Origin of the sequence: Shewanella sp. SP1S2-4, from assembly GCF_031932075.1 — a bacterium.
GTDB lineage: Bacteria > Pseudomonadota > Gammaproteobacteria > Enterobacterales > Shewanellaceae > Shewanella > Shewanella baltica.
Window position 1 is genome coordinate 346029 of the sequence record NZ_JAUOET010000003.1, and the last position, 57671, is coordinate 403699.

55 protein-coding genes, 5 tRNA genes and 1 other RNA gene (2 of these 61 cut by a window edge) are annotated in these 57671 nt (G+C 47.4%); 26 read left to right on the forward strand and 35 right to left on the reverse strand.

Annotated elements, in window-relative coordinates; all coding sequences use genetic code 11:
* The 5 genes from Q4Q52_RS05660 to Q4Q52_RS05680 form a co-directional block, all read right to left on the reverse strand.
* On the reverse strand, nucleotides 1–278 hold the 5' portion of the coding sequence (locus Q4Q52_RS05660; RefSeq protein WP_311990046.1) for an HI1506-related protein. 235 nt of this gene lie to the left of the window's left edge; the window shows 278 of its 513 coding nt (coding positions 1–278); it begins with the start codon at nucleotides 276–278; its stop codon lies off the left edge, out of view.
* Nucleotides 279–360: 82 nt separating this feature from the next.
* Entirely contained in the window at nucleotides 361–1281 is a 921-nt protein-coding gene (locus tag Q4Q52_RS05665; protein WP_311990047.1) for a Mu-like prophage major head subunit gpT family protein, read from the reverse strand.
* The gene (locus Q4Q52_RS05670) at nucleotides 1281–2438 is read right to left on the reverse strand and encodes a phage protease (RefSeq protein WP_311990048.1); all 1158 of its coding nucleotides are present in this window, start codon (nucleotides 2436–2438) and stop codon (nucleotides 1281–1283) included. Before Q4Q52_RS05670 ends, Q4Q52_RS05665 begins: the two co-directional genes overlap by 1 nt.
* A 79-nt stretch (nucleotides 2439–2517) precedes the next feature.
* Complete coding sequence (locus Q4Q52_RS05675; protein ID WP_311990049.1) at nucleotides 2518–3498, reverse strand: SH3 domain-containing protein; 981 nt, start codon at nucleotides 3496–3498, stop codon at nucleotides 2518–2520.
* A 14-nt stretch (nucleotides 3499–3512) separates the two neighbouring features.
* A complete protein-coding gene (locus Q4Q52_RS05680; protein WP_311990050.1) occupies nucleotides 3513–3725 on the reverse strand; it encodes a hypothetical protein in 213 nt (70 codons plus the stop codon).
* Nucleotides 3726–3941: 216 nt separating this feature from the next.
* On the opposite strand from Q4Q52_RS05680, the gene Q4Q52_RS05685 reads away from it, so the two are divergent.
* Complete coding sequence (locus Q4Q52_RS05685; RefSeq protein WP_311990052.1) at nucleotides 3942–4778, forward strand: hypothetical protein; 837 nt, start codon at nucleotides 3942–3944, stop codon at nucleotides 4776–4778.
* A gap of 405 nt (nucleotides 4779–5183) precedes the next feature.
* Here Q4Q52_RS05685 and Q4Q52_RS05690 read toward each other — a convergent pair whose 3' ends face one another.
* Nucleotides 5184–5648, reverse strand: a complete 465-nt coding sequence (locus Q4Q52_RS05690; RefSeq protein ID WP_311990053.1) for a hypothetical protein — start codon at nucleotides 5646–5648, stop codon at nucleotides 5184–5186.
* A 387-nt stretch (nucleotides 5649–6035) separates the two neighbouring features.
* Between Q4Q52_RS05690 and Q4Q52_RS05695 the strand changes: the two genes are divergently transcribed.
* Complete coding sequence (locus tag Q4Q52_RS05695) at nucleotides 6036–6878, forward strand: hypothetical protein (RefSeq protein WP_311990054.1); 843 nt, start codon at nucleotides 6036–6038, stop codon at nucleotides 6876–6878.
* Here Q4Q52_RS05695 and Q4Q52_RS05700 read toward each other — a convergent pair.
* The 26 genes from Q4Q52_RS05700 to Q4Q52_RS05825 all read right to left on the reverse strand — a co-directional run bounded on the left by Q4Q52_RS05700 (nucleotide 6875) and on the right by Q4Q52_RS05825 (nucleotide 24268).
* Complete coding sequence (locus Q4Q52_RS05700) at nucleotides 6875–7333, reverse strand: phage virion morphogenesis protein (RefSeq protein ID WP_311990055.1); 459 nt, start codon at nucleotides 7331–7333, stop codon at nucleotides 6875–6877. The genes Q4Q52_RS05695 and Q4Q52_RS05700 overlap by 4 nt on opposite strands.
* A gap of 4 nt (nucleotides 7334–7337) precedes the next feature.
* Complete coding sequence (locus tag Q4Q52_RS05705) at nucleotides 7338–8654, reverse strand: phage minor head protein (protein WP_311990056.1); 1317 nt, start codon at nucleotides 8652–8654, stop codon at nucleotides 7338–7340.
* Entirely contained in the window at nucleotides 8647–10263 is a 1617-nt protein-coding gene (locus Q4Q52_RS05710) for a DUF935 domain-containing protein (protein WP_311990057.1), read from the reverse strand. The genes Q4Q52_RS05705 and Q4Q52_RS05710 overlap by 8 nt, the downstream gene beginning before the upstream one ends.
* On the reverse strand, nucleotides 10263–11900 hold the full coding sequence (locus Q4Q52_RS05715) for a hypothetical protein (RefSeq protein ID WP_311990058.1): 1638 nt from the start codon (nucleotides 11898–11900) through the stop codon (nucleotides 10263–10265). Before Q4Q52_RS05715 ends, Q4Q52_RS05710 begins: the two co-directional genes overlap by 1 nt.
* Complete coding sequence (locus Q4Q52_RS05720) at nucleotides 11900–12469, reverse strand: DUF3486 family protein (protein WP_012089151.1); 570 nt, start codon at nucleotides 12467–12469, stop codon at nucleotides 11900–11902. Before Q4Q52_RS05720 ends, Q4Q52_RS05715 begins: the two co-directional genes overlap by 1 nt.
* 2 nt (nucleotides 12470–12471) lie before the next feature.
* Nucleotides 12472–12768, reverse strand: a complete 297-nt coding sequence (locus tag Q4Q52_RS05725) for a hypothetical protein (RefSeq protein ID WP_006087224.1) — start codon at nucleotides 12766–12768, stop codon at nucleotides 12472–12474.
* Nucleotides 12768–13103, reverse strand: coding sequence for a DUF2730 domain-containing protein (locus Q4Q52_RS05730; protein WP_076500542.1), 336 nt, complete (start codon nucleotides 13101–13103; stop codon nucleotides 12768–12770). The genes Q4Q52_RS05725 and Q4Q52_RS05730 overlap by 1 nt, the downstream gene beginning before the upstream one ends.
* Nucleotides 13100–13324: a hypothetical protein gene (locus tag Q4Q52_RS05735; RefSeq protein ID WP_076500544.1), complete on the reverse strand. Its 225-nt coding sequence runs from the start codon at nucleotides 13322–13324 to the stop codon at nucleotides 13100–13102. Before Q4Q52_RS05735 ends, Q4Q52_RS05730 begins: the two co-directional genes overlap by 4 nt.
* A gap of 84 nt (nucleotides 13325–13408) precedes the next feature.
* Nucleotides 13409–13993, reverse strand: coding sequence for a hypothetical protein (locus Q4Q52_RS05740; RefSeq protein WP_311990060.1), 585 nt, complete (start codon nucleotides 13991–13993; stop codon nucleotides 13409–13411).
* Entirely contained in the window at nucleotides 13990–14559 is a 570-nt protein-coding gene (locus Q4Q52_RS05745; protein WP_311990061.1) for a lysozyme, read from the reverse strand. The genes Q4Q52_RS05740 and Q4Q52_RS05745 overlap by 4 nt, the downstream gene beginning before the upstream one ends.
* Complete coding sequence (locus Q4Q52_RS05750) at nucleotides 14549–14860, reverse strand: hypothetical protein (RefSeq protein ID WP_311990062.1); 312 nt, start codon at nucleotides 14858–14860, stop codon at nucleotides 14549–14551. Before Q4Q52_RS05750 ends, Q4Q52_RS05745 begins: the two co-directional genes overlap by 11 nt.
* A gap of 75 nt (nucleotides 14861–14935) precedes the next feature.
* Nucleotides 14936–15565, reverse strand: a complete 630-nt coding sequence (locus Q4Q52_RS05755) for a hypothetical protein (RefSeq protein ID WP_311990063.1) — start codon at nucleotides 15563–15565, stop codon at nucleotides 14936–14938.
* Nucleotides 15566–16048: 483 nt separating this feature from the next.
* The gene (locus Q4Q52_RS05760; RefSeq protein ID WP_311990064.1) at nucleotides 16049–16477 is read right to left on the reverse strand and encodes a DUF4124 domain-containing protein; all 429 of its coding nucleotides are present in this window, start codon (nucleotides 16475–16477) and stop codon (nucleotides 16049–16051) included.
* A gap of 141 nt (nucleotides 16478–16618) precedes the next feature.
* On the reverse strand, nucleotides 16619–17263 hold the full coding sequence (locus Q4Q52_RS05765; protein ID WP_311990065.1) for a GIY-YIG nuclease family protein: 645 nt from the start codon (nucleotides 17261–17263) through the stop codon (nucleotides 16619–16621).
* A 163-nt stretch (nucleotides 17264–17426) separates the two neighbouring features.
* On the reverse strand, nucleotides 17427–17882 hold the full coding sequence (locus Q4Q52_RS05770; protein WP_311990066.1) for a Mor transcription activator family protein: 456 nt from the start codon (nucleotides 17880–17882) through the stop codon (nucleotides 17427–17429).
* A complete protein-coding gene (locus Q4Q52_RS05775) occupies nucleotides 17875–18510 on the reverse strand; it encodes a regulatory protein GemA (RefSeq protein WP_311990067.1) in 636 nt (211 codons plus the stop codon). Before Q4Q52_RS05775 ends, Q4Q52_RS05770 begins: the two co-directional genes overlap by 8 nt.
* Nucleotides 18504–18725 carry a hypothetical protein gene (locus tag Q4Q52_RS05780; protein WP_131524992.1) on the reverse strand — a complete coding sequence of 74 codons (222 nt, stop codon included), beginning with the start codon at nucleotides 18723–18725 and terminating at the stop codon, nucleotides 18504–18506. Before Q4Q52_RS05780 ends, Q4Q52_RS05775 begins: the two co-directional genes overlap by 7 nt.
* Before the next feature lie 15 nt (nucleotides 18726–18740).
* Nucleotides 18741–18813, reverse strand: an RNA gene (locus Q4Q52_RS05785) — hammerhead ribozyme type II.
* Nucleotides 18814–18815: 2 nt separating this feature from the next.
* The gene (locus Q4Q52_RS05790) at nucleotides 18816–19124 is read right to left on the reverse strand and encodes a hypothetical protein (protein WP_263182283.1); all 309 of its coding nucleotides are present in this window, start codon (nucleotides 19122–19124) and stop codon (nucleotides 18816–18818) included.
* A 19-nt stretch (nucleotides 19125–19143) separates the two neighbouring features.
* A complete protein-coding gene (locus Q4Q52_RS05795) occupies nucleotides 19144–19779 on the reverse strand; it encodes a DUF3164 family protein (protein WP_263206600.1) in 636 nt (211 codons plus the stop codon).
* 1 nt (nucleotide 19780) lies between these two features.
* Nucleotides 19781–19993 carry a hypothetical protein gene (locus tag Q4Q52_RS05800; protein WP_063884365.1) on the reverse strand — a complete coding sequence of 71 codons (213 nt, stop codon included), beginning with the start codon at nucleotides 19991–19993 and terminating at the stop codon, nucleotides 19781–19783.
* Nucleotide 19994: 1 nt separating this feature from the next.
* Nucleotides 19995–20510 carry a hypothetical protein gene (locus tag Q4Q52_RS05805; protein ID WP_131524989.1) on the reverse strand — a complete coding sequence of 172 codons (516 nt, stop codon included), beginning with the start codon at nucleotides 20508–20510 and terminating at the stop codon, nucleotides 19995–19997.
* Nucleotides 20507–21043: a hypothetical protein gene (locus tag Q4Q52_RS05810; RefSeq protein WP_311990068.1), complete on the reverse strand. Its 537-nt coding sequence runs from the start codon at nucleotides 21041–21043 to the stop codon at nucleotides 20507–20509. Before Q4Q52_RS05810 ends, Q4Q52_RS05805 begins: the two co-directional genes overlap by 4 nt.
* A 5-nt stretch (nucleotides 21044–21048) precedes the next feature.
* A complete protein-coding gene (locus Q4Q52_RS05815; protein ID WP_012089134.1) occupies nucleotides 21049–21771 on the reverse strand; it encodes an AAA family ATPase in 723 nt (240 codons plus the stop codon).
* A gap of 60 nt (nucleotides 21772–21831) precedes the next feature.
* Complete coding sequence (locus Q4Q52_RS05820; RefSeq protein WP_311990069.1) at nucleotides 21832–24048, reverse strand: DNA-binding protein; 2217 nt, start codon at nucleotides 24046–24048, stop codon at nucleotides 21832–21834.
* Nucleotides 24041–24268, reverse strand: a complete 228-nt coding sequence (locus tag Q4Q52_RS05825; protein WP_311990070.1) for a hypothetical protein — start codon at nucleotides 24266–24268, stop codon at nucleotides 24041–24043. Before Q4Q52_RS05825 ends, Q4Q52_RS05820 begins: the two co-directional genes overlap by 8 nt.
* Nucleotides 24269–24558: 290 nt before the next feature.
* Here Q4Q52_RS05825 and Q4Q52_RS05830 point away from each other — a divergent pair, with 290 nt between their 5' ends.
* From Q4Q52_RS05830 to nth, 14 genes are all read left to right on the forward strand, one after another.
* A complete protein-coding gene (locus Q4Q52_RS05830) occupies nucleotides 24559–25302 on the forward strand; it encodes a S24 family peptidase (protein ID WP_261271569.1) in 744 nt (247 codons plus the stop codon).
* A 1107-nt stretch (nucleotides 25303–26409) separates the two neighbouring features.
* A tRNA-Asn gene (locus tag Q4Q52_RS05835) sits at nucleotides 26410–26485 on the forward strand.
* 54 nt (nucleotides 26486–26539) lie between these two features.
* Nucleotides 26540–26615: transfer RNA gene (locus Q4Q52_RS05840), tRNA-Asn, on the forward strand.
* 32 nt (nucleotides 26616–26647) lie between these two features.
* Nucleotides 26648–26723: transfer RNA gene (locus Q4Q52_RS05845), tRNA-Asn, on the forward strand.
* A gap of 43 nt (nucleotides 26724–26766) precedes the next feature.
* Nucleotides 26767–26842: transfer RNA gene (locus tag Q4Q52_RS05850), tRNA-Asn, on the forward strand.
* Between the two features lie 50 nt (nucleotides 26843–26892).
* Nucleotides 26893–26968 (forward strand) — tRNA-Asn (locus tag Q4Q52_RS05855).
* A gap of 204 nt (nucleotides 26969–27172) precedes the next feature.
* The gene (locus Q4Q52_RS05860) at nucleotides 27173–29077 is read left to right on the forward strand and encodes a GGDEF domain-containing protein (protein ID WP_311990071.1); all 1905 of its coding nucleotides are present in this window, start codon (nucleotides 27173–27175) and stop codon (nucleotides 29075–29077) included.
* A gap of 125 nt (nucleotides 29078–29202) precedes the next feature.
* Nucleotides 29203–29781: an electron transport complex subunit RsxA gene (gene rsxA, locus Q4Q52_RS05865; RefSeq protein ID WP_006081543.1), complete on the forward strand. Its 579-nt coding sequence runs from the start codon at nucleotides 29203–29205 to the stop codon at nucleotides 29779–29781.
* A gap of 1 nt (nucleotide 29782) precedes the next feature.
* Nucleotides 29783–30397 carry an electron transport complex subunit RsxB gene (gene rsxB, locus Q4Q52_RS05870; protein ID WP_311990072.1) on the forward strand — a complete coding sequence of 205 codons (615 nt, stop codon included), beginning with the start codon at nucleotides 29783–29785 and terminating at the stop codon, nucleotides 30395–30397.
* Complete coding sequence (gene rsxC, locus Q4Q52_RS05875) at nucleotides 30391–32895, forward strand: electron transport complex subunit RsxC (protein ID WP_311990073.1); 2505 nt, start codon at nucleotides 30391–30393, stop codon at nucleotides 32893–32895. The genes rsxB and rsxC overlap by 7 nt, the downstream gene beginning before the upstream one ends.
* A gap of 26 nt (nucleotides 32896–32921) precedes the next feature.
* Nucleotides 32922–33971, forward strand: coding sequence for an electron transport complex subunit RsxD (gene rsxD, locus Q4Q52_RS05880; protein WP_311990074.1), 1050 nt, complete (start codon nucleotides 32922–32924; stop codon nucleotides 33969–33971).
* A gap of 56 nt (nucleotides 33972–34027) precedes the next feature.
* Entirely contained in the window at nucleotides 34028–34666 is a 639-nt protein-coding gene (gene rsxG, locus Q4Q52_RS05885) for an electron transport complex subunit RsxG (protein ID WP_311990075.1), read from the forward strand.
* Nucleotides 34659–35357 carry an electron transport complex subunit E gene (locus tag Q4Q52_RS05890; protein WP_006081538.1) on the forward strand — a complete coding sequence of 233 codons (699 nt, stop codon included), beginning with the start codon at nucleotides 34659–34661 and terminating at the stop codon, nucleotides 35355–35357. The genes rsxG and Q4Q52_RS05890 overlap by 8 nt, the downstream gene beginning before the upstream one ends.
* Nucleotides 35358–35601: 244 nt before the next feature.
* Nucleotides 35602–36243 (forward strand): endonuclease III, encoded by a 642-nt coding sequence (gene nth, locus Q4Q52_RS05895; RefSeq protein WP_311990076.1) that lies wholly within the window; start codon nucleotides 35602–35604, stop codon nucleotides 36241–36243.
* An 11-nt stretch (nucleotides 36244–36254) separates the two neighbouring features.
* On the opposite strand, the gene Q4Q52_RS05900 is transcribed toward nth, so the two are convergent.
* Nucleotides 36255–36512, reverse strand: a complete 258-nt coding sequence (locus Q4Q52_RS05900; protein ID WP_259541213.1) for a hypothetical protein — start codon at nucleotides 36510–36512, stop codon at nucleotides 36255–36257.
* 463 nt (nucleotides 36513–36975) lie between these two features.
* Between Q4Q52_RS05900 and gloA the strand changes: the two genes are divergently transcribed.
* Nucleotides 36976–37386: a lactoylglutathione lyase gene (gene gloA / locus Q4Q52_RS05905; RefSeq protein ID WP_006087315.1), complete on the forward strand. Its 411-nt coding sequence runs from the start codon at nucleotides 36976–36978 to the stop codon at nucleotides 37384–37386.
* 172 nt (nucleotides 37387–37558) lie between these two features.
* Here the strand turns inward: gloA and msrQ are convergent, their stop codons facing one another.
* Both msrQ and msrP read right to left on the reverse strand, forming a co-directional pair.
* On the reverse strand, nucleotides 37559–38227 hold the full coding sequence (gene msrQ / locus Q4Q52_RS05910) for a protein-methionine-sulfoxide reductase heme-binding subunit MsrQ (RefSeq protein ID WP_311990077.1): 669 nt from the start codon (nucleotides 38225–38227) through the stop codon (nucleotides 37559–37561).
* 46 nt (nucleotides 38228–38273) lie between these two features.
* Nucleotides 38274–39308 carry a protein-methionine-sulfoxide reductase catalytic subunit MsrP gene (gene msrP / locus Q4Q52_RS05915; protein ID WP_311990078.1) on the reverse strand — a complete coding sequence of 345 codons (1035 nt, stop codon included), beginning with the start codon at nucleotides 39306–39308 and terminating at the stop codon, nucleotides 38274–38276.
* Nucleotides 39309–39572: 264 nt separating this feature from the next.
* Here msrP and rmuC point away from each other — a divergent pair, with 264 nt between their 5' ends.
* From rmuC to recD, 9 genes are all read left to right on the forward strand, one after another.
* On the forward strand, nucleotides 39573–41129 hold the full coding sequence (gene rmuC / locus Q4Q52_RS05920; RefSeq protein ID WP_012089123.1) for a DNA recombination protein RmuC: 1557 nt from the start codon (nucleotides 39573–39575) through the stop codon (nucleotides 41127–41129).
* A gap of 146 nt (nucleotides 41130–41275) precedes the next feature.
* The gene (locus Q4Q52_RS05925; protein ID WP_311990097.1) at nucleotides 41276–43201 is read left to right on the forward strand and encodes a transglycosylase SLT domain-containing protein; all 1926 of its coding nucleotides are present in this window, start codon (nucleotides 41276–41278) and stop codon (nucleotides 43199–43201) included.
* Between the two features lie 239 nt (nucleotides 43202–43440).
* Nucleotides 43441–44145: an EAL domain-containing protein gene (locus tag Q4Q52_RS05930; protein WP_006081528.1), complete on the forward strand. Its 705-nt coding sequence runs from the start codon at nucleotides 43441–43443 to the stop codon at nucleotides 44143–44145.
* Between the two features lie 185 nt (nucleotides 44146–44330).
* Complete coding sequence (locus Q4Q52_RS05935; RefSeq protein WP_311990079.1) at nucleotides 44331–45242, forward strand: MoxR family ATPase; 912 nt, start codon at nucleotides 44331–44333, stop codon at nucleotides 45240–45242.
* A gap of 99 nt (nucleotides 45243–45341) precedes the next feature.
* On the forward strand, nucleotides 45342–46439 hold the full coding sequence (locus Q4Q52_RS05940; protein WP_311990080.1) for a DUF58 domain-containing protein: 1098 nt from the start codon (nucleotides 45342–45344) through the stop codon (nucleotides 46437–46439).
* The gene (locus tag Q4Q52_RS05945; RefSeq protein ID WP_311990081.1) at nucleotides 46436–48640 is read left to right on the forward strand and encodes a DUF3488 and transglutaminase-like domain-containing protein; all 2205 of its coding nucleotides are present in this window, start codon (nucleotides 46436–46438) and stop codon (nucleotides 48638–48640) included. The genes Q4Q52_RS05940 and Q4Q52_RS05945 overlap by 4 nt, the downstream gene beginning before the upstream one ends.
* 156 nt (nucleotides 48641–48796) lie before the next feature.
* Entirely contained in the window at nucleotides 48797–52504 is a 3708-nt protein-coding gene (recC, locus tag Q4Q52_RS05950; RefSeq protein ID WP_311990082.1) for an exodeoxyribonuclease V subunit gamma, read from the forward strand.
* The gene (recB, locus tag Q4Q52_RS05955) at nucleotides 52501–56319 is read left to right on the forward strand and encodes an exodeoxyribonuclease V subunit beta (protein WP_311990083.1); all 3819 of its coding nucleotides are present in this window, start codon (nucleotides 52501–52503) and stop codon (nucleotides 56317–56319) included. The genes recC and recB overlap by 4 nt, the downstream gene beginning before the upstream one ends.
* A protein-coding gene (gene recD / locus Q4Q52_RS05960) for an exodeoxyribonuclease V subunit alpha (RefSeq protein ID WP_311990084.1) crosses the window boundary here: on the forward strand, nucleotides 56316–57671 show its 5' portion. The gene runs 864 nt beyond the window's last position; the window shows 1356 of its 2220 coding nt (coding positions 1–1356); its start codon is at nucleotides 56316–56318; its stop codon lies beyond the right edge, outside the window. The genes recB and recD overlap by 4 nt, the downstream gene beginning before the upstream one ends.

The window sequence follows — 57671 nt, forward strand, 5'->3', positions numbered from 1 at the left end:
CCATTGGGCTCTTTCACACCAGTGAGTGTGCCTGTGATATCTGTGCCTAATGTCTGATCACCGTCTGGAATGTCCACACTCCCCGACGCTGGTGCCATATCACGCACGGATACTTTAAGGCGCTGATCAGCTTCAAATGCTGCAACTTGCTCATCCGACAGCTCGGCCAGCGGTATAAGGTTTTCGCCTTTGGTAAGCGCCATGCCCGCACGGCGATAGCCAGTGTGCGCAAGACAGATAACCAACAGGACTTGAATGTTCTTAGAAGGATTCGCCATTTCATTGTTACCTCACTCGATGTTGGGGTGCAGGCGCATCCTTGTGCCTGCGATTCGCTACTCAAACTTAAGGGGTGAACACCTAAAGTTGCGGCACCACAAGGATCTCGAACTTGCCTTTCAGTTCGTTATCCACGGTCACGCCACCTTCATCAATGCGCTCACGGGTCATTAACTTGAGTGCGACGTCTTCAAGAGAAGCTGGGATCACCAACAAATTGGGGCGAATCTTGAGTTTCTTACCGCCGTCGCTGGTAAAAGCTTGCATGGCTTTGTAAGCGCCCCATAGGTTGGTGGCATTGAGAGTACGCTTGTTGGCGAAGGCCATCTGCCAGAAGCCAAAGCCCGCCTCACAGCGCATATCGGTGCCGAACTGGAACTCGTTATTGGTCCAAACTGCAGGGTCGGTTGGATTAAACAGGGTGTTTAAATCCAGCTTGCGACGCTCTTGGAAGATGAGTGGCTTTAATGGGCGCGTGGTATCGAGCAAAAACCAAGGTTCCCCCGTATAAGCGCCATCAACCACAATGTTGGCCACCGATACGTCAGCACCCGTACCATCGTGCTTCTCGTTAACGGGATGGTCAGTGTCAAAAAAGTTCTGCCCGTCATAACACAAAGTGCCAAAGCCTTCAGCTAATAGCTCGAACACCAAGTCGTCGGGAAACTCTTCACCTTCCTGTGCCAATGCTTGCACCATAGGTTTGTAAATCCCTAAAGTGTCATCTTCCACATCATCACGACTAATACCTATGGTGGTTTCAAAGGTACGGTTAGTGATTGAATAACCATGCTCTTTGATGGAGTTGATCACCCGCGCACCAATCCATTCGCGCATGGTCGGCATTGAACCTAACCAGCCGTAGGTATTGGACTTAGTATTGCTTGGCACGACTGAGGCAATTTTTAAATACAGTGGCTCAGTCTTAGCTAAAGCATTTTGAAACTCGCTACGCACCATAGTGCGCAGGGCTTGTAATACTGGGGCGTTAATAGCTGCCATTATTTGTGCTCCTGATCAGCGGCGATAGCTTTAGCAAAGTCAGCTTGTGACATGCCCCAAGAATCGGCCATTTTGATTTGGTCGGCAGTCAGTGCCGCGAGTTTGGTTTCCTTGTCCTTGATAGGATCGGGAACTGTGGTGGTTTGCTTGGCCGTTAATGCGGCAATAGCCACACGCTCACCCAAGTTGGCAGTCAGTGCCACCATGGATTGCTGGCCTAACTTGGTTAGGTAATCACGTTCACACTCAAAGGCTTTGCCTTCGTCTATCGCCGCCTTCACGGTTTGCTCAACGGTAAGCACGCCGTTTTCAGCAGTTAGCGCCACCAGCTGCGCGCGCAGTGCAGCGACCGTGGCCGCTGGAACGTATTGGCTTAGATCAACCGAGGGCGATGTAGCACTCAGCGCGGTAAGCTGTTGCTTTAAGCCATCAACGCTATTTGCTGCTGTGGTTAGCGTATTAAGTGCAGATAGCGCCGCGACCTCTTGCTCAGCGGTTAAAGCTGTCACGTCATCTGGAATTTCAACGCCCAAGGCGGCTAAAATTTTTCTCAGTAATGGGTTCACATGGAGTTCCTCCGTGTCGGTAGATTGGATAGGTTCGTATGGATTGAGGCTTGTATTAAGAGCAGCCAGTGCAGCCAACGATGCGAGTGGCAACATGCCATCGACACCAGGGCGGTTAGTTAACGCGGCTGAGTGGATAAATTGCGGGCGGCCAGTGCTGGTGTCGTAACCGAACACTAGGCTGAAGTACTTGTATTCTTTGGCAGTGAGATAAGCGATGGCGTTATCGGTAAAGCGCGGCTTAATAAACAAGCCCTGCCCCTGTCGATATTGCACGTCATCGATGTTGAACCAACCCGCAGCGGGTGCAGGCTGGCCATTCTTCTCTTTGTTGAGGGTTTGGTGTTCGTAGTCAATAACCAGATCACCGGCTTTATGGGGGGTGTTTGCTCGCAGGGCCGCGAACGCAACGCTATCCATCAACCACTTGCCACCAGCTACATCATCAGGGCGACCATCGACGGCAGCAAAGTGGCCATCAGGCAGCGCCTGAATGTAGCCATCTTCACCAACCACAAAGGTTGCTTCTGGATTGACGTTTAACTGGCTGCTTAAGGCGGCAAAGCCCAAAGCGGTGGTGGTTGCAGACATAAAAAAGGCACTCTCAATAACATTGGAGTACCTATAATGATCTCACTTGAATCGCTAGCGGATTGGAAAGGTTTCGGGATTATTTTATGTATGGTTTTAGGTAACGCGAGAACACCCAACCAGTACGGTATTGTTGAGATTCACTATCAAAATATTCAATAAATGACCAACTTCTAGACTCGTCCCGTTCTATAACAAAGACGCCTTGACCAAGCTGTAGCGAATCTATAGCAAAAGAACTACGGCGGCCTTCGGCGCGAACATATAGCATATTCGCATCTACATATTTGCAGACTCTAAGATTTTCCAAACATAAGTCCTTCTTGGCATTAGTAACAACTTCCTTCTGAGATGCCGATGTAGGATTATTTAGATACGGAAGTACATTATGAGCCTTGGCTAAATCGTAGACATAATTTTGTCCCATGTTGCCTAAAACCTGCAACATGTAAAACAGAACAATCACTAGTAGACTCTTAGGGTCTTTTAGTAAAGAGTCCCAGAATCTCGTACTCGGTTCCGCCTGAGCTGCTTTTAAGGTATCCGAAAACTCACTTAGGTCTGACTCGCTTAGAGGGGATATATCGGAAATATTCTGAGCCGCCTCCTCCAGTAAAGCTAAATGTTCGCTATTTAGCGCAGGTAGCTTGGGGAGAATTAAATCTAAATTATCTGTTAGAAACTTAGAGAAAAACACACCAGAGGTAGTGCTTCCTAATTGAGTAAGTAATGGGCTTATTTGAGGATACAACTTTGTCATACCATCCAATAGCGTTCTTTGAGGCGCTAACATTCGAGCAAGAAAACTGGGTGATTGTGATTGCGTAAATGCTGTTCCTGCAGTGGCCAAGTTTAATGTTGGCTGAAGGGCTTTTATAGGGGTTGTTAAATTATCAATATCTTTCAACATTTGAGATATTGCATTAGGTAATTCAAAAGCCTTTTGTATTTCTCTAATTTTATTCTGCGTACTATAAAAACGAGCCAATTTAGCATTGACCTCATCAAATTTTGCTAAAGGGTTATCAAAGCCTTTGGTCATTACCTTATTGATTGTCATCCTTAACACCTCATCTATTTAAGTAATACTACGGCTATCGAAATCAACACTATCCAAATATCTGCGCCAGCACCTTCTGATTCAGGCTGGGTAGTTCCACCACCTGTTGCTTGTTCGGTAAAGTGCTTTAGTAATGGAGGCTCTACACCATCACCATTAACCCAACTGCTTAAGCCTAAGCTAAAGTGACTACCTCCACTCGGTACCAATTTATTAATCAAGTTCATGCAACCTCCTGTAATGTTGTCCTTGTTGGGTTAATGAGTGCGAGCATAACCCAGTTTAAAATCCGTTTAAATCCTTGTTAAAGCGTTTAAATGATTTTGCGATAAGCCGTTGTACCAAATTGAGAACCAAGCCGCTTAAAATTCGTTTTAGCGCTTTGCGATAAAAGCACCTTCCCCTTAGAATGGAGCCCTTACTTTTACATCCAAGGACGGCGTATGACCACCAATCCCACTGCAAGACAAAAAGACCAATCTTCACTTGTAGAGCAATCTAGAATGCTTGCTGATTGGCATTTTAGACTTGTTTGTTTTGTTGCTCTACTCGCTTTACTTTTAATAGGCCTTTACTTCCTAAATTTTCATTCAGGTGTACCTGATCAAGAAAAGTTCGGCCAGTTTGGAGATTACTTAGGCGGAGTATTAAATCCAATATTAGGGTTTGCTACTGTGATACTTCTTGTACACTCACTGAAAATTCAATCCAAGGAATTATCTTTAACCCGAGATGAATTGGCTAGAAGTAGTGATGCAATGCAAAGGCAGGTTAACCATCTAGAACAAGAAGCTAAATTAAATGAGTTAATGAGAGTAATTACAGATATAAGGGCTCAGTTTAGAACTCAAATCACTTCAAAAGTGAAAATTACCGATGATTTTTTCCACATTTTCTGGCAAGCACATAAACATAAATTTTCTGAGAGCAAACAAGTTTATGAACTCACTATTTATAATTTACTTTATGAAGATTCAACGTCATCTATACAAGATATAGAGGAAGCAAAAGTCTACATAAAAAATCTTTACGAATACTCCTTAAAACAAAAACAACAATGTAGTTGGAGCAATATTGAAACACTGTTAGTCAACTTTTCAATAGTTGCCAAAAAATATTATTCTTCCTCAGAAAACAAAGAAACGGCAATGATATACCTAAATGAGGCAAAGTCGATGCTACAGCCATTCCAGAATATCTTTTGGACAGAAGATATAGCTAAACAGCTTGCAATAATCAATATAGAGTTAGCTGAAACGAATAATCACCTGCAGAAGTAAGCTTTACAGCTTAATTTTGGTTAGCGGATTTAGTTTTGACACAATGGCACTCTCAATAACATTGGAGTGCCCATCATGGTCGAGTGGACTAACTAGCCGATTGGAAAGATTTCGTAATTAATCTAAGCATTCAATAGTATCAGGGAAATCGTTAAAACTAGGATAGGTTTCCTTAATAACAGCAGAAATAAGCTCTACATACATATATTGATATTCATTTTTATAGAGTTGGAATTCCTTGACCCATTCTCTATATTCATTGATATATTTAATCACGGTCGACTCTTTAGCGACATCAAATACTGAGCAAATTTCAACAAATGAGTGACCATTACGATACAAAAAGTCTGCGTAGCCTTGCTTCGCTAGCTTTCTAGCATGATTGTAAGTTGCATTTTTTTGGGCTTATTGTAACTTAAAACCTTCCTGATGCTTATCAATAAATTCAGAACAAACTTCAGAGCTAGATATTAAATTTTTTGGCAGATCTACACCTAATGTAGTTGCTATCAATTCAGCATATTCGAATTGCTTAGTTGAACATGGTCTATCGTCATAAGGTAAAGCAGATCTCAATAAATCATAAAATTCAGAGGCAAAACCTTCTGAATTACTAATTGCTGCATCGGTTAGTTCATCCAGTCTATTTAGCACATCATCATCTAATTCAACCTCTAACTCAGTATCCATTATAGAGAGTGTTGTTTTAGATTTCTTAACAGGTAGTCTCGCTTTTAAAAGACTATTCAAACCATAAGAAATGTCGATTTTTTTCCCAGCTACGGCATTAATCATAACATCCGGCAGGGGGATGCTCAGCGTCCCCATATCCGAACGTAGCACCGCAAAACTTACATTTTTATCTTCCACAATATCTCCATACGACAATCAATTTTTAAATTTTATATACAAAAAATACATGACCCCAAAAACATAAATGTAATACCAAGATACTCAAGACCATACGATGAACTTTTTGTTAATTCCGGATCATCAAGCAGTTGTGAGTTATCTGATGCAATATTTAGAGTTGTTTGGGGTTTCTGTATAGCAAGAGTATTATCATAAACTACCAACCTAACCCAGCATAACCCAGTTTAAAACCCGTTTAAATCCTTGTTAAAGCGTTTAAGTGGTTTTTAGATAAGCCGTTACACCAAGTTGAGAGTTAAGGCGCTTAAATCACGTTTGAGAGCTTTACGCTTCGGAGCTTGTCACCTTAGAATACTGTCATTACTTTTAAAGCATGGACGCCACATGACCACCAATCCTCATAAGCTACCTCAAGCCGATCAGACTCTAGTTTCTAATGCTGAGAAGTCGTTTAAATGGCTCATCATTCTACTGGCCACGATCGCGGGTTGTTTACTACTCCTTTACTTTTCAATTTTCCATGGAGGTGTCGGAGATAAAGGCGACTTTGGTGCTTTTGGAGATTATTTTGGAGGCGTGCTAAACCCTATACTTGGTTTTGGTACTGTTAGCCTACTAGTATGGTCATTAAAGTATCAGATGGATGAGCTAGCGCTTTCACGGCAGGAACTTGCCCTGACTCGCCAAGAACTTGCAGAAACCAAAGAAGAGACGGCTCTAAGCCGAAAAGCTATGGTGGAACAAGTAAACCATATCAAAAATGAAGCAAAGCTAAATGAGTTAACGCGACTATTAGAGCGCTCACAAAAAAAATATGAAGTGATTATAGGGCAACCATTTCCAATAAAATCAATTCCAACAAGCCCCACTTCGACGCGCAGACTTGATGATACGTACAGTTCATTTCTTCATATCACATTGGTAAATATTGACCCAATCTACAATCCACAATTTGCAAACGCTGTTAGTAAAAACCAAGATGTAACAAGCCATTTAAATAGAATAAGACGTGAGACTATACTCATTTCTGACTTAGCACTTAAATACTATTCCATAAATGAAAGTACCGAGTTTGCAAGAGCCTATTTGTTCGACTCTTTCGATATGCTGCAAGCAGTTGAACGAATTTATCCAAATGAGATCACACAGGACAGACTTTCAACTATTGCCTCCTTGATGGGGGAATACTTGGATGTAGCCAAAGTCCCAAGTGCCACAGAATCTTAAGACCACAATAAATACCCACCTAAGATCCCTAACATAGACTGCTCATTCTCACGGCTTACGCCGAGGTATGGTCGTGCCGGAATACCCGCTGGGCCTGCGGGCATATCGTCGGTGCCACCAAACTGGTGAATAGCGGCATAGATTTTATTGCTACCAATGGCCGCCCAAAAGTCGCCGCTGTCGGCAGCTACGCTGGCAGCTAGCCCGCCAGCACTGGCTTGTAATATCTTACCGCCCTGGCGTTTAGGGTTTGTCTTAAGGTAGGCATCACTTAAGGATGCCCAAGCTTGGCCTGTCGTGGGATCGGCCTCTGCTTCAAACGCTGATTCGGTGGCCGATTCGAGCACGGCAGCAATATCGTTCATCGGCTCGCTTAAGTCGTCGAGCTTATTCATCAAGCTTGTCAGCACCTGTATGACAGTGTCATTGCTGAGGGTGATATCAATCTTACTCATAGCGCTAACCCTTTAACTTGCCTTCAAGCACTTGGTATTGGGCTTGCTGCAGATCTGCTAGTGATAACTTAAGCACTTCCACTTGGCCCTCATTAGGTGTGCGCTGTAATGGCCAATGGCTCGCGATAAGTAATTTGCTCGCTCGTTCATCATCAGCTTGCCCTTCAATTGGATACACATAGAGCAAGGTTTGATTATCGTTATCCCATAGAACGGCCTCAGGCTTAGCCAGCATCAGCGGTAATTGCTGCAACTGGTTAGGCGTCACCGAGGCTTGCGCTGTGCTGAGTTGCCGCTCTTTTATAGCCAGCAATGCGCTAGGCTCGCGGCCTAAACGCGCCGTTACCGCAGCTTGAATTGATGGCGTCATAAAACCTAACGCCTGCTGACTTGAGCCTAGGCGCTTCTGCTGCTCTGGTTTGGCGAGTACTTCATCCGTCCACTTTGCAAACTGGGCGTGGCGCAGTGGGCTATTATTGAGTGCTTGAATAAACTGCGCGCGGGTATCGAGGGATTGAATAGTGCCAAGCTTTTTGGCCACCGCTACGTCGGTACCAAAGGCGGCTTCGCCTGGACTATAGGCCCAGCCTAAATCGGGGCTCATGCTGCTGCCATCGGGCAGATCGATACGCGCATGGGGCACGGTTAACACTTCACCCGTTCCGCGCGCGACTGTCTCAGTGTCAAAGCGCTGGATATAACCTTCGCCATTTTCCACAGTGATCCCCATCGCCTTAATCTGCGCTTCAGTTAACGCCCGAACGCGGCAACGACAGCCCCAACCATTGGGGGGATAGATGATGTCCCATATTGGATCGTCAAAGCGGAACACTTTACCCCTAAGCCGCGCATGTGCTGGGCGTGTCTGGCCGTCATCTATCGCCACATACTGCCAATAGGGGTGAGTTTTAGTGCGCGACAACATGCGCCGATAGCGACCAGCCATGTAAGCCGTTTGCAAGTTTTGACGATAGATGGTGTTTAAGCGGTAGGGACTCCCCAGCTGTACCTCGCGGCCATCGACTTCCTTTTTACCCCACCATCCGAGCTTTTCAAGCTGCGGTTTAAGGTTTGCCTGAAACTGCTTAGCGGTTAACCCTTGGCTTAGGGCTGCATCCACTTCATTACGGATCGCCGTGAGCACATCCATCTGTGCTGCCTTGGCCACAGTAAAGGCACGGGCGTGGGCGCGGGTCCACACGTCTTGCCAATCGTCACTGATGGCAAAACCCTTGGCACGGAAATAGGCCACCGCATCGGCGGGGGCTTGGTTAATGGCAATGCTTAAATCAACGGTTTTAGGCACTCTTTGTTTAGGCATTGGCGATACCCCATAGTTCGGCCACAAACATTAACCGCGCTAAGGTTTCGGTAAGCTGCTCGGTATCCATGGCGGGATAGTCCTGTTCCAGCTGGGCGCGCAGTTGCTCCGGCTCGCTCTGCAGTTGTGCCAGTAATGGCTCAACCATCGCCATATAGGCTTCGCTCATTTGCCCTTGAGTGAGTGCATCCAAGGCTTTATCTAAGGCGGTTTGGCTCGGTTCACTCAACGGGGCATCTGACTGCTTAGCCGCCCCCTCTGTCGCAGAGAGTGCGGCCAATGCTGTCTGCTGATTGTCATTACCGCCTGCAGCGCTGGCATTGGGGTCTTCTTGCTGGATCACCAGCACGGCTTCGCCATTAGCGGGCTTAGGGATACGGGTCTTTTCATGCAGCCAGTTTTGTGGGATCTGCATGCCCATGCTGACGAACGCCCGCAGCGGATACGCTAAGGCGCGTAAATCTTCGGCCTCTGTGGTATCAAAGACTAAACGAGGATGACGACGTTGGCTTTGATAACTCTTGCAGTTAAGCGCATATAAAGGGGCCACTATGTCGCGGGTTAAGGTTTCGGCAATCAGGCTAAGGTCTGCATCGCGCAGCTCTTGGCGTACTTCGTTATGCACGTTACCGAGCGCATTAGTTGAGCTTTTACCGTCGGCTTGGCTGGTCAAGGTGCCGCCTAAAATCACCTTGCTCATGGTCTTTTCAGCCCAGCTAATCATCAAATCAAAGGGATCAGCTTGACCTGTGGCTGCACTCTCAAAATCCATCACCATGCCCTTGGGCATAATGCCACCCGCGTTATGGCCAATGCTCATCACTGCATTTAACAGGGCGCGCTTTTCCTCATCGTTGGCACCCGCAGGATACTGACCAATACGCAGCGGCAAACCGTAGATCTCAAGGAACTCGGCTAAGTCGCGCACACTGTAGTTTTTAAAAATGAACGGCCAGATTAACTGACGCACTAAACCACTGCGGCTGACATAGCCCGACTTGGCTGGATGAATATGTTTGATCCAACCAAAGGGCCACAGGTCAGCGCCATTGACCCTGGCATCACGCAGGCGCAGTTCGTTGCGCCGCTCAGGGTGAGTCATAAACCAAGACGGATCGCGATACTCTGGCACTTCAATAAACCATTCCCCAAGTTCTCGCGTCCAGGCTAACTCGTGCATGCTAAAGCCCTTGAGAATGGCATCACTCATTGACTTAATGAGCGTCTTTATCCAGTTACCTTCCTCAAGCATTTCTTGCAGATATTCAGTGTCGGCCTTTTCCTGTGGCGTCGGATTACGGGGTGGTACTAAGTAATAGTCCACGCCGATCAACGCCCGTTTGCGCTTGTCTAACTCGGCATAAAGGTGGCCGTCTTTCTCTTCGATATCTTCGGCCAGTTCACATTGAGCAATGAGATCGCCTTGCTCGGCGGCCTGCAAAATATTGGCTGCACTGGCGGGCGTCAAGCCGCTACTTGGGTGCTGGCTAAAGGTACGTTGCAAGCCAATTAAACGCACATCGTCGGTCTGCAGTGCTTTGGCTTCACGCTGCTTAAACGGCCGACCACTGGCGTCCAAAATACGTGATTCAGTTGTTTTTTCTTGCATTACCAGCAACCTCGCTGCGTTTGATGATCATCCTCATGGGCACTTGCATGGGCATTCGGATTGCGGTGATCACTTCTAGGAATGGGGGTGAACTCTATGGGTGCACCGTCTAAGGTGGAGGCGTATACCATCAAGAACAGGCTGATCGCGGCATCACCATGGCGTTCTTTTTCTTGGCCTGTCCGCACATCGCCAAGACATGGTGTACCTCGACGGTTAATGCTTAAAGCCCGCAAGTCAGTACTGGTGTCGTCATCCCTTGGAATAGTTAACAGCCCATCTTCAAAGTGACTTTTAAAACGTGGCATTTGCTCGCGGTAAAAGGACTCAGACAGCATCACGCAGGCGATCACTTCACTGCCGTATTTATCTTGGGCGTACTCCGCTAACGCTTGACCATTACCGCGCGCATCCATCGCGCCGCCCCTTAACCGTGGCAAGCGGTCCACAATGTAAAACAGGATCTGCTCTTGCTGGCGAAAGGGAATGTTTTTAAGCTCGACCTGTAACTTGATTTTGATGTGGAGATCTTGGGCGATTTCCCCCACGTCAATCACAGTTAAGTCACCACTACGGGCAAAGTCTTCACCAAAGCAATGGGGGCGTGCAGGGTCTAAGCTATCGAGAACCGGCTTTAGTTCATCCTCACACCACTTAAGGATCTCCGCCGCCCGCAAACCCTCTGGCCACTGTCCAAAAGCGTCGTCTTTTTTAAGGCGAACAACGGGGCCGCTATCTGTCACGCTGGCCATGCGGGCTTCGATTAACGCGCGGTTAAGATAGGCACCACCGCCCGATTTAGGCACGCAGAAGTATTCTTCTAATGCGTCCTCTTCGGTAGCTGTGGCTTTGAGTAATTTTGCTTTCCAGTCATCCTCGGCCGCTTGGCTCCATTCGATGCCGCGCACTTGGCAAATACGCTTATACAGCCCCTCATTACAGGCATCATCTAAGGTGACGCGGTGAATGGAGTAATCTTTTTTACCCGCACGGGAATCATTAATCAGCTCATTGAACTGGTTATCAATGCCATTATGGGTGGAGATCAAGCGTACCTTCGCGCCCCACATGGTTAGCGCTAATGCCGCTTTTAGCACTTCGGCCAAGCGTTCGTGGAACGCGGCCTCATCAATGGTCACATTGCCTTGCATACCGCGTAGGTTTGAGGGATTACTCGATAGCGCCTGCACCTTAAAACCTGAGGCAAAGTAAATGGCAAAGGTCAGGATCTCTTTACCGTCTTGGCCTTCATCGACAAAGACTTCTTCTTGGATTTCACCTGCGGCCTTATCAAATACTTTGGCCCACATGGCCGCAGCGTCGATAAATTCCCGTGCCATCTCCTTGTTACTGCCCACATAAAAATGGTTAGTCCCCCCTTGGCCACGGGCAGCGCCTGCAGTTAAAGAAGCATCGGCAGCTTCGGCCCAAGTGAGTCCAGTTCGGCGCGACTTTTCGGCAATTTTCAGCGGTGACTCGTCGGCTATCCAGCGTTTCTGATAACCGAGTAGCACCTCTTTAGGATCAAAGCGACTTAGGCAACTTGCCTCGTACGTGGGATCAAAGCTGCTTGCCGTGGGCGTGATGGCTAGCGCTACCGCAGTCGCGGCTGCTAACACCTTTTTCTTAATGGTCATCAGGCAATCCCCAGTATTTCGCGCTTAAGCAAGGCCACGGCATCACTGGTTAAGCCTGCAGTTTTAGCTACCTTCTCGGCGGCATTAGCCGCTTCGGCCGCGAACGCAGTGCGGATCTCTTTCTCGCGCTTATGGCTGGCCATTGCAGCAGACTCCAAACGCTGCACCGCTAACATGGCGTCTTTAATCATGCCAACGTCGGCACCTTCGCCTGTTTCATCTTGGTTTAATAGGGCTTTAAACAGCTGCGAACGCGCCATTTCGAGGATGAGTTTAGTGACTTCACCTGTGGGTTTATCGCCCAGCTCTGCCGTCCACACTTGGGTGATCTCACGCATTTCGCGCAGGGATTTACCCACGGCCTCCATCTTGGTGGCGTAACGGTTGATGCCTGCACGGGAAAGCTGGTTTTCCTCAGGCAAGCCAGCGGCTTTAATCAGCGCATTGATTTCATCGAGCAAATCAATCTGCTGAATCGAACCATTACGCAGCCCCGCATCGAGCTTCTTGCGAATAGGATCAGGCAGTAAATCCACCTTAGAGCGGCGGCCTCGGGTTTCACTCGCCATGGCTACTCTCCCGCCCGTGGACGTTTAACCCCTGGCACTACCGCGCGGCCTGTCGCCACATCTTGGCCGCGACCTGTTAGCGTGGCCGTGGTCACTTTGCCCACTAACTCGGTTTTAATCAGCCCTTGCTCATTAAGCCAAGCCAGCTGCACCAGTAAGGCATCGCGGCTAATGTCGAGGCCGTAGGCATTTAAGCCATCTTGTAAGATGGACTCGTTGAGTGCGAAGGCTCCCGCCTCGGTCAGTAATCGAAGCACCACAAGGCGTTGGTGCTCATTGATAATTTGCTGCATCGCCATTAATGGCCTCCTTTCAGTTCGTTTTCGAGAAGCATGTCGGTCTTGGTTTCTAAGCGCCGAATGCCTTGTTCCATTGCGCCAAAACGCTCACCTAAACCTGTGAGGGTTTTATCAAGCGCATGCAGTTCGTCACGGGTCGGCATGTACTCCAATTGCATTTCAGTTTCGCTAAGGCGCTTGTCGATTTCAGCCACCTTTTGGATCACCTTTTCGTGCTCAATACGTGGGGTAAATCGCGTGCTAAACCACGCCATCAGCAGTGCACAGAAAACGCTAATGACGCTGCCAATGAAGCCCCAATACTTACCGAAATATTCAAATAGCGATTCGATCATAAACGCGTCCCATAGCGCTGCTTCTGGCGCTTATCTTCATCCTGTTGGCAACTAATACAGCGCAACTCGTTAAGCCGCTGTGGCTCATTTGGCTCTAAGCAATCAATACAGATGCCATTGCCTTGGCGATGCTGTTTGTGCTTGGCGGCATCCCTTACTGCATCAACGCAGGCAGCTCGCTCGCGGGTTTCCATATTGCTAGCCCAATCGGTTTCGTCCATGGGGTTCCTTATTTTGTTTGGTCTGTTTGATGGCGTAGCCGCCAATCGTGCAGGGCTTGCCAGTCGAGGTTGCATTGCCCAAGGTCAGTGAGTAGCGAGAGCATTAGCCCCGCTGACTCTTGATTGCTGAGCGGTGGGTTGCGAAGGCACACCTCCTGTTGGGTTTGCAGGCACTGCAAGACCTGTGGCGGTACCTGAGTGACGTTGCACTCGCGCATCAGTGCTTCTGGCGGCAACACATACGCGGTCTTGTAAGTGGGCACGTAACGCACAGCGGGCGGCATTGTCGTACACGCGCACAACATCGTTAGGCACACTAGCCACACGCCATGTTTGTGTTTGTTCATCCTGGGCGTCCTCAAGTAACTGGGTGAGTTGGTGGTTAAGGTCTTGATTACGGGTAGCTAACGCGGCCTTTTGCTGTTCGACGGTTTGCACCTGCAGGGCGAGGGTTTCGCCTTCGTCTTTTAGGGCAATGCGTTCAACGTTGGCGTCTTGCAGCCATACCGCTAGGGTGTCGGCGCTCTGTTGCAGGGCAGCATTGTCAGTTAACGCTTGGGTGAGTTGGCTATTAGTGCTCTGCTGTTGCTGGTACATCAGCCCAATGGTGACTAATGCCAGTGACAAAAATAGCCACTGCACAGTGCTAATGATTTGTGAGGGATTCATTGCGCGCCCCCCTTTGATTGCGAGAGGCCCAGTTCGCTTAGGCAAATGGTTTGCTCTTCGGCACGACGCTTGATGAGGCCATTTAGGCGCACCTTGTTACCGAATAGGTCGGTGCCATACGTCCAGCCATTACAGACGCGCTCACCCGTTTGCTTATTGGTTGAACAGGCTTGGGTTAGCTCCTTACAGGCACCCACACGATCCCCAGCTAACAGCTTTTTGCGCAGGGTTGAGCTGGCAAAGTTGCCGTATCCCGCCCAGTGCAAAAACGATAAATAGGCGGCGTGCTCGCTGTGGGTGAGAGTTACGGGCGCTGTGAGGCTAAGCAGCTGCTTATCTTCCTTGGCGATATCCTTGGCAAAGATCTCCATGCATTGCTGCTCGGTGAAGATTTGATCAAGCTTTAAGTCTTTGCTCGTATGGCCACGACAGGCTGTCAGAACGCCCACCGCATCGACATAGACGCTCAGGCTATTGCCTTCCCATTTATCGGTAAGCTGTGCGCCAGTTATGGCTGCCGAACTTAAGCCTGCGGCTAGTAAAATCGCCTTGAGTTTACTGTTCATTAGGCACCGCCATAGCTTGTGCCTTGCGTTGCTCGCGGGCTTTTAAAACATGGAGGTGAGTGACGGCATGCCAGCCTTGTTCAAAGTAGCTTTGACGGGTGAGACTGTGGCTATACAAGGGTACGGCGGCGGGCACATCGCCTGCTAACTCCGCCTTGATGCGGGCATTAAAACCGTCCTTAGCGCACTGGCGATAGACTCGGCTTTGAATGCGTTTGGGCTGCGCATTCGCAATCGGCATACTGTTAACGCCGCTGCGACTCTGGCATTTACGAGAAGTATTGTGGGTGACAAAGGCCATAAAAAAACCGAGACAGTGAACATGGGTTCATTGTCTCGGCTTAAGGGTTTGGAGCGGATTGGAAAGGTTTCGGGATTAGTTTTTAATAAATTTATAAAGTCGATGGTATTCTATGAACGGTTCCAACGACATAAGGCACTCATACTTATCACTTCCACTTAAATCGACAAGTTCCTTATAATCAATCTCACGCAACACAACATGGTGAGCAGTAAATAAATTTTTTAGCTGGTCTAGTGCAATCTTTGTTGCTGTAGTTTTTATCTCCTCATTAAGTTCAATTTCTAATCCATCAGTACGAATTGCACTAACCAAAGACCAAAATGGTTCAATCCTGTCATCTAATTCGCCAGCAAATGCAAAAGGTTTTTGAACTGCTATCTTCATAGAAAGTAGCATTTGCTTATAGATATTGAGCATGAATGGCCGCATCTGCTCCAAAGTTTGCTGAGCATTTTTGGTTGCTTCCCTTAACTTCAGCACATACCCACCTAATGAAAGCTCTGAAATCGATGGCAACAGATTAATGATTAAAGCAAAAAACCATACAGCCATATTCCAAGTAACAAAATCAGAGCTGGTGATAAACATCTTCTTCAACAGCCAGAATGAATAGCCCATCAATGCCACAACTATCACCAACGAGACGACCTTAAGCCAATGATGTGTAAAAAAAACGCTCACCCGCCTTAGAGCATTAGTCATAAAATACCTTTAATATTCTTGCAGTTACAAATCTAGAAACATGGATACAGTGACAGATGGACAATTACCTGTTAGCCCAACTTTAGGACTTACACTTTTGTATGAAAAATCTTCATTTAACTTAATATAGTTATCCCTCCATCCACAGAATCTCAGAACCCCATATTTATCTAATGTACTGTACTTAAAAAAACGAGATCTTTCCTTAGCGCGTTCGAATATCTCATCAAAACCTAAACACGTAATGAAAAGATAAGGTTCAGTCCCTTTATCCATCAAAACTATGTTATGCAGATCAACAATCGAATCACAATAAGCATACGGAATTTGTTTCGAGCCATCATATTTAAGATAAGACAAATACAATGTTGAAGGATTATCTAGCAGGTAGTTCAAGTCAATAATATGTCTTGGTTTTTCACACCCAACTAAGACAAAGACGAGCGAAAAAATCAGTCCTCGGGAAAATAACATATAGCTATATTATCCTTTTATTAAATACTGGTTATCACTCATTTTCGTCCCGTTATAGTTCAAAAAACATGTGCGATACTCACCACCTGCATATGCCCCATAGCTGTTTTTGGCATTGACCTTTATCTGTAGCACCCTGCGGGCACCACTATCATCCTGCAGCCAGTCGAAAAAATGACCTTCAACCTTTATAGAGTCAGGATCTTTAAAATCGCCAGCGCGTTTGAAGTAAGCAACGCATTGATCAATGAGGTCAGCTTCGTTAAGGGGAGCTGATGAGAGTTTTGCAGGAGGAGTAACACTTATAGACTGGGCATCTTCAGCGCAAGGAACTTGGCTGAATGTCTCCACTCCATCGACTGTGCATTTGTAAATTTCTGCATGAACGCTTGCACTACACATTAAAACAATACTTCCAAGTAATTTCCATTTCAGCATGTATCAACATCCTAACTGTTTGAGATCCCTGTAAAGATTGATTCTAACGTCAATAAATTAGAAAAAACAGGGCTTAAACTGAAGCCCCGTACAAATTATGTTTTATATAATAACCTTGTCACACCATCAAATTTAGTATTACTAGACTAACACCACATCACTATAATCAGTTGTTGTATAGAATGTTTTACCTTTTGCAGCATGAGTGATCAATACGGTGTCTCCAGGTTTAAAACCGATTCTTTTTTCGTGTGAAATATTCACTCTAAAACCATCATTAATGCATTCAAAACTCACATGAGATTTGCCTACCTTTCGGATTGCTTTACAGCGTATTGATTTTCGCTCGCTATCTGTAAATCGTTCTTGCGTCATGTACCTTGTAATCGTTTTTCCTTCAATGGTTATTTCTCGACCATTGGTGTTCAATGGTACAAAACCATAGATCTCTTTGATGTTTTTACTTGGGCCAGGATGCGAATTCAAACAAGGTTTGTAATATGCTATTGCTGCAGATTCCGCATTGTCGGCTTCTTCTTGATTGCTGGCGATAGCAACAATATAGTGTCTCCAGTGCTTATGTTCTCGGAGTGCTTTTTTAAATTTTTGCTCGTATTCCGGATGATTTTTTGAATTTGCGATTTGTTGATGCTCACTCCAACGATTGACGATGCACCCACTCTGGCCAATATAAACCTCATCTTTAAGGTTTTCATGTGCATATATGACATGCTTAGCATTTTTTACTTGAAATGCTTTTAAGTTCTGAGTCAAAAACACGTGCATTTAATATTCCTAATATAATGAGTTTCAGCTTTTAAGACTGACCTACATGACAATAAGTAACGCCTTGAAAAGTATGTTCTCCTATATTAACTGGCCAAGCTTAATCCCCCAAATATCAACATCACAAATACCCAATATGAAACAATGTGTTACATTAAGGCACTTAAAACAATCTCCTCTGCTTCCTTGCCACAAATGCAGCTCTTTGCTCTGCCACTATCTGGCTGATCCGGCGCTCGGTGAGTCCATAGTCACGGCTCAACTGCTCTAGGTTATTGCCCTTAAACTCGCGCCAAATGCGGATATCCCGCAGCGCATCCTTGAGGCGCTCACCATTAGGGATGTAGATATCGCGCCCACCTAGGTAGGCACTTAGGCTGGTGGCTAAGGCTTCACTCACATTATCCGCGTTATCAATATCGTATTGTTTTAGGGTTTGACGCATCACATCGCACAGGCTTTGCAGGGTTGAGGGCCAGCGACGAATGAAGTCCTCACGCTCATCGGGCTTAAGCGTGGCTAAGGTTTCGAGGGCTTGTTCCAGCTCGGCGGCGCTGGTGGACAATAAATCCAACTGACATTCGGAAATGCTAACCGCATTTAGGATGTGCTTACTCATGGCCATGCCCCTCGTATTGCGCGACGATCACTTCATAGTTTGCGGGGCCTGTACCAGCTTCATTCATCTTTAGCCGTTCACCTCGGACAATAATGCGCTCGATAAGTACGCGCTTATGCCAGTTTTTCAGGCTTTCAAGTACCTTGTAGGCTTGCGGTTCTGTCATCCAAGCGGTGGCGTCCACGCCTTGGGTTTGATTATTAGTAATGCGGCTGCGTAGCGTCATGCGACGCACATAGGCATCAAGCGCCGACTCACTGTTATCTTGGATGACTAAGTGGTGGCCCATGGAGATCCAAATGGCACGTATTTTATCTATGCTGGCCAATTTGCTTTTACCTGCAGCAGGACTTAAACGGCGTTTAACCGCTGTTTTATTGTTGGTTACAGTAGGTTTAAAGCCCTTTTGTTTAAACACTTCTAGCGCCTGTTCAAGCTCTGGCAAGTTCATTGCCCGCAAGGAATCTTTACCCGTGGCATTTTTCAGCATGGCGCGGTAGATGGCTTCATCGAGCTGCAATGATCCCTTAGCCACATTGATTAAGGTGATCAGGCGCTTCTTGTGTTGAGCGACTGGGTGCGCCTGCGTATTAGTATGCACAGGGGCTTTTTGATTAGTTTCTAACATTCGTCATCCTCATCGGTTGTCGCACTGGATACTATCTTGATGGCTTTAGGCTGACTCTTAAGCTGCTGCCAATTCGGTGTTGCTGCATTTAAAAAGTTAACAGCCCAAAGCTCACGATCGGCGAGCAGTTCTGCCTTAGTTTTCCCCTTACGAACGGGCCTAACTGGGCAGTTCGCAATGGCATATTTGAGTAAGCGTTTAGCATAGGGTGTCATTCATCTTTACTCTTTGGTTAGCTGCTCATCAGTGCCTAATCACTACATTAGACAGACCTCGCTCCAAGCTATGGAGCGGGTTTCGCAGGGTTAACGCATTACTGGCTTTGGCTCTAGCAGTTCTAAATTATTGAGTGACTTCTCCATAAAAAAGGCGATCACAGCGCGGCGTTCGCCTGCAAACTCTTGGCTTAACTCCTTGAGCGCATTGAGCAGCGCGGCGCACATCATCAAGCAGTAATGCGGCCTTTCAGCAGCTAGGCCACTGAGCTCGCTGCGCAGATTGTCAAAGCTAGCTTCAAGTAAGGTCGCTTGGCGTAATTGAAACGCCACCCGATCGAGTGCGGCTTGGTTGTCATCGAATAGGTGTTGAATGCCCGATTGTGTACTGAGTGTCATGATGTGCTCCTTGCCCACCCTAAAGGGTGCTGATATCCAGTGGTAGTTGGGTGTATTTGCCATTAGGCTGACGCTCATATAGGCGCAGGTACTGGCTAGTGCCTGTGATTTGAATCGCGTCGGCTATGGCGTCCATGGCCCGTTTCCAGTTGGCATCGTCGATATCCAGCTGGCGCAGACTGAGCACTTGGTTAACGTCGATACGACCTTGTTGATTTACCCGAAACGCATGTTCAACCATCGCCATCAAGCGAGTATCCGCGCCACCACTCCAGCTTTTAATGCAGTCATCAATCAAGGTTTTAGCGGTTTGAATGCGCTCATCAAATACGCGGTGTTCACCTACAGCACGGCGCACTTGGTACTTGCCATCAAAGCTAGTAAGCAAAATATTGCCCTTACTGCCACCGACCTTAACGCCATATTCACTGGCCGATAGTTCGGCAAAGCCATCAATTTGTGCCATCGTCATCAGTTTGAAATTAAGCATCTGTTCACGCAGTTCTTTGGCTGAACCGACAATAGCCAGCACCACTTCATCGCGCAGTTTGTCCACGGCCTTAATACGATCTTCATGCACCAAATCGCCTACCGCGTTTTTGCGGTAGCCCTGCGGAATAGCAGCTTGGTTGTGGGTTTGTTCTTGTGTGTTCATCTTATTTGTCCTCATTCCAGCGCACTGTAACGCCATGAAATTGCACCGCCATACAACGGCGACGAATGCCTTTAATGTTCTCGATAATCTCAACTGCCATGCGTTTAAAATCACGGCTTGGAACGTCAATTTGGATAACACCGCGATGCTGGCTAACGACCTTCATCCCACGAAGCCTTAAGGCGGCAATCACATTGATAGCTTTTGTTTGCATGTTATTTACCTTTCCATTTGTTATCCCAAAGGGCGCTATTTAGGCGGTTAGCCACCTTTTGCAATTCTCTTTCGAGTAGTTCGATATGCTGTAGTTGATCGCCCTGGGCGAGTCGGCGACAAAACGCGAGCTGTTCCTCTACGTTGTAACGACTGTCTGTCGCTGATTGCACATCGATCCTCTGTGTTACTGCCGACTGCTTTAACTGCGAATGTGGGCAGCCACCGCGACAGGCGCGATAGAGCCGGACGCGTTGTGGGTTGGTAGAGCTAAAAGGCCGTTCTTGATTGTCTTTGCAGGTATCAACGCTGATTTGTCCTGCAACGGGGCACTGTACGTGGTGACGTAAGTAGCGCCCTTCGACACGATTTTTAATGGTGTCGATATTGCCTTTGTATTTGTTCAGCAGGACCTGATTAAGCATGGTCGGACTGACACCTAGCTCTCTGGCAATCTGCGCTTGGCTGCTCTCACTGACTTTTAACTCAAGCACTTGGAACCAATTGTCCTTGTTCATAGCGCCTCCCTATAGGGATAAAACTTCGATTTGGTTGGTGCATAAATACCGTCATCGATTAGCTCTGGTGCTAAAGCGCCACAGTCAACGTTGAGGTGATAAATGACCATTTCCTCTTCGATAGCTCTGATGCGGATCAAGCCTGCCCGTTGCAGGGCATTGAGGTAACGCTTTACCGTTGAGCGCGCCACCCTAGCTGTGACCATGATTTCTTCAATCGAGAAATTGCGCATGATGCGGCAGCTGTTCCAGATCCGCTGATTCGCTTTAATCTTGGCTAACTGAGACTGGCGCTTTAACGGACTGTCATCGTTTAACCAGTAGCGGTTAGTCAGCCCTGTACGCCCTTTCCATTCGAGTGTTAAGCGCCCTTCTCGATACAAATCACGCAAAAAGCGATTCGCGAGGCACTTGGGCATTCCCGATGCATCGCCAACCTGTTCAGCACTAAAACTAACTTTTCGATTGCGACAGCAGCACATAAACAACCATGCGCTGTGCCTTAACGGGGTTGAGCGTTTGACTTGTGCCATAACGCTTAACCCACAAGGCTTGGACGTCGAACACCATGGAATGGCTGTGCACCCCAGTGTTCTGCTGTGACGTAATCAAGTTCGTTCATTTTGGCGAGACGTTCGATTTGATTAAGGCCAATGACAATGCGACGAGCCTCACCACTGCTGGCTTTACGCAGTTCATCAAGGAGTTCAGGTTCGACTTTGATGTCGTTGTCTAAGAGGGAATCGGCCATCACCATGACGTCATCTAAGTCGGCTGGTCGAAACTCAACCCACTCTGAAATACGGTTAAAGAACTGTTTGCGTGTACTGATGCGGCGGGCGATTTGGTCCATACCAATGAGGATCACAGGGACTTCGGTGTTGTCGTAGAGATCGCGCACGGTTTCAAGCATTCGAACGTCCGACATGAGGTAGTCGGCTTCATCAATAAACAGTGGGCGTTCGTACATGCTCATTTGCTCGATAGTAAAATCGACCATCTTATTGATGCGCCACATGCCGCTCGATCCAAGTTCGCCGACAATGCGGTTCATCAGTGTACTGGCACTGTCTGTAGCCATGGCACGAACATAGATACCGTTCACTTGGTTAAACAGATACGTTGTTGCAGTTGTTTTACCAAAGCCACTTGGGCCATGGTACAAACCGAGACCTGGTACACCTATGCCTCGGGTACAAAGGTTGTCGAAGGCGTCTTGGGCTGTCAGGACATTTTTTACAGGTGCGATCACTGCTTTCATTTTGTATACTCCATTTGCTTTAGTTTTATGGCCTTCATGGCCGTTGTGGGTCATAAGTGCTCAGTTGGTCGCTCTGCGCTTATGGCCCATGATTTCATCAATGCGTTTTGCCCCTAACTTGTTGTGCTTTTTGTAATCCTTTAGGAATGCATCCTCCTTTGGCGTTAATTCACGGTTGAGTGATTCAGCTGCAAGCAAACGTGCCTTTTCGTGCTCATTACGCACTAAGGTTGCATGCTGTTGATTAATATTGTTTTTACGTTCTTCAATCGCTTTACGCTTCTGGCGTAAATGCTCAATTTGTTGGTCGCTATATCCAGGCTTATTAGTTTTAACGAGCTGCTCTGCGGCCTCAGTTAATGCCATTAAGCTGGGGTTTTGGTGGGCTATTGGCTGGGTTGGAAACTCGACTAGTGACTTAGCCTGCTTGGCATAGTGTTCAATGACGGTTTGATGGATCTCGCCTATGTTGAACGTTTTAGCGAGTTGCTTCATTTCAGCCCTAAAACTACGCAGTGCCTTGGCTTCTTCTTTTTTGGTTTGACGATAAGCCGCAGGGCTGATCTCTTGACCTAAAAGACGGCTATCAACAGCTTCGATTCGGGTTTCCCAATTATTGATCGGGTATATAAACGCTCGAGCGACATCCGTTGGATCGAGGAATACTCGGACTCTTTGCCCTTTCCACTCATGCTCCAACATTTCCGGTGCCGTATAACGCAATCCTCCCGCTTTAATAAAGCCCTTAAGGATGGTGTACTCGCCAACGTGATTAAGCAGGAGATCTAAGGCTTCTGGGTGTTCGACTGCCCGCACTTGATATTGAGCTGCGCGGTAAACTTCATTGGGTGTTTTACCCTTTAAGCCATCGTGTGCGCGGAGGTGATAATAGGCATCAACCCAATTATCAAGCAGTTGCTGCAATTCCGGTTGCGTCATACGGAGATCGTAATCCGCTTTCTCGTTTTCTTTCTTGTTGCGCTCTTTAAGGCGTACCGCAAATTCTTTTCGAGCCTCGATAGCTTCGCGATCATTGACGTTATGGCCAATGTAGCCAGGCAGTAACTCAATGAGATCATGGCTGAGCGTCTTAAAGAAACGTTCGATAAAGGGCTTTTCCCAACCTGAGTATGGGTTAGCTCGGCTTTGTTCTAAGTCGAGTAAGTGATAGATGCTCGTGGTTCGCTGGCTGACATAATCGCTACCGTTATCGGTACGCATTAAGCCGCCTTGGTTTGGAACTCCCCAAGCCAGTAGGGTCTTGCGCATTAACAGGCAAATGCCTTCGCTTGATGAAGTAGGCGAAACAAGCAGTTTGACGCGACGTGTGAAGCAGTCGATCACCGCAATAATGGTGTGTCGGCCTTCTTTCAACATGGCATCGACTGGGGTTGAGTCAAATTCCCATACATCGTTTGGCGCTGCCATCCATGGATAGGTTTGCTCAACCGCAGTGCGGTATTTATCGTTGAATTTTTTGGGGTTTGTGGTGAATGTAAAAGCCGCTTGATTCTGGCTTATCCATTTATTCACCCAGCGGCGAATACTGGAGATACTTGGGATCTGCCAAGGCATGTCGGTTTTTATCGCATAGATCTCGGCTAGCTTTTTAAGCTGCTTTGCCTTGCCCGCCAGGTGCGGTTTGGCGGTGATCAGCCCCTTTAAGAAGTCGGCTAAATCGGGCTCGTCATTCAATAAACAGGGACGCTCAGCTTTGTATTTGCCTGCGAGTGCGCTAACGCCCTCTTTTGCTAAGACCTTTTCCCAACGGCGGAGAGTTACAACTGAAACGCTGCTAATCACTGAGAATACCCACTCAGGTAGTGCAATCGAACGCTGGGCGTACGCTTCGCAGAATGTTTTTTCACCATCAACGAGCTTACGAACCTCAAGGTAAGGCATGCAAAATTTAGCCTTGGCATTGACGATCAGCATCTTTGCATCAGCCCGCTTTTGCGCTTTATCAGGTAGATTTATAAACTGCTGAATGCTCTTAGCTTTTTCTGTTTGACTCACGGCAGGTATTTGTAGTTTGGCAACTGCAGATCCCGCACGCATCAGAGACGATGGAGATTTGGCTATCTGCTCCGCTTCCTGTTTTGCCAGCTTCTGACGAGCCTCAAGGGGCAGACTATTTAGGTGATATTCAAATCCCCCACCTAGCCCTTGTCGCCTTTGCTTTTGCCAGTTCTCATGTTTTGCCCTATCGCGGACGCGTCTATCCCCGACATCCAATAGCTCTGCAATTTCTACAGTGCTAAACCATTCCTTAGTCATGGTGCTCTCCCACTAAATCAACACCAAGGTATTCAGATAAAGCAGCCATGATCTGAATGGCTTTTAAGCGTTTAGGTTTACGGCCTGTATTAGGTGCAAACCATTGAACGCACTTCTGAACCGTCCTTGGGTTGTATCCATGCGTAATCGCCCACACACGGCAGCTTTGTCCATTTGCGAGCAAGGCTGCATGTATATGACGAGCGCTTTCTATCTTCATAAGAATTACCGTGCTAATATTTTGATTACGTTCGCATTGCGAACGAACGCAGTTTAACTACAATACGTTACGCACTGCGTAACGTATTGCGAATATAGATCCAAGTCAGACACAAATCAACAGCTTTTTGTTTTTTTGCGCAGAAAATTACGCACTAAAGTTATTTTAGTGCGCAAAAGATTGATGTGGTTTCGGTTTGAATATTCAGTAAACCATTACTTATTCGGTAGTTTTTAAGTAATAACTATTGCTCTCTTGAGCGTTAAATAGATTTTGGTTCGAGGAAAATAATGAAGTCGGAAGCCTTACATTCAGATCCAACTTTAGATCCGACTTCCACAACTGAAGTCGGCACTCTTGCTGACCGCATTTCGGAAGCAATTGGGAAGCATAGTGTTCGTGAGTTCGCCATTAAAATTGGCGTATCTGAAGGCACCCTGCGTAATCTAATCAAAGGTGGAGAACCTAAGTTAGACACCGCAATACGTATTGCAGAAGAGGCTGGCGTGAGTATTCGTTGGCTTGCAACTGGCAATGGTCCTAAATACCCCAATCGCCAACGCGATGACATTTCCCAGGAAGGTATTGTTTACGTCCACCAAGACCAGTTCAATGAAGAGTATTATTTGATTGAAGGCTATGACGTGGTGGTAAGCACTGGGCATGGCGCGTTTAATGATGAGACTGGTGTACGCAGACGACTTTCATTTAGAAAGAACTGGCTTAAATACCGTGGTTTAAAGCCTGAGAATCTTAAAGTCGTCTATGCCAAAGGTAATTCGATGGAGCCCGCTATACACAGCGGAGATAGCTTACTGGTTGATATCAGCAAGACTACGCTAGAAGATGGCTGTATCTTCGTGTTACGCCTGGGCGACGATCTTTATGCTAAGCGCTTGCAGAAACTGTTTGATGGCGGCATAGAGATAATCAGTGATAACAAGGAGTATAAATCTCAGATTGTCTCTGCGGGGGAACTGCCAATGCTGCAAATTATTGGCAAAGTCGTTTGGATGGGTAAAAACCTCGATTAAATCTTTAACAGTTCCGAGTTTATCAATCTTAATGACCTATGATTTTTTTTCAAAGCTGGCGCATTGTTTATGCTCCGGCTTTGTTTTTATCAATCCTAGTGAATCACTTCCGACTTAACACATCACTCGAACAACTCTTGTACACCAAGGCTTCCCGCCTAGTTTCAACTAATCTCGGCTGTTCTCACTTATTGTCAATCCATTTGACTGGTTACATCTTCACTGCGTTGTAAGCCATTCGACTTGAGTAACAGATACGGCTAATTTGATGAAAGCTAAATTAAAATCAGTCACATATTGCGTGTTGAATTGGACACTTTAACGTTTAAAAAGCAATGAACGGCGATCAAATCTCGTTGAATAACTTGTTGGCGCTAAGCTAAAACCTAGCATAGACCAGTGATTAATACTCTAGCACTCCTTAATTATCCTACTTTCGAAGCTAAGATACGCTTCAACGCCATTAATAGTTCACTTTTACAGTAAATGTCTTCTATATACGACATACGACGTATAGACAGCTTAACCTTTAACTTGCTTACGGTGCATACTTGCTAGCCAATCTTTAGTCGGACATGGTGACGTATGCCATACCGAAGAAAGAAGCGTTCGTTAATCGCCGACCATACAGTAATGTGCCTCACGGTTTAAGCCTTGAGGTTTACCAAAGCTCCATATCCCTCTTTATGCTGCGATAACTTAACACTGCACCACTATGTTGGCTTACCAAACTAACCCAATGCTTATCAATCAGTAGAAAAGAGGAATTAAACCCGCAGCAATATTTGGTAGCGCTTTATATTTAAATTGTTTAAGTCTATTTATTGACTCTGAGCTCAACTGATTTCCCAAAAGTGCTTATTTTTTAACGAGTGATTTCAATTTTATAGCAATTTCACCCTGCGAACGGTAGCGGCGTTCAAAGCTATATTGCGAATTGTTAAGTGGTTTTTCACTAAAAATGTCGAATTCTGCACCACGATGCACATTAGATGAGCACTTAACAGCATAATTACACTTTTTTTAGTAACTCGAGTTGACTCATCCCACAGAGCGTTTTACTATGCGCTCCGTTCTCAACGAGTCGCTACGACTGTGTGAAACGATTCCCCTGTAGTTCAGTCGGTAGAACGGCGGACTGTTAATCCGTATGTCACTGGTTCAAGTCCAGTCAGGGGAGCCAATTTAACTCAGAGTAAAAGCAAGTAAGAACAAGCAGTAACAATATGTAATCGATTCCCCTGTAGTTCAGTCGGTAGAACGGCGGACTGTTAATCCGTATGTCACTGGTTCAAGTCCAGTCAGGGGAGCCAATTACATTATTACACTGCTGTTTTAAAACGATTCCCCTGTAGTTCAGTCGGTAGAACGGCGGACTGTTAATCCGTATGTCACTGGTTCAAGTCCAGTCAGGGGAGCCAATTTAAAACACAGAATAAAGTCGATAGTCATATCGCACCCGATTCCCCTGTAGTTCAGTCGGTAGAACGGCGGACTGTTAATCCGTATGTCACTGGTTCAAGTCCAGTCAGGGGAGCCATATTCAAAGTGTTATTTCTTAAAAGTCGATAGCAATATCGCACCCTCTACTCCCCTGTAGTTCAGTCGGTAGAACGGCGGACTGTTAATCCGTATGTCACTGGTTCAAGTCCAGTCAGGGGAGCCATATTTTCTAATTCAACAACCCATTCCTCAGTTTCACTCCTGCTTGGCAACTTATTCTTTTCGTTTTGTTTTTAAGCAAATGCAGTTACACTGTTACCAGCTTATTAAACAAATTTCTGAGTATCTTCACACAGATAGCGGTTTTTAAGCATTCTTGACTTAAACTTATCCTGTTCGTACTCACCAAAATCTAGAGCGGATTTTTATGGCCATGTCAAAATCATATCCAATTTTTTTACTGCTTATTTTTTTAGGTCTTTTTGCTTGGGTGTATCAAAGTGAAAACAGTCAATTGCAAGTCCAACAGCAGCAAGAACTCGATAGTTTTAAATCCAGCTTAATCCGCTACCAAGAATGGCAAGGTAATGGCACTGAACTCTTCAAAAAACTATCTCAAGACTACCAATTTCAGTTCTTCCAATATATTGATGATACCGACGGGCAACTGAGCCATACCGAAGGCAGCTTAGACAGCCAACACTCCCATCCTTTAGCCAGTTTATTTTCCATCGACCTCAGCCACACACAAAAATTGGCCGCGGGTCGTTTACAAGTCAAACTCAGCGCCAATCAAGCCATTGATACGGCAATTAGCAACACTGAAAAACTTGGCCTCATGTTGCTAGTGGCTTATCTGACATTACTGTTAGTGTTTGTTCTATTAATGTCAAAACATAGGGCAGCAATACGTTATGCTGCTGATTATATTTCCAAAATACCTGAGTTAGGGTTTTCTGCAGTCGCATCATCAAAGCTGACTGGCGAGCTCAACCCTATTGGTATTTCCCTTGAAGAATGTCGCCTGCAACTTAAAACTCAAATCGATAAGCTCAATCAAGAAAACGAAAAGCTACATAAAGCCGCCTATCAAGACACAGTGACAGGTTTTAGCACCCGCACAGGATTTACAAAAAAACTAGAAACCATTAGTAATCCAAATATTCCTCAATTGGGCTTGATGGCTATGGTTAAAGCGACCGAGTTGGCGCAAATAAACCAGAAACAAGGGCGAACAGCGGGAGATGATTATCTCGCAAGAGTCGCCAATTGCATCCGTAAAGCCTGTAGCAGCTATCCTGATGCCGAATATTTTCGAGTAGCGAGTGCTGATTTTGCAGTGTTTATTCCAGAAGTTATGCTCAAAGATGCACCGAAATTTTTAGACCAGCTAAAAATTTACCTCGATGAATATCAGCAGATGACAAAAGCGGAATCCGTTGCCCATATAGGCTTAGTACCCTACAACCAAGGAGTGGAAGCGGCTAATTTACTGACCATTGCCGATACTGCGGTCAGCATAGCGCAAACCCTTGGGCCCAATAGCTATCATATCCAAGAAAAACTCAATGGTGATGAACAATTTGGAGACGATCGCTGGAAGATGGCGATCAATGATTTAGTCACTCGCCAAGCATTAAAATTTTACCAGCAACCTATTCAGCCGTGTCGCACTGATGTCGAAGTTTACCGCGAGTTATTAGCCCGTTTTTATAATAGCGAAGGCAAATTCTTACCTACCACCACAGTGATTGCCATGGCTGAACGTCACGGCATGAGCACTGAGTTAGATAAACTGGTGGTGATCAGTGCATTAAGAATACTTAAGGAAAACCCGACCATTACCGGTAACTTTGGTATCAATATCAGCGCATTTTCGGCCCATCAAGACATGTTTGTCGCTTGGTTGAAGGACATATTAGGTAAGCAAAAATACATCGCCTCGCGCTTAGTATTTGAGATCAACGAGTCCGGCATGCAGTCTAACTTAGGGGCGAGTTATAAGTTTGTCCGCGAAGTGCACAGCGTCGGTTCGCGGGTGTCGATTGAGCGTTTTGGTATGAGTTTTACCTCCTTCAAATTCTTCAGCGAAGTGCGGCCCGACTTCATCAAGCTCGATGGTAGTTACACTTCTAATATCGATGAAGACAGCAACAATAAGTTCTTCGTGCGTATGATGGTGGATGTCGCAAGGCGGATTGGCATCCGGGTCATCGCTACCAGCGTCGAACGCCAAGAAGAAAAATTAACCCTCGAAAAACTCCTCATCGATGGATTACAGGGCTATTACATCGCACAGCCACAAGCTATGGCCATTACAGATCAGATTTAATACTTTAACGGGTTAATTCGTCGCCAAAATTTACAGTAAAGATGGTTAACCCTGCATTCTATATGTTGTTTATGCATACGGAAAAGTCGATAATACGGCCAAGATCCGTTTAGAAAAGTATTAGGATGACTGAATATCTCCTCCTGTTGATCAGTACAGTGCTGGTCAACAATTTCGTTTTAGTGAAATTCTTAGGCCTGTGCCCTTTTATGGGGGTCTCCAGCAAATTGGAGTCCGCTATTGGCATGTCTATGGCGACCACTTTTGTGCTGACGTTAGCCTCAATTCTCAGTTATCTCGTCAACCAGTATCTGTTATTACCCTTTGATCTGAGTTATCTGCGAACCATGAGCTTTATTTTAGTGATTGCCGTTGTGGTGCAATTTACTGAAATGGTGGTGCAAAAAACCAGTGCCGCACTGCATCGTGCCTTAGGGATTTACTTGCCGTTAATCACGACTAACTGCGCGGTATTGGGCGTTGCCTTATTAAACGTGAACGAGAAGCACGATTTTATCCAATCAGCTATCTATGGCTTTGGTGCTGCGTTAGGCTTCTCATTAGTGTTAATTCTCTTCTCGGCGATGCGCGAGCGTTTAGCGGCCGCCGATGTCCCCTTACCTTTCAAAGGCGGCGCGATTGCGATGATCACCGCAGGTCTTATGTCCCTCGCCTTTATGGGATTCACAGGATTGGTTAAGTAAGATGTCCGGAATTTTAATTGCAGTCATATTGTTGACCCTATTGGCATTAGTCTTTGGGGCGTTACTCGGTTTTGCCGCCCTTAAATTCAAGGTTGAAGGCAACCCGATTGTCGATGAGCTCGAAGCTATTCTGCCACAAACCCAATGCGGTCAATGCGGTTACCCAGGTTGTCGCCCTTATGCAGAAGCCATTGCCAATGGCGATAAAGTCAATAAATGCCCCCCTGGTGGCACAGCCACCATGGAAAAGCTGGCGACTCTAATGGGCGTTGAGCCAGAGCCGTTGAATGCCGAGGCACAATCTCAGGTCAAGAAAGTCGCCTATATTCGCGAAGATGAATGTATTGGCTGCACTAAATGTATTCAAGCCTGCCCTGTGGATGCGATTATCGGTGCAGGCAAGCTGATGCATACCGTGCTCACAACCGACTGCACTGGTTGCGATCTTTGTGTTGAGCCTTGTCCCGTCGATTGTATCGATATGATCCCTGTTACCCAGAATCTTAAAAATTGGAACTGGCGCTTAAATGCCATCCCAGTGACGCTCATCCAAGAGACTCTCAGCAAAGAGATTCAGAGCCAAGATCCACAGTTAGAAGAGGAAAAGCGGTGTTAACTTTATTAGATCAATTAGATAAAGGAACCCTTTGGCGCTCACCCGGTGGTATACATCCCCCTGAAGTCAAATTTCTCTCAAATGCGACACCGATTGGCCAATTGCCATTAGCCTCGACGTACTTAGTACCAGTGCCACAAGTCGGTGAAAACTGTACGCTTGCGGTGAAGGTTGGCGATAAGGTGCTAAAAGGCACGCAGTTAACGCAAGGTACTTCCATTTGGCATTTACCTGTACATGCACCAACATCAGGCACAGTTGTTGCTATTGAGCCAAGGGCCAGTAACCACGCCTCTGCACTGCCGGTTAACACTTGCGTTATTGCTGCCGATGGCAAGGACACCTGGTGCGAGTTAGTATCCAATCAACTTGATGACTTAAGCCATCAGCAAATCGTCGATAAGATTCGCTCAGCGGGTATTGCGGGTATGGGCGGCGCAGCGTTTCCGACTCATATTAAGCTAAATCCAGTCAGTGAAATCGACTTAGTCATCATCAACGGCGTCGAGTGCGAGCCTTATATCAGCGCCGATGACAGATTAATGCGCGAATACAGCCAAGATATCCTCGCCGGTATTGGCATAATCCATCGATTATTAGCGCCAAAACGCATTGTTATCGCCATTGAAGACAATAAACCTGAAGCGGCCAAAGCCATGCAAGCTGCAGTCAACCAATGCGGACTCCCTGCAGGCAGCATTCGGGTGACGGTTATCCCGACAAAATACCCTTCGGGCGGTGAAAAGCAGTTAATTCAAATCATTACTGGCCGTGAAGTCCCGTCAGGGTCGATCCCCGCCAAACTCGGTATTGTCGTGCACAACGTCGGCACAGCCTTTGCCATTCATCAAGCAGTGACCCAAGGTAAGCCTTTGGTTGAACGCGTAGTGACTGTGACAGGCAAAAATGTCGGCAAACCGGGAAATTACTGGTTACCGATAGGCACGCCCGTTGATCACATACTGACGGCAACTGAATTCACGCCAGAAGCTGAACAAAAGGTGATTATTGGCGGGCCTATGATGGGCCATGCGTTAGCCAATATCCAAGTGCCAATTTTAAAAGGCACTAACTGTATTCTGGTACCCAGCAGCCAAGAAATTGGTAGCGCGCCAGAAGAAAAAGCCTGTATCCGCTGCGGTGAATGTGCCACTGCCTGCCCTGCACTCTTGTTGCCACAGCAACTTTTTTGGCACGCCAAGGCCGAAGAATATGACAAAGCCGCCAGTTACAATCTAAAGGATTGTATTGAATGCGGTTGTTGTAGTTACGTTTGCCCGAGTGATATTCCTTTAGTCGAGTATTACCGCATTGCCAAATCAGCACTTAAACAAGCCGCCGATGAGAAGCAGCAAGCGGAGCGCGCTAAACAACGCTTCGATGCCCGCTTAGCGCGTCTCGAAGAAGAAAAACTGGCCCGTGAAGCTAAAGCGAAAGAAGCCGCAGAGCGCCGACAAGCGACGATGACAGGCACAGATAAAAATGCCGTTGCTGAGGCCATGGCACGCATCGCCGCGAAAAAAGCCGCAGCGGCACAAGCAGCCACTGGCGAATCAATTACCGAAGAGGCAAGCGCCACAACAACTGACACTACAGCAGCACCAAAGGGTAAGGCCGCCGTTGCCGCCGCCATCGCCCGTGCGAAGGCAAAAAAAGCCGCCCAAGCAAATACCGAGAGTACTAAATCACCTGGGGCGGAAACAGATAGCGCTCAAATAGACAGTTCGGCGAATGTTGATGCGACTGAATCAGCCACTAATGTGATAGCGCAGGAAGCGCCGTTATCCCAGAAAGATAAAGTCGCGGCGGCGATTGCCCGCGCTAAAGCCAAAAAAGCGGCGCAGCAAGCAGAAACCGCAGCTAGCGATACTGAAGTTAGTAATACTGAAGTTAGTAATACTGAAGTTAGCGTTAATGACGTTAGTGTTAGTGACGTTAATGATGCTGAAGCGATTAAGAAAGCCAAAGTGGCCGCCGCTGTAGCACGTGCTAAAGCGAAAAAAGCCGCGCAACAAGCTGAGACAAATGCTGAAAACGATTTAAGCCAGACCGCGACTCCAGCAGTTGATTCCACAGCTAGCGTTCAAGCAGATGTGAATGATGATACAGAAGCAGCCGCTACTGACATTAACGACGCTGAAGCGATTAAAAAGGCCAAAGTGGCTGCCGCAGTTGCTCGTGCTAAAGCGAAGAAAATAGCGGCTGCATCAGCAGAGTCTAAAACTGAGTCTGAAATAGAGTCCGTTGACGAGATCCAAACTGAAGCTAACATGGCATCGCCCTCGATAGCAGCAACGCTTGATACTGCAACAACTGAAGCTGATGCCGTTTTGCCATCGGTGGGATCCACTGCAGAGCCCATTGAAACGGCGCCTTTATCAAGTGATGAACTGAAAAAAGCGCGGATTGCTGCGACCATCGCCAAGGCAAAAGCCAAAAAAGCGGCACTCGCCCAAGAAGCCAACGCTTCGAGCGACTCAAGTGTGACTAATGATTAAGAACAGAATGATTAAAAGGGAACACAATGGCGTTTAAAATAGCCTCATCACCCCATGTAACGCGTAACTTGCATACCTCAACGGTCATGCAAAGGGTGATTTTATGTTTACTGCCGGGCCTTGTCGTGCAATGTGCCTTTTTTGGCTGGGGCACACTTGTGCAAGTCCTGCTGGCGATCCTCGTCGCCTTAAGCTGCGAAGCCGCTGTGATGAAACTTCGCAATCGCAATATCAAAGCAAGCCTTAGCGATAACAGCGCTATGCTGACCGCCATCTTAATTGGTGTCGCCATTCCGCCCCTCGCCCCTTGGTGGATGATCGTCATGGGCACCGCCTTTGCGATCGTCATAGTTAAGCACCTCTACGGCGGCTTAGGCCATAACCTATTCAACCCTGCAATGGCGGCATATGTATTGCTGTTAGTCTCGTTCCCAGTGCAAATGACCACCTGGATTGCACCGAGCACCGTCGCACTGCATTCACCCAGCCTTGTTGAAAGCTTGCAGCTTATCTTCAATATTGGCGCCCATGTCAACATGGAGCAATTTCGTTTAGGCATTGATGGCATGACAATGGCGACGCCACTCGATACCCTCAAAACCGATTTATCCATGGGATTAACCACCACAGAAAGTCTCACCAAAGCCATTTTTGATGGCAGTACAGGCGTAGGTTGGTTCTGGGTTAACTTGGCCTATCTTGCTGGCGGATTAGTGTTACTTAAACTAAAAGCCATTCGCTGGCACATCAGCACTGGCGTGTTATTAGGGCTCTTTGTGGCATCGAGTATCGGTTTCTTATTGTCACCCGATACACAAGCCAGTCCACTGATGCATCTGTTTTCTGGCGCGACCATGTTAGCGGCGTTTTTTATCGCCACCGATCCCGTTACAGCCGCAACCAGTCCCCGTGGTCGCATTATCTTCGGCGCGTTAATTGGTGTGTTGGTGTATATCATCCGCACGAAAGGCGGTTACCCTGACGCCTTCGCCTTTGCCGTATTATTGGCCAACCTCTGCGCGCCCTTTATTGACTATTATGTGCGTCCACGCACCTATGGCCATTCAACGAACTAAGGTCATGCTAAGCGATAGCATCATTCTGCGGGCAACGAGAGCTTAAGGAAAAAGAGTTGAAAAATCCGATGATTAAAAATGGTTTTTTATTGGCATTGTTTGCCTTGATTTGCACTGGGCTCGTCGCCGCAGTCAATCAACAAACCGTCGATAAAATTAAGCAGCAAGAACAGCAAGAGTTAATGCGAGTGTTACATCAATTAATTCCTGATGAAATGCACGATAATGAGCTAACGGCTCAGTGTACTCTGCTGCTAGATAAAGACGCATTAGGGAGTGATAGCCCAATGCCCGCCTATATTGCCACTCGAGCAGGCAAACCTGTGGCCATCGCCATTGAAGCCATCGCGCCCGATGGCTATAACGGCAATATAAAATTAATTGTAGGTATCAAAACAACAGGTGAAGTCCTCGGTGTTCGCACCTTAGCCCACCAAGAAACACCTGGGCTTGGTGATAAAATCGATCTGCGTAAATCCAATTGGGTCACTCAATTTGTCGGAAAAGTGTTAAGCTCGGCAGATGATAAACAATGGTTGGTTAAAAAAGACGGTGGCGATTTTGATCAATTCACTGGCGCAACTATCACCCCGCGTGCTTATGTCAAAGCAGTCAAGAACGCAGTAGGATATTTCAATAATAACCAAGCGCAAATTTTCAGCCAGCCACTAAATTGTGAGGCTAACCATGACTAATTATCGCGAAATTGCTTGGCAAGGTCTGTGGAAGAATAACCCTGGCCTAGTGCAACTATTAGGCTTGTGCCCGCTGCTTGCGGTCACAGCGACGATCACGAATGCGCTAGGGCTTGGCCTAGCGACTATGTTGGTGCTGATTGGCTCTAATATTTTAGTGTCACTGGTGCGCGACTATGTGCCCAAAGAAATTCGTATTCCAGTATTTGTGATGATCATCGCCGCGTTAGTGACCACAGTGCAATTGCTCATCAATGCCTATGCCTACGGTCTGTATTTATCCCTTGGGATCTTCCTGCCATTGATTGTGACCAACTGCATCATTATCGGCCGCGCCGAAGCCTTTGCCTCGCGTAATAACGCCTTTAGCGCTGCCTTCGATGGTTTGATGATGGGGCTCGGTTTTACCTTAGTGCTGACCGTATTAGGCGCAACGCGGGAAATCTTAGGTCAAGGCACACTGTTTGATGGCGCCGATCAACTGCTCGGCCCATGGGCAAAATCCTTAACCATCCACTTATGGCAAGTCGACACTCCTTTTCTACTCGCTATGCTGCCACCTGGCGCATTTATCGTGATGGGACTATTGATTGCATTGAAAAATGTGATTGATAAAAAAGTCAAAGAACGCCAACCTCAAGTCGCCGCAGAACCCAGTGTTACCCGCGCGCGCATTACTAAGGTCGGTTAGGCTTTCAACCTAACACCTCCTATTCAAGCATCAAAAAGAGTATTATGTTCACCGCTTAATGTGCGCTCAGCGCACATTAAGCGACTGGAATTGAGCCATATAATTTAAAACATACGCACTCAACATAAGCACTCAAAGCATAGGAAATCAGCGGGTCTAGGTTTTAGCTCGTTCAATCATGATTAATGGCCAATTGACAATAAATGATTAACAGTTGAATCCAACAACCGCGCAGGAATCGTACATGAATCAAGAAAAACGCATCCAGATCCTCACCCGTCTTCGCGATAACAATCCTAAACCTGAAACCGAGCTCAATTTTTCCAGTCCCTTCGAACTTTTAGTCGCCGTGACCTTATCCGCCCAAGCGACGGATGTGAGTGTCAACAAGGCAACGGACAAACTCTTTCCTGTAGCCAATACCGCCCACAGCATTTATGCCTTAGGCGTGGATGGATTAAAGGAATATATCAAGACGATTGGCCTGTATAACAACAAAGCCATCAATGTGATCAAAGCCTGTGAGATCTTGATTGAGAAATACAATGGTGAAGTGCCTGAAAACCGCGAAGCACTTGAGTCCCTGCCCGGTGTAGGGCGCAAAACGGCTAACGTAGTGCTCAATACCGCCTTTGGCTGGCCAACCATCGCCGTCGACACCCATATTTTTCGCCTCGCCAATCGCACTAAATTTGCGCCCGGCAAGAACGTGGTTGAAGTGGAAGAAAAAATGCTAAAAGTGGTTCCCACTGAATTTAAAGTCGATGTGCATCACTGGTTTATCCTGCACGGACGCTATACTTGCCTTGCGCGCAAACCCCGCTGTGGCAGCTGTATCATTGAAGACTTGTGCGACTTTAAAGAAAAAATTTATCCTGAAGAGTAAACCCAAGCGAGTTAGCCTTGGCTTTTCTTCTCGAGCAAACTGACTAACTCTTCATATTTCGGCCCTTGCCCAAATTGCGGCAAGGCCACTGCAAAGACCACGAGTCCAAAGGCCATATAAATGGCGAACTCATTGACCCACAAACCAGATATCGTCAGTCCAGTACCCAGCACGACTAATGCAATCACAGCTAACCGCACTTTCTGCGCCATCTGTACTTTTCGCTTAGCCGATGCAATTAATGCTATTTCAGTTTCGCTAAACATCATCTTCAAATCCTTGTGAAGTTTTACGTGGACTAAATCACAGACAAACAAAAAGCCGCAATAGCGGCTTTTTTGCTTAACTTGGTACAAGGTTAACTGAAACTTGTATTGCTAGTTAAAAGATTGAAACAAAGAACGCGCTGAAAAATAAAGCAATTACAACTGTAGTGCCTAAGGCCATTTTAAGTTCGGTGTTCATCATTCACTCTCCTAGTTGGTATGGCCATATTATCGTCAACCCTGCGGTAAAAACCCATGTTTGTATCTGTGTTTTGTGAGCAACAGCCAATTTATCGGCAATTTTCTTATCACAATCCGCAAATTCGCCCGTCGACAGCCAGCGTTTTCCTATCCTAACCAATCGAATTGATCAAGTGTGATAAAAACACCATGGATGAGATTTGTGGTCATGCGCAGAGACATTTTTGATATACTCCCCACCGGAATCTATTTAGAGAGAGGACCTATGTCGCAACTATTACACACTATGATCCGCGTCGGTAACTTAGAACGCAGTATTGCTTTTTATACTGAAGTGCTCGGCATGAAACTACTTCGTACCTCTGAAAATCCAGAATACAAATATTCTTTAGCTTTCGTGGGTTACGGTGAAGAGTCCACAGGCCAAGCCGTGGTTGAACTGACCTATAACTGGGGCACAGACAAATACGATTTAGGCACAGGCTTTGGCCACTTAGCGATTGGTGATGAAGATATTTACGCCCGTTGTGCTGCAATTGCTGCAGCCGGTGGCAAAGTAACACGCGCCCCAGGTCCAGTCGCAGGCGGCACCACTGAGATTGCCTTTGTTGAAGATCCAGACGGTTATAAAATTGAGTTCATCCAAATGAAATCGGCGACTCAAGGTTTAGGTTAAGTCTTGCCACCTGAGCAAGAAGATTAACTGAGCTAGATTAAGTGAGCAGAACAGTTCGCTAAATGATAAATGCCGAATCTGGATTCGGCATTTTTGTTTTTATAATTTATATCTTGCGTTAGGCACAAAGAATCGTAAAACAAGCCAACGATTCACCGCTCGCACCTTGCATTTAAGCTGATTTTATCGACGTTTTATCTTGTCCACTGGTCGTCTTTTTCACGGTTTTACTCATCCCTCTGCGGTTGAGGATGCGCTTAAGCCAAGGCGTGCGCCATAGCAATAACACGCTAAAACCTAAGATATACAGACTCGGCTCGATAATTTCCGATTTAACCGACCAGTAAAAATGGATTGGCGCTAATATCGCGACTAAATACACCCCATTATGCAAGGTCTGCCAACGACGTCCCATCTTACGCATCAAGGCTTTAAACGAAGTTATCGCCAAAGCAGTGACGATAAGATAAGCCACAGCGCCGACTAAAATGTACGGCCGTTTTACCACTTCGCTAAACAGTAATTCCCAAGCAAACAACAGATCTAAACTAAAGAATGCCAGAATATGCAAAGTGGCATAGGCGAACACATATAACCCCACCAAGCGACGAGTCTGCATTAATAGCCCTTGCTTGGTCAGCTTGGCAATCGGTGAGATCAATAAGGTCGCCGCTAAGGCATTTAACGCGCCTATACCTGTGTAGTGGATAATGTGCTGTACGGGATCGCCGCCCGCACGGCCTAACACCACAGTGAGCACGAGGTAGGCGATGGGCACTAAACCCAACAAATGAAATAACGCTTTTAGCCAAAACAAGTGCTTAGCGGTTAATCTCAACATAGGTCATCCCCGCTTAATGGCGTATTTCCAAACAACAAACCAAGCATCAATAGTTTTTCCTCAGATCCATACCGTCATAGAGTGAAGCCACAAACTCACCGTAACCGTTAAACGGCTGGGTATCAATACGGGTTGCTGAGAATAGTCCGCCCTCGCCAATACGACGTTCACTGGCCTGTGACCAACGAGGATGATCCACCGCCGGATTCACGTTGGCATAGAATCCATACTCGTGTGAGGCAAGCTGATTCCAGCTGGTGGGCGGCTGTTTATCCATAACGCGAATTCGCACTATCGATTTAATGCTCTTAAAGCCATATTTCCACGGCACCACTAAGCGAATGGGCGCGCCGTTCTGCGGTGGCAGGGTTTTACCGTACAAACCGACCGACATTAAGGTTAAATCGTTCATGGCTTCGGTTATCGTCAGGCCTTCAACATAGGGATAATGAATACCACCGCCCATTAATCGGCTCTTCTGCCCCGGCATTTGCTCGGGATCAAAAGCGGTTTCGAAGGCGACATACTTGCCCTTGTTGGTCACACCGACTTTTTTCAATAATGCCGCCAGCGGGAACCCCACCCAAGGGATCACCATGGACCAAGCTTCAACGCAGCGCAGACGATAATTACGCTCCTCAAGCGGGAACATTTTGGTGAGATCATTAAAATCTAAAGTCATGGGTCGTTCGACTTCACCTTCAATACGCAGTTGCCAAGGATCGACTTTAAAGCCTTGGGCATTATTGAAGGGATCTTGCTTATCCGTACCAAACTCGTAAAAGTTATTGTGCTGCGTCACTTTATCAAGCGGGGTTAACACATCGGCATCACCGTATTGCTTATTGGTTTGAAACGTCAGTGGTGTCGTGATAAATGACGACTTAGGCTGATCGCCAAATAGATCGAACAATCCGGCCTGCACATAACCGGGCACACTGGCACCAATAGCACCAAGCCCCATGGCTTTCACAATCTGCCGGCGCGAGCGAAACACCGCTTCGGGTGTCACTTGGTTGTCTTGCATGTGCCACTGCGCTTTTTTAAGAATACCTGGGGTAAAACGGGAATGTTTAGCCAATTAACACCTCTACCATCCAATGATTAACGCCACTGAGTCGCGATAAAAGCTTATCTGGCGCTCGTCTGTATCGCTCACTTCTATGCTCACTTTAATATAGACAGGTAAAAGCCAGAAAAACTTTCCACCCGTGAATAAATTCACCTTAAACGTATAAGACTTGCTCATTCAAGCATTAAGCGCAGATATAGTTGATTAAAGGGCTTGAAGCCTGTTAGGGGGCATGCGAACCTAAGCGCCAAAGCTAAAGGAGTGCTATTGATCATGCCATTTTCTCAATCTTTTTCCGTCGCCGAAATCATCGGCCTTCTCGCCATCGCCTTCTTAGGCCTGTTGATCGGTGCCCTGCTCAACCAAAGACTCACCCGCCAACGCTGGCAACAACATAAAGACCAACTTGAGCAAGAGATGCGTCAAGTGAATGAAGATGCTGAATTATCCTTAGCACAACAGCAGATTTTGGTTGATGACAAAGAGGCGCAACTGCGCCAATACCAGCAGCGCCTTGAGCTCAAAATTGAACAATTAGGTAAAGCCGAGGCCTTAGCCGAACGCGTTCCCACCTTAGAGCAGCAATTAAATGACAGCCAGCGCCGTCAGTTAGAAATTCAATTGGCCCTGTCGAAATCCAATGCCATGCAGCAAACCATTCAAGCCAAGGCCGATGCCCAACAAGAATCACTACAGGATAAAATCGCTAGCTTAGAATCGGCCGAAGTGCGATTAAAGACCCAATTTGAAAACCTCGCCAATCGCATTTTTGAAGAACGTAGCGAAAACTTTAAGCATCAAAATGCCAGCCAACTCGAAGGCGTGCTTGGGCCATTGAAACAACAGCTTGAAGGATTCAGACAACAAATTCGTGAATCCTACACCCACGAACAGTCCGAGCGCAGCGCCCTTAAACATCAACTTGAGCACCTGCGAGATCTCAATCTGAAGATGAGCCAAGATGCAATCAACCTGACCAAAGCGCTTAAAGGTGATAACAAGCAGCAAGGTAACTGGGGTGAAGTGATCCTCGATCGCGTCCTGCAGGAAAGCGGCCTACGCGAAGGCCATGAGTACCATACCCAACAAGAACTCAAGGATGACAATGGTAAGCGCTTTAAGCCGGATGTGATTGTGCATCTGCCAGAAAATAAAGACGTGGTCATCGACGCTAAAATGTCCTTGGTCAGTTATGAGCGCTACTTCAACAGTGAAGATCCGGCACTGCGCCAACAGGCGATTAATGAGCATGTGATCTCGATTCGCAGCCACATTAAAGGCTTAAGTCAAAAGGATTATCAAAATCTGCACGGGCTTAAGAGCCTAGATTATGTGTTGATGTTTATTCCTATTGAACCGGCATTTTTACTGGCGTTAGAGCATGACCCTAGCCTAGTGAATTTCGCACTTGAGCAGAATATCATGTTGGTAAGCCCGACGAATTTACTGGTAGCCCTGCGCACCATTAACAACATTTGGCGCTACGAATATCAAAACCAACATGCGCAAACCATTGCTAAGCAAGCGGGTCGAATTTACGACAAGTTATGTGGTTATATTGAAGACATGGAAAAACTCGGCCGCGCCTTAGATAACGCCGAAAAAACCTATCACAGCGCCATGAACAAGCTGTCATCGGGCAAAGGCAATCTAGTGCGTCAAGCCCACTTAATGCAGCAACTCGGGGTCGATACCAGTAAGCAGCTGGATAAAATGCTATTAGAAAAAGCGCTTAATGAAGCCCAAGACGACAACGATACACAGGATGACGCGGAGCAGACGCTGCCGCCAACGCGCGATCCTAAGGACACAGAACTCGAACCCGCGTAAATCCAGAATGAGATAGAGAGTTGAGAGACTGAGTTGATTACAAAGTTGAAAAACCTAATTGATTAATAGAGTTAAACACTCACCAATAACCTTGAATCGATACGGACATGTCGATTGATACCTTGATGCCCGGAGGCAAACGCTCCATGTGCAAAGCCGTGATGAATGTGGTTATATCCAGCGCAATATTGCTCGCAGGCGCCTTGAATGCCCCTTCTGCATTCGCGTTAACGCCAACGCAGAAAACTTTCCTTGAGGCCGAAAAAGCCTTAAAGAAACAAGACTATGAAGTCTATAAACCCCTACGGGCAAAATTGGGCGATTATCCGCTGGCGATTTACTTAGACCATGATATCGACATAGGCGATCTCAATGGTTTGCATGGCGCTGCGGCAAAAAATCTGATTGATAAGTATGAAACTACGCCTATGTACAACAGGTTAAGGTCTAAATACTTAAACAATGCGGGCACCCAAAAACGCTGGAGTGATTATCTTGCGATAAGCCCCGATGTCCCTACCGACATCCGCCTGCAATGTTATTACTACGAAGCAAAACTCGCCAAGGGCGATGTAAAGACGGCTTACGCGGCGGCGCAATCACTGTGGGTCTTTGGTAGTTCGCGGCCAAAGGAATGTGATCCCCTGTTCAATGCTTGGACCAAAGCAGGTAAACGCACTCAAGATGTGATCTGGGCGCGGATGATGCTGAGTTTTGAAACTGGCGAAACCAGTCTGCTGAGCTTTTTATCCCAGAAAATCACCACCCATAACAACGAAGCAAAGCGTTTAGTCGCTGTCTATAAAGATCCAAACAGCCTACGCCATACCGAAAAGTTTAAGGATAAAAATCCTATTGTCGGCGACATAGTCGCAGCGGGATTAAAACGCCTTGCCCGCAAGGATCTCGACCAAGCCATCAATTTGTATGAACGGTATCAAAAGGCCAATCGTTTTACGCCAGCACAAGCCCAACAGCTGGATAAATACTTGGTTCGCCGTATCTTAATCGAACAAGATGATAGCCATAAAAGCTATGTAGACAATGTGCTGGCCGAGCTGAAAAGTGACGACTTATTTGAACGCCGGTTAAGATGGGCCATTCGCGATCACGACATGCGCAGCATTGCCCGTTATTTAAATTTACTGCAACCTGAAACCTTGGCTAAGGAGCGCTGGCAATATTGGCTCTATCGCACTAATGCTAAAGATGCACCAGAAAGTGCCACTAAGGCTCTTGCGACAATCAGCAATGAACGTAATTTTTACGGTTTTGCCGCCGCGCAGTTTTTAAATAAACCCGTCTCGCTGAATCAAAGCCCTGAGCCTATCGTCGACGCCAGCAGCCAAAAATTAACCGATGACCTGGGTTTTGTGCGGGTGCAAGAGCTAATGGCGCTGGATCGTTATTTCGATGCACGTTACGAATGGATGTCGCTGCTCAGACGCAGTGACAACACTATGCGTGCCCGTTACGGCCGTTATGCCCACGAGCAAGGCTGGTATGATTTTGGCGTCGAAGCCAGTATCCAAGGTAAGTTGTGGGATGACATTCCCCTACGCTTCCCGATGGCGCACCAAGAAGGTTTTGAGCTCGCCAGTAAAAAACACAAAGTGAACATCGATGAGATTCGAGCGATCAGTCGCCGCGAGAGCGCGTTTTATCTTTATGCGACCTCAGGCGTGGGTGCCCGCGGCTTAATGCAAATTATGCCTGCGACCGCTAAAGCAACCGCCAAGAAACATGGGGCTAAATATAGCGATCCTAAGGATCTTTATAGCGCAGAGCTTAACCTCAATCTTGGCAGCGCTTACTATGCCCAGTTGTTAAAAGAGTTTAACCAGAACCGTATCCTCGCGACCGCCGCCTATAACGCAGGCCCGTCACGGGTGCGTCGCTGGTTGGCAAACTCAGATGGAAAACTCGATGCCATGGGCTTTATCGAAGCCATTCCCTTCACTGAGACCCGTGAATATGTGCAAGCCGTCTTCAGCTATCGATTGATTTATGAGGCGCAAGAGCAAAAAGCGCAGCCATTATTCAGCGAAGCCGAACTGAAGTTTGCTTACTAACTTGCGACATAAAAAGGAACTCGATGCTCAGCAGTATCGAGTTCCTACTTTTCAGCATACCCTAGGGTAATGCTCATGCTTTAACCGCCAAAAATTCTGAATGATATTCTCTAAATTCAAATAATTAGCAAAGCGAATAATTATTCAGCAATCACGCCGTTTTATCGTAAACTTGTTTGCACTGCGAGGCATTAAATGCGAATAATTAGTATTAATGCATTAAGACTCCCATTAGGCCCATGATTAACCTTAGTTCGTTAACGCTCAGCTGCGAATACCAACCCTTTGTCGATCCCCATACGTTAGCCATCGACGGCTATGAAGCCTTAGCGCGTTTTTATCTACCTGATGGCGATGCGGTTGCACCTAATATCGTGTTCGAGCAATTGCATGAATCCACAGAATTACTCGCCGCCGTTGAATATCAAGCCAAAGCATTTCAACTCGCTCACGCGCCCAGCCAGCAGCGCATTTTTATCAATGTCGATCCCCATGCTGTCGATGGGCCACATACTGCCAAGCTTATAAAGCTATTATCGCAGTACCAGCAAGTCACGGTCGAAATCATTGAAAATACCTGCATTAACGATGCCCAGCTTGCCAATCAGCTATTCAGCCAATTTAAACAAGCAAATATCAAGGTAGCGCTGGACGATATTGGCGCGCCCCACTCCATGCTTTGTGTCGATTTGATGATGAATGTGGATTATCTCAAGTTCGATCGCCATTGGTTAACCCACATCACGCATCCCGAGGGAGTCCAGTTACTCATAGCGCTGATTAACTTTGCCAAGCAAACCAATAAACAGTGCATTCTAGAAGGCATAGAAACCGAAGCCCACTTGGCGTTTGCGCGAGATATAGGCGTCGACTTAGTCCAAGGCTTTCTGTTTAAATCTTGGTTTATTCGCCCCACCCGCAGTCAAGCGCTGTGTCTTGCATAGATCCACGCGCCGCCCTTTGACTTTGCGCCACCAGCACACGCAAGCCTAAACGTCATTCAGTCGAGTAATTGATTTCGCACTATAAATGCCACTGGATAAGCAGGCGATGATCCGCCATAGTGGTTAAGCTTATCTGCTTTCGCATGCACTTTCAGTTACGCTTTTAAATGTATTAGGAGTTACCCGTGGCACAATCTGGGATCAGCGAATTACTACAACAACTCGAACAAGTGTTACTGGGCAAACCAAGGCAAATTCGGCTTGCTTTGGCCTGCATTCTCGCCCGCGGCCACCTGTTGATTGAAGATTTACCCGGCATGGGTAAAACCAGTATTTCCCATGGCATAGCCCAAAGCTTGGGCTTGAGTTACCAAAGAATTCAATTTACCAGCGACATGCTGCCCGCTGACATTCTCGGTGTGTCGATTTTTGATAAACATCAAGCGCAATTTATCTTCCATCCAGGGCCGATTTTTAAGCAGATGATCTTGGCCGATGAAATTAACCGCGCCAGCCCTAAGACCCAAAGCGCCTTGCTTGAAGCGATGGCAGAACAACAAATTTCCGTCGATGGCATCACCCACAGATTGCCTAATCCTTTCTTTGTGATCGCAACTCAAAACCCCACCGATCAATCCGGCACGTTTCCACTGCCAGAATCGCAGCTCGACCGGTTTATGATGCGTCTATCTATTGGTTATCCGAGCCACGACGCCGAACTTGCGATGCTGAAGAGCAATCATAACCACTTAACCTTAGATCAACTGCCCCAATGCCTGACGCCACTGGCCTTGATGCAACTGCAAGAACAATGCGACAAGGTCAGCGCTTCCGATGCCTTACTCAATTACATTCTGGCCTTAGTGAATTTTTCTCGCAGTCAAAGTGATAGCGTGGGTTTATCGCCCCGCGCTACCAAAGCCCTATTGCAAGCTGCTAAGGCATGGGCTTTTTTAGCGGGGCGACATTATTTAGTCCCTGAAGATGTACAAGCGGTCTTTTGCTGCGTGGCGGAGCATAGACTCAGAACCAGTAGCCAATTACAGGGTGAAGCCTTATCAGAGCGAATTCTGGTGAGTGTTAACCCCATCATGTGATGAACCGCTGTCATGAACAATATTGCTAAGGCATGCAGTTAATCGAGCAGTTAACCTAGGCATTAAAACAAGCCATTCAACCATGGAAGTGATGCAGAAGTGAAACGACTGATACGCCCTACTTTCGTTCCGACTCTAGTACCGATTTGGCAGCGTTGGTTAGCAAGACGTTTACCACCAAGCCCTGAAATCACCTTAAGCCATCGCAGCATTTTTATTTTGCCGAGCGGTTTTGGCTTAGTTTGGCTCGGGTTGGTTTTACTCTTATATCTATTTGGCACTAACTATCAAAATAACTTAGTCATTGGCCTTAGCATCTTATTATTAAGCCTGTTTAATACCTGTATTCTCTACAGTTACAAAAATCTGGCGGGTCTACATTTACGCGCCATGACGCCACCCGAAGTCTATGCGGGCGAAACCTTAACCTTTCCGGTCCTCATCAGCACCCATCACAGTGGTCATAATATCCAGCTTAACTATCCGCATAATCGCACTTATACGGTGCATAACGTCAGCACAGATGAACAGCAAGCGCTCGTGCCCTTCGAATATCATCAGCGGGGCCAAGTGTCACCGGGTAGGCTCAAAATTGAATCCTTCTATCCCTTAGGGCTGTGCCGCGCATGGTCCCATGTGGATTTGGCCATTAGTCACTTAGTCTTTGCCCAGCCGATTGAAGCGCCGCTGCAGCTTGAGGCTGATCATACTCAGTCTGAGCAAGATCCCCTGCTACTGGCGGGTAAACATGTGTCAGGCATCGATGAGTTTAAAGGACTTAAACCCCATGTGCTCGGCGAGTCCCTCAAGCAAGTGGCGTGGAAACAGTGGGCGCAGGGTCGCGGTATGTTGAGTAAAGAATTCCAGCAGCCCCAAGGCGATCCCGTTTGGTTAAGACTCAGACCCGATGCTAAACGGCTCGAAACCCAGTTGAGTCAATTAAGCTGGCAAATCAATAAACTCACGCAACTCGAGCAGTATTTTGGCTTACATCTGCAAACACCCATGGGCGAGGATATATTGATCGCGCCCTCTATCGGTCATAACCATAGAATCGCCTGCCAGAAAGCCCTTGCCTTGTATCCACAACTAGCGCCGTCAGCCGTTAATTCGTCATCAGCGGCAATGCACTCGAATAAAACGGCGAAAACCACCAGCAAGAAACGTCATGTCCCTACTTCGGGGGAACAGGCATGACATTAACGGCCAGCAGCACGACACCGCAAATTGGCGATAACATCAGCCGTCAGACACTCTTTTGGTTATTAATCACCAATATCGCCGTACTGAGCCCGCTATTTGATAAAACCACGCCTTGGACCTTAGGCATTTGCGCAATTTGTTTGCTGTGGCGTGTGGGGATTTATGTCGGCAAAGTGGCAAAGCCGCCGCGTTTTCTGGTCACCAGTCTTGCGATCGGCGCCGCAACCACATTAGCACTCGTGTCCAAGGAAATAGGCTTACTCAACGCACTCGTGAATCTGCTGCTGTTAGGTTACGCCTTAAAATACATTGAAATGCGTAACCAAAGGGATGTGCGCGTTGTCGTCCTCGCGGGCTATTTTATTATCGCGCTGACCTTTATTGATCACCAATCCTTGCTCAATACCGCGCATTTACTCGTGGTGACGCTGATCAACACCTGCGTGCTCGTGACTCTGTATCAAGATAAACACTCCCTAAAACACACGGCGTGGCTCGGTAGTAAATTTTTACTCCAGAGTGTGCCCCTCGCGCTGCTGTTGTTTTTAGTGTTACCGCGTTTTGCGCCGCTCTGGTTAGTGCCCAACATGAAAGAAGCGCAAACGGGCTTGTCTGATAGTCTGGCCATTGGTGATATCGGCAAGCTCACCCGTTCGACTGAACTTGCCTTTAGGGCGAGTTTTAACAATGCGGCGCCCATTAATGCTGAGTTATATTGGCGCGCGCTGGTGATGGAAAACTATGACGGTATAACTTGGCGTCAGGAGGAAGGCATTAAAAAGCTGCAAAAAGATGCGCTGCTGTTTCCGCCCTCGCGGCCCAGCCCCGCCTTGATGGTTAATAATCCAGCTTCGACAGTCACCAGTCCTGACTCTGTGAACAATAACCCTGATTTAATAAAGAACCCCGCTTCGATAAGCAGCGAAGATCAAGATGCTGCAAAACAAGGCAATCAAAACAACAAGCCTAGTCTTCGTTACCAAGTGATTGCTGAGCCTAGCCACCAGCCGTGGTTATTTGGTCTTGATGTCGCCTACAGCCAAGATGATAGTGTGGTCAATATGCCCGACTATCGACTGTTAGCGCTGCGCAATGTCGATCAGCGAATGAGTTATCAAGTGGAGTCTTGGCCCAAGGCGAAGATGGATCTCAGGCTCTCTGCGCGGCAAAGACAGATTAACCTCGAACTGCCGAGTAACAGTAATCCACGAACTTGGGCGCTGGCCGAGCAATTTAAGACTCAATATCCCGAGCCTAAGCCACGACTCTGGGCCATGATGCGCCACTTTAATACCGAGCCTTTTTTCTACACTCTCACGCCGCCTCCCCTTGGGCCGCAGCAAGTGGATGATTTTCTATTTGAAAACAAAGCCGGATTTTGTGTGCACTATGCCGCCGCCTTCATTGTTATGGCGCGGGCCACAGGTTTACCCGCACGTATGGTTACAGGTTATCAGGGCGGCGAATTTAATCCGCAAGCGGGTTACTACAGCGTTTATCAATATATGGCCCACGCATGGGCTGAGGTTTGGCTCGAAGGTGAAAGTTGGGTACGTTTCGATCCGACCGCTATGGTGGCGCCCGATCGTATCGAACAAGGATTTGACGCCCAGTTTGATCCCGCATTGAGTTACCTGCAGGAAAGCCCTTTTAGTAGCTTACGCTTTAAATCCATGCCTTGGCTCAATGAGTTAAGGCAACGTTTTGCCAGCATAGATTATTACTGGAGCGTGTGGGTACTGGGCTTCAACCAAGATAGGCAGAATCAAGTGCTCAGCGGCATCTTAGGAGATGTAACTAACACTAAAATCGCGGTATTTATGGGGCTGTGTATCAGCCTTATCGTGCTCTATATCGCCTACAGTGCGGGGCTATTACATTTTAGCACTCAGGGCGATCCTATCAGCGCTCGCTATCAACAGGTCTGCAATCGCCTCGCCCGCCATGGTATTAAGCGTAATGACAGTGATGGGCCAAACCAATTTGCGCAGCAGATTATCGAGCAATACCAACACAATGCACCACAGCTTTGTGCGCTGATGCATACCTTGACCCAAAGTTATGTGGCGCTGAAGTATCAAGATTTACCGGCTGATGACTATCAAGCGCATTTAACCGCATTTAAAGCGGCGGCGAAGCAACTGAATTGGTTATTGCTCAGGGCTAAGGTGAAAAAGAAGTTCACGCTAGCCTAGCATTTGTAAACTGAGCATTAGCCGGCCAAGTTGCATCAGTTCAAGGCTCAGTAAACGCCTAAAATTGCGGGTTAATTCCACAGAAGCAGCAATAGTGTTGAATCTTATAAATCAAACACATAGAATTGTTTTTACTGTCATCATGCCGAGTTGCACATGCTAAAGTTAATCCAGTCCAATCAGATGGAAGTGCTCTGCGCCCATTTAGCCGCTTACCTGACCCAACCCCTTGCTTTTGCACGTCTACTGAGTAACGAGCATATTCTGGTGCAGAGTCCTGGCATGTCGACTTGGCTACGCCTCGAAATCGCCAAACAAAATGGGATTGCCGCCGCATTGGAATTCCCACTGCCATCGAGCTTTACCTGGCAGTTGTGCCATGACTTATTGCCCGATGTGCCCAAAGACAACGCCTTCACTAAGGCGGCGATGACCTGGAAGCTGATGCAACTCTTACCGCGCATGTTACAAGATGACGCCTTTGGGCCATTGAGACACTATCTAAGTCATCAGCAATCCAGCACAAATGCCGCCGACACGAGTGATATGACAGCTGACGACATTAAGCTGTACCAACTCTGTGGCCGTATCGCCGATATCTTCGACCAATACTTAGTATATCGCCCCGATTGGATTTTAGCGTGGGAGCAAAACGAGCATCCCGAGTCACTCACCAAATCGCTGAATGAAGACCAACGCTGGCAACCCATTTTATGGCGCGCACTGATTGCCTTTAACCGCGATGAGCTTCATCAAAGCCATTACCACAGGGCCAACCTGCACAGCGACTTAATTGCCGCGCTGAATCATCCCGACACGTCACTCGCCAAATTGCCACAACGCTTATTTGTGTTTGGCATTTCCTCGATGGCGCCGCAAACCCTCGAAGTGCTTTACCACCTGGCAGGCCGTATCGATGTGATCGTGCTGGGCTTAAGTCCGTGTCAGCACTATTGGGGTGACATTGTTGATCCCCGTAATCGTGCCCGCATGGCGGTGCAATATGCGGGTAAACGTCAATTAGCAGAACTATGGGAAGATAAACTCGAAGTAGGCAATCCGCTGCTTGCCAATAACGGCAAGATGGGCCGTGAATTACTCGATATGCTGCTTGAGCTCCCCGCCGAACACTGCGACTTTGGCGACGATGTGTATTGTGAGCCCTGTGACGATCCCAACTCGCCACACAGTCATGCCAGCATGCTCCACGGGGTGCAATACGATATTTTAGAGATGCAAACCTTAGACAGAGTGCTAGGGCCTGATGCCGAGCTGTATCAGAATGTCAAGCACAGACGCCTGCTTAAGCGCGACGATGAATCCATTCGAGTCAAAAGTTGTCACAGTCCACTGCGGGAAGTCGAAACCCTGCACGATCACTTGCTTGAGTTACTCTGCAACCATGTCGACCTGACACCCAAATACATAGTGGTGATGATGCCCGATGTCGCCGCCTACGCCCCCTATATCGATGCCGTCTTCTCGGCCAAACAAGGCCTGCATTACATTCCCTACGCCATTGCCGACCGCGGCGCGGCGCAGGAATCACCGCTCATCAATAGCTTTTTAAATTTACTCGGGATTAATCAGAGTCGCTTCGGTCTGACCGACATTTTGAGCATACTCGAAGTGCCCGCCATTTTGCGCCGTTTCCAGCTCGATGACGATGAATTGCAACTCATCCGCCGCTGGTTAGATGAAGCGGGCGTGCGCTGGGGTCGCGATGAACAAAGCCGCCTTAAACAAGGTGTGCCAGCGTTTGCGCAAAACTCCTGGGCCTTTGGTATTAAAAGGCTGATTTTAGGTTACGCCTTGAGTGACGATGCGCCGCTCTATCAAGACCATCTTGTCGTCACTGGCATCGAAGGCCAATCGGCGCAGGCGTTAGGTAAGCTACTCAATTTTATTGAAGTACTCGATGAAACGGCGCAAATACTCGCCCTGCCGCAAGTGGGCGCCCTGCGTTTAGCGGAATTAACTGAGCTACTGGATGCCTTCTACGACACAGATGAAGACGAGCGCGAGCAGTTGCAGGAAATCCGCGATGCCATTGCCGCCCTAGAGCAAGAGTTACTATCGGCGGGTAAGCCATTAGATACAAACTCGTTAGATACAAGTATGTTCGAGACGCTAGCCCAACAGAGCATAAGCGGACTGAGCCTCAGTATCGAAGTGTTGCAGCAATGGTTTAATCAACGCTTAACCGAATCTCGGGTCGGCCAGCGTTATCTTGCGGGAAGCGTGAACTTTTGTACCTTGATGCCGATGCGCTCGATCCCCTTTAAGATCGTGTGTTTACTCGGAATGAATGATGGGGTTTATCCTAGGGTTCAGCATCCCGTCGGCTTTGATTTAATGGCGCACTTTGGTGCACGTAAAGGCGATCGCTCCCGCCGTCTCGATGACAGATATTTGTTTTTAGAAGCCTTATTGTCGGCGCGTGAGCAACTGTATATCAGCTATATCGGTCGCAGCGAACGGGATAACTCTGAACGTATCGCCTCTATGCTCGTCTCTGAACTGATTGAATATTGTCAGCTGTGCTATTTGCCTGAAACGCTATTGGCTCAATCGCAAAACGCTTCAAGCCCCATAGACCCAGAAGATGCTGAAAAAGCCCTCTATAACGCGATCGTCAGCCACCAGCCGCTGCAACCATTCGATCCTAAGTTGTATCAAGCCGCAGTACAACGTGATGACAAAGATGGCTCAAACATAGGCCAAAGTTACAGCCAGCAATGGTGTCCGCCCAATGCCGACGCTGCGGGCACACATGCGGGCCGCTTTATCGGCGCACAAACTCGCATCATGCTAGAAACAGTTGAGCTAGATCTAGTATCTGCTCCTCAGCAGCAAAGCAAGCAAGTGGATGTGTCTGCCCTGATCCGTTTCTTTCGAAATCCGGCGCAGTACTTCTTCAACCGAACGCTTAAAGTCGATCTTAGCCTTAATATTCAGGCCGATGATAATGACGAGCCCTTTAGCCTAAATGCCCTAGAGCGCTATATGTTGCAGGCCCAGTTACTCGACGATGCCATAGGCCAAGGTCTGACTGAACCCGATATCGAACTGATTAAACGCCTCAAAGCCAGCGGCAGTTTGCCAATGCAGCCCTTCGATGATTTGCTGCTACGCCAATATCAGCACGATATTAAGCCTTTGATTGGTAGAACCTTGTTCCTCAAGGGAGAACAAGCCAGCAGCCATGCGGATATTAAACTCCTGTTTGATTTGCCCATCACGGCGGGTAAATCCCAGCAAGTGTTACTGCAAGGCCGTATTGATGACATCAGCCCTAAGGGATTAGTGAATTACCGTCCCGGTAGCGCCCACGGCCGCGATGTGCTGAGATTATACCTTCGCCACCTGTGTTTAATGGCAATGGGCCACACACATGCAAGCTATCTTCTCGACATGGGGCATTTCCACGCCTTAGCGCCAATCACTGCTGAGCGCGCCCATGCGTTACTGGCAGATTTGCTGGTGCTGTTTTATCAAGGTCAGCAATACCCACTGTGTTTTATGCCGCGCACCTCACTGGCCTACGTCAGCTGCGAAGGTGAGCACGATGAGCGTTTGCAGCAAGCGTTACCTGAATGGCTGGATGAGCAGAGTCAATTGGGTGAAGGGAACGAGCCCCATTACCAACGCTTATTCAGTTTTCCGCGGGATTTCTCTGAGAATAGCTTTGGCGCATTAGCCGAGCGCATCTATCGCCCTATGGTGAGTTTATATCTCAAAGATACGCTGGCTCAGCTTGAGGAATTTGCGCTGAACGATGGTATGAGCCAAGGCCAAACTCCCAATGTACAAGCGACTGCAGCACATTTAAACCGCGATAGCGCACAGGGAGAGCAATCATGAGTGAACAGATGCAGTTAAACGCAGCGGCGTTACATTCAGCGGCGCAGGCGCTTGATCCACTCACATTGCCCTTTGGTGGTAGTCGTCTGATTGAGGCCAGCGCTGGCACAGGTAAAACCTACACCATTTCAGGTCTTTATTTACGCTTATTGCTTGGCGATGGCATAGCAGCGCCGCTCACCTGCGAGCAAATTCTCGTGGTAACCTTCACCAATGCGGCCACCGAAGAATTAAGGGATCGTATTCGTCGCCGTATTCAAGTCGCCTTTAAGTGCTTCTTAGGGCTAACGATTGCCGATCCCTTTGTGCAGGCGTTGTATGACAACACCCCAGAGAGTGAACGCGCCATTGCACTTAGGCGATTCGATCTCGCCCTTAAATCCCTCGACGAAGCGGCAATTTTTACCATCCACGGTTTCTGTCAGCGAATTTTATCGGATCTCGCCTTTGAGTCCTCCCTGCTGTTCGAATCGGACTTTACCTTGGACGACAGCGAGTTTTTACACCATGCTGTGCGGGATTTTTGGCGTGAGGCCTGTTATCCGCAGCCCGATTACTTAGCACAAATCATTGCCAAGGAATTTGGCGAGCCCGATGGTTTAGTCAAGCAGTTGCGACCGCTCCTTGGCGCCAGTCAAGCAAAGCCTCTGAAACCCGCGCTTAAGTTTGATGCCTTGGCCCTGTCACTGCGCCAGAGTTTAGAGCGCTTTAAATTAGCTTGGCCGCGGGGACGCGATGGCTTATTGGCATTGCTACACAGTTTGCCACTCAACGGCACCCGCTTTGGCAAAGCAACGGATAAATACCCCAAGCTCGCCGCCATGTTCGATGCGCTGGATAACTGGCTCGCCTTCGGTCATGGGTTGCCGCCACTGAAAGAGTTAGAAGCCTTGTCCTTGTCTGAGTTAAAGCTCAACAAGGGCGGCGTGATCCCAAGCGTGAGTGAAGCGCCGCTGATGGATCATATGGAGCAACTTGCCACATTGATTGCCGCCATTAAACCAGCATTTTTGTATAGTGCGAAACTTGGTATAAGCGAGCGATTTGCCCAGCAAAAGCAGCAAAAAAACGTACTGACTCCCGATGACTTGCTCACAACCTTAGCAAGCGCGCTACATGCCAATAATGAAACCTTGCCCAAAGCCGTGGCGACACGTTTCCCCGTCGCGCTTATCGATGAATTCCAAGATACCGATCCGCTGCAATTTGCAATCTTCTCTGGCATCTACCAAGGCCGCTACTCGTTTGAGCAAGGCAAAAACGATACAGAAAATAAGCTCAGTCTGTTGATGATTGGCGATCCTAAACAAGCCATTTATGCCTTTCGCGGCGCCGATATCCATACCTATATTGAGGCCCGTCATCATACGCAGGCCCACTATCATCTGGATACCAACTACCGCTCAAGCGCAAACATGGTCGCTGGGGTTAACCATCTCTTTAGCCAGCATCACGATCCTTTTATCAGTCAGTCGATCCCCTTTGATAGCGTGAAAACGCCCAGCAGTGCCAAGGGGAAAACCCTCACTGAAAAAACCGTCAATCCAGCCGCCTTAAGATTAAGACTCTTAAGCGAAAGCGCAGAAAACGGCCTCAACAAAACCACCGCCAGACACTTGCTCGCCGAAGATGTAGCGGCGGAGATCACCCGTTTACTGACAGATGCGGCCAATGGCGAATGCCACAGCCCGAAAGGGCCTTTAATCGCGAAAGACATCGCTATCTTAGTGCGGGATCGCAACGAAGCGGCTGTGATGAAAACCGCACTGAGTAAACGTCACATAGGCGCAGTGTTTTTAAGTCGCGACAGTGTGTTCGATACCCTTGAAGCGCGAGAAATGGCGTTAATTTTGCGATCTCTGGCGAATCCTAAGGATGAGCGGGCACTGCGCAGCGCCCTAGCCACGGCATTATTAGGCTACAGCGCCGAGCAAATTCATGCCTTCAACCAAGATGAAGAACACAGACAGCTGTTATTAGAGCAGTTTTTTAACTTGCACCAAGTGTGGCAGAAACGCGGCATCATGCCCGCGCTACTCAGCCTTGCCAATAGCACTAAACTGATTGACCGTTTACTGCACACCGCCAGTGCTGAGGTAGATACTCAAGAGCAAGATGCCACCAACGGCGAGCGTCGCCTGACGGATTTTCGCCACCTTGCCGAGCTATTACAGCAAAAGGCGACCGAGCTTGATGGTATTAGCGCCCTGCTCAATTGGTATGAACAGCAACTGATTGATAACACAGGCACCGATGAACAGCAGCTGCGCCTCGAAAGCGAGCAGAATCTGGTGCAGATCGTTACTATCCATAAGAGTAAGGGCCTTGAGTATCCCGTTTGTTTTGTGCCCTTTGTTAGCCTAGCCCGCGACAATCGCCGCCGCCCGACGCCTATGCTGTACCACAGAACCAACGATGCAGGTGAGCAAGAACTCGTATGGGATATCGAAGGCACGGATGAGGGTTGGGAGCGCGCCAAGCAAGAAACCTTGGCCGAAGACTTACGCCTGTTATATGTGGCGCTCACTCGCCCTGTGTATTTGTGTTATTTGTATATCGCTAATCACAGTCGTCAGCTTAAAAATGGCCTTAAAAGTCAGCTGCATGAAACCGCCATCGGCTATCTATTGGGCATAGGCGACTCAGAATGTGACTTTGCCCGTATCTGCAATGCTGCGCAGCAGCTCGCACAAGATGTGGAAGCCATAAGAATTGATAAGGTGACCGATGACATAGACGAGCGGCCATTGCCCTCAAGCCAAGACATAGCAAACATACTGAGCGCGAAAACCTTAACCCGCCAATACTGCACGCCGTGGCGAGTCGGCAGTTATTCAGGTCTAGTTAAAAATACCAGCCATGGCAAAGCCGCGCCTGGCGCAGATGACGAAGCATTAGGCTCACTTGAATATATGGCTGCGCAAACACTCTCAATTAATAATGAGCCAAGCCATGAGCCACAGGATGACATGCTCAATCGCTTTAACTTTGAGCGTGGCGCTAACGCAGGTAGTTTTATGCACTTAGTGCTAGAAGAGATTGATTTTACGCAGGCAGACAGAGACTTACCGCAGCAATTGCCTAAAGCTATGCTGAAATACGGTATCGCGCCCGAGTGGCAAACGGTATTGCACACTTGGTATCTGGATGTGCTGCATGCGCCGCTTGGGCTCATGCCATCAACAGTGTCATCAACAACAGTGCCAACTACAATGCCTTCAACATCGGCCTTAGAGAATAATTCCAAAACGCCCAAACCTGAACATCCAGATCTGTGCTTAGCCAAGTTATCGCCGCAGGATACCTTAGTCGAAATGGAGTTTTATTTACCTTTAAGCGAGCTTAAGGATACTGAGCTCAATGCGCTACTGCAGCAGTTTGGCTATGAGTCGACACTGAAGTTTGATGATCTCAAGGGCATGCTCAAAGGCTTTATCGACTTAACCTTTGAATACCAAGGTCAATATTACATCGCCGACTATAAGTCGAATCATTTAGGCGACAACATCAATGCCTATCATCAGAGCGCGCTGCAAAGTGCCATAACCGATCATAGGTACGATTTGCAGTACATCCTCTACTCATTGGCGCTACACAGGTATTTGAGTTTACGCCTGCCAAGTTATGACTACGACAGCCATATCGGCGGTTGTTATTACTTGTTCTTACGGGGAATGTCGGCTCAGTATCCCGGCTACGGTATTTATTACGACAAGCCGCCGAAGGCACTTATTCTCGCGCTGGATTCACTTTTTAATGACAATTTATTTCACAGCAGATTAGCTATTGCAATCGATACAGGAGTCACGGCATGATGCGCTCAACCCAAGGGCTAAATGCACATTCACTCACAGCCGCGAAATGGATAGACCATGGCGCAATTCAGCTTAGCGCGCCGCTAACAGAGCTGTTAAAACTGTGGGAGCAAGAACGACTGCTTACACCGCTCGACCGACATTTCGCACTCGAGATGAGCCACTTACATCCAAGTGACAGCCAACAACCCTTGTTTATTTTGTTGTGTGCGCTATTAAGCCAGCAATTATCTTCACAGCACAGTTGCCTAGTGCTCGCCCATATCGTGCCGCTTAATCCTATGGCCGAGCAAAATAGCCATTGTAAAATCAGTTTAAGTCTCGAAGCGCTCACAGAGACCTTGCAAAGCTTTGATGCCGTTGGCCAACATGGCAGTAACAAACCACTTATTTTTGATAATGGCAGACTCTATCTACAACGTTATCATCAATTTGAAACCTCAGTGGCCGCTTCGTTAATCCGCCTATCGGGAAGCGTATCTAAACACTCTGAAGAGGCAAGCCACAAAGAGCATACTCAAACCGCTAAATTGAGGTCACTGTTAGATCAACTGTTCCCTGCCAATGTGAGCGATCCCCATTCACTCACTCGCAATGCACTCACTACCAATGTAATCACTAAAAGTGAAGGCACACAAAGCGCAGCGACCATTGATTGGCAAAAGGTCGCCACGGCCACAGCGCTGGGTCAAAAATTGTCGGTGATCACTGGCGGCCCAGGCACAGGTAAAACCACCACTGTGACTAAGCTTTTGTTATTGTTACAAATGGAATCACAACAGGAAATCCGTTTAGTCGCACCAACGGGAAAAGCGGCGGCTCGGTTAAGCGAATCGATCAAAGCCTCAAAAGCGCGTCTAGCGAAGGAACTCAGCGCCCATACTGATGTTGTTGATGAAGCTCGCAATAGAAATAATCAAGACTTTTTAACGGCACTGGGGCGCATTCCAGAGGAAGCATCAACCTTACACAGACTGCTTGGGGTGATCCCCAATTCGCCGCACTTTCGCCACCATCAAGGTAATCCGCTTAGGCTCGACTTATTGATTGTCGACGAAGCCTCTATGGTCGATTTGCCCATGATGTATAAATTGCTGAGCGCATTGCCTGAGCACGCCAGTTTGATTTTACTCGGCGATCAAGACCAACTCGCTTCGGTTGAGGCTGGCGCTGTGCTCGCCGATATTTGTGCGGGCCTTAAAATACCAGTAGCTCCCAATAACCTTGCGCAAAATAACATAGCGTCAAACAGCCCTGCTCTGTGGCAAATGCGCTATTCCAAGGAACAAGCCGAGCGTCTGAGTGCTTTAACGGGTTTTGAGTTAACGCCCTATATCAGCAATGCCCCTAAA

Excerpts from the sequence above, each read along its gene's own strand:
- Q4Q52_RS05665 (WP_311990047.1), bottom strand. The coding sequence starts at position 1,281 with ATGGCAGCTATTAACGCCCCAGTATTACAAGCCCTGCGCACTATGGTG.
- Q4Q52_RS05670 (WP_311990048.1), bottom strand. The coding sequence starts at position 2,438 with ATGTCTGCAACCACCACCGCTTTGGGCTTTGCCGCCTTAAGCAGCCAG.
- Q4Q52_RS05675 (WP_311990049.1), bottom strand. The coding sequence starts at position 3,498 with ATGACAATCAATAAGGTAATGACCAAAGGCTTTGATAACCCTTTAGCA.
- Q4Q52_RS05680 (WP_311990050.1), bottom strand. The coding sequence starts at position 3,725 with ATGAACTTGATTAATAAATTGGTACCGAGTGGAGGTAGTCACTTTAGC.
- Q4Q52_RS05685 (WP_311990052.1), top strand. The coding sequence starts at position 3,942 with ATGACCACCAATCCCACTGCAAGACAAAAAGACCAATCTTCACTTGTA.
- Q4Q52_RS05695 (WP_311990054.1), top strand. The coding sequence starts at position 6,036 with ATGACCACCAATCCTCATAAGCTACCTCAAGCCGATCAGACTCTAGTT.
- Q4Q52_RS05700 (WP_311990055.1), bottom strand. The coding sequence starts at position 7,333 with ATGAGTAAGATTGATATCACCCTCAGCAATGACACTGTCATACAGGTG.
- Q4Q52_RS05705 (WP_311990056.1), bottom strand. The coding sequence starts at position 8,654 with ATGCCTAAACAAAGAGTGCCTAAAACCGTTGATTTAAGCATTGCCATT.
- Q4Q52_RS05710 (WP_311990057.1), bottom strand. The coding sequence starts at position 10,263 with ATGCAAGAAAAAACAACTGAATCACGTATTTTGGACGCCAGTGGTCGG.
- Q4Q52_RS05715 (WP_311990058.1), bottom strand. The coding sequence starts at position 11,900 with ATGACCATTAAGAAAAAGGTGTTAGCAGCCGCGACTGCGGTAGCGCTA.
- Q4Q52_RS05720 (WP_012089151.1), bottom strand. The coding sequence starts at position 12,469 with ATGGCGAGTGAAACCCGAGGCCGCCGCTCTAAGGTGGATTTACTGCCT.
- Q4Q52_RS05725 (WP_006087224.1), bottom strand. The coding sequence starts at position 12,768 with ATGGCGATGCAGCAAATTATCAATGAGCACCAACGCCTTGTGGTGCTT.
- Q4Q52_RS05730 (WP_076500542.1), bottom strand. The coding sequence starts at position 13,103 with ATGATCGAATCGCTATTTGAATATTTCGGTAAGTATTGGGGCTTCATT.
- Q4Q52_RS05735 (WP_076500544.1), bottom strand. The coding sequence starts at position 13,324 with ATGGACGAAACCGATTGGGCTAGCAATATGGAAACCCGCGAGCGAGCT.
- Q4Q52_RS05740 (WP_311990060.1), bottom strand. The coding sequence starts at position 13,993 with ATGAATCCCTCACAAATCATTAGCACTGTGCAGTGGCTATTTTTGTCA.
- Q4Q52_RS05745 (WP_311990061.1), bottom strand. The coding sequence starts at position 14,559 with ATGAACAGTAAACTCAAGGCGATTTTACTAGCCGCAGGCTTAAGTTCG.
- Q4Q52_RS05750 (WP_311990062.1), bottom strand. The coding sequence starts at position 14,860 with ATGGCCTTTGTCACCCACAATACTTCTCGTAAATGCCAGAGTCGCAGC.
- Q4Q52_RS05755 (WP_311990063.1), bottom strand. The coding sequence starts at position 15,565 with ATGACTAATGCTCTAAGGCGGGTGAGCGTTTTTTTTACACATCATTGG.
- Q4Q52_RS05760 (WP_311990064.1), bottom strand. The coding sequence starts at position 16,477 with ATGCTGAAATGGAAATTACTTGGAAGTATTGTTTTAATGTGTAGTGCA.
- Q4Q52_RS05765 (WP_311990065.1), bottom strand. The coding sequence starts at position 17,263 with ATGCACGTGTTTTTGACTCAGAACTTAAAAGCATTTCAAGTAAAAAAT.
- Q4Q52_RS05770 (WP_311990066.1), bottom strand. The coding sequence starts at position 17,882 with ATGAGTAAGCACATCCTAAATGCGGTTAGCATTTCCGAATGTCAGTTG.
- Q4Q52_RS05775 (WP_311990067.1), bottom strand. The coding sequence starts at position 18,510 with ATGTTAGAAACTAATCAAAAAGCCCCTGTGCATACTAATACGCAGGCG.
- Q4Q52_RS05780 (WP_131524992.1), bottom strand. The coding sequence starts at position 18,725 with ATGACACCCTATGCTAAACGCTTACTCAAATATGCCATTGCGAACTGC.
- Q4Q52_RS05790 (WP_263182283.1), bottom strand. The coding sequence starts at position 19,124 with ATGACACTCAGTACACAATCGGGCATTCAACACCTATTCGATGACAAC.
- Q4Q52_RS05795 (WP_263206600.1), bottom strand. The coding sequence starts at position 19,779 with ATGAACACACAAGAACAAACCCACAACCAAGCTGCTATTCCGCAGGGC.
- Q4Q52_RS05800 (WP_063884365.1), bottom strand. The coding sequence starts at position 19,993 with ATGCAAACAAAAGCTATCAATGTGATTGCCGCCTTAAGGCTTCGTGGG.
- Q4Q52_RS05805 (WP_131524989.1), bottom strand. The coding sequence starts at position 20,510 with ATGAACAAGGACAATTGGTTCCAAGTGCTTGAGTTAAAAGTCAGTGAG.
- Q4Q52_RS05810 (WP_311990068.1), bottom strand. The coding sequence starts at position 21,043 with ATGGCACAAGTCAAACGCTCAACCCCGTTAAGGCACAGCGCATGGTTG.
- Q4Q52_RS05815 (WP_012089134.1), bottom strand. The coding sequence starts at position 21,771 with ATGAAAGCAGTGATCGCACCTGTAAAAAATGTCCTGACAGCCCAAGAC.
- Q4Q52_RS05820 (WP_311990069.1), bottom strand. The coding sequence starts at position 24,048 with ATGACTAAGGAATGGTTTAGCACTGTAGAAATTGCAGAGCTATTGGAT.
- Q4Q52_RS05825 (WP_311990070.1), bottom strand. The coding sequence starts at position 24,268 with ATGAAGATAGAAAGCGCTCGTCATATACATGCAGCCTTGCTCGCAAAT.
- Q4Q52_RS05830 (WP_261271569.1), top strand. The coding sequence starts at position 24,559 with ATGAAGTCGGAAGCCTTACATTCAGATCCAACTTTAGATCCGACTTCC.
- Q4Q52_RS05860 (WP_311990071.1), top strand. The coding sequence starts at position 27,173 with ATGGCCATGTCAAAATCATATCCAATTTTTTTACTGCTTATTTTTTTA.
- rsxA (WP_006081543.1), top strand. The coding sequence starts at position 29,203 with ATGACTGAATATCTCCTCCTGTTGATCAGTACAGTGCTGGTCAACAAT.
- rsxB (WP_311990072.1), top strand. The coding sequence starts at position 29,783 with ATGTCCGGAATTTTAATTGCAGTCATATTGTTGACCCTATTGGCATTA.
- rsxD (WP_311990074.1), top strand. The coding sequence starts at position 32,922 with ATGGCGTTTAAAATAGCCTCATCACCCCATGTAACGCGTAACTTGCAT.
- Q4Q52_RS05890 (WP_006081538.1), top strand. The coding sequence starts at position 34,659 with ATGACTAATTATCGCGAAATTGCTTGGCAAGGTCTGTGGAAGAATAAC.
- nth (WP_311990076.1), top strand. The coding sequence starts at position 35,602 with ATGAATCAAGAAAAACGCATCCAGATCCTCACCCGTCTTCGCGATAAC.
- Q4Q52_RS05900 (WP_259541213.1), bottom strand. The coding sequence starts at position 36,512 with ATGATGTTTAGCGAAACTGAAATAGCATTAATTGCATCGGCTAAGCGA.
- gloA (WP_006087315.1), top strand. The coding sequence starts at position 36,976 with ATGTCGCAACTATTACACACTATGATCCGCGTCGGTAACTTAGAACGC.
- msrQ (WP_311990077.1), bottom strand. The coding sequence starts at position 38,227 with ATGTTGAGATTAACCGCTAAGCACTTGTTTTGGCTAAAAGCGTTATTT.
- rmuC (WP_012089123.1), top strand. The coding sequence starts at position 39,573 with ATGCCATTTTCTCAATCTTTTTCCGTCGCCGAAATCATCGGCCTTCTC.
- Q4Q52_RS05925 (WP_311990097.1), top strand. The coding sequence starts at position 41,276 with ATGTGCAAAGCCGTGATGAATGTGGTTATATCCAGCGCAATATTGCTC.
- Q4Q52_RS05930 (WP_006081528.1), top strand. The coding sequence starts at position 43,441 with ATGATTAACCTTAGTTCGTTAACGCTCAGCTGCGAATACCAACCCTTT.
- Q4Q52_RS05945 (WP_311990081.1), top strand. The coding sequence starts at position 46,436 with ATGACATTAACGGCCAGCAGCACGACACCGCAAATTGGCGATAACATC.
- recC (WP_311990082.1), top strand. The coding sequence starts at position 48,797 with ATGCTAAAGTTAATCCAGTCCAATCAGATGGAAGTGCTCTGCGCCCAT.
- recB (WP_311990083.1), top strand. The coding sequence starts at position 52,501 with ATGAGTGAACAGATGCAGTTAAACGCAGCGGCGTTACATTCAGCGGCG.